The organism is Rhizobium sp. 10N427, from assembly GCF_056394605.1.
In genome coordinates, this window is the sequence record NZ_JBFTID010000004.1 from 1 (window position 1) to 57,418 (window position 57,418).

Genomic DNA, 57,418 nt, shown 5'->3' on the forward strand with positions numbered 1-57,418 from the left:
GCTCGACGAAGCTCGACGAACACGCGCAATCGTATCCACTCGCTTCAACTCCCCCTCCATCCGTCAGCAAAAGACGGATGGTCAGACGAAACAGGTGGGGGGTCAAAATTGGACGCCGGTCACCCCGCCAGGGGGGTCAACATTCCACGCCGAAACACAGGCATGTGGTAGATGCGCTCGCCGGAGCCGATGCTGATGTTGCCCTTAATGACGCAAGACTTGCTTGTTGCGCTTGCCAGCACAGAAGGAAATACGGTGTAGCCACCGGCACCGGCAGCGAATGCGCCGACAGAGCTTAATGCAACTAAAGTTCCGAATTTCACGATAGCCCCGAGATGCTCAGGGTTGTGCCAAGGCTTCGTTCGAGAACGATTGATCCAATCGCTAATATTTTAGCGGTCGATTGATTTCGGCTCGGACTTAGATGCAGCATGGCCAGTCGTCTTTCCCGCGCCAGCTAACTAAAGTTCCCGCGGGCATTCTACTGATCCGGGAGCTTCGCGTTTGGGTAGATTGCGCAATCGCTGCAGCAGCTCCAAGCTCGGCAGCATTAGATCGATGGTGACGAAGCGGATATCGTGCCCCTGCATGCACAGCGTCTCGTCGATGCTAATGCCGGTCACAGGGTGTAACAGCCAGCCCTCAGCGTTTTTCGCAAGCTCATTATTGTCTTCCTGGGAGCGTAGATAGGCATACATCTGATAAAGATACCCGCTCTTCAGGACGCTTTCACGGTAAGCGGTGCGGGTCAGCGCGTCGGTAAACTTGGTATCGATGATGATGCGGCGTTCGGCGCTGACATTCTCCAGAATGATGTCTGTCTTCATGCCGGGCAAGATCGCGTCTATTCCCGGCGTGGCCCTTTGAACTGGCCACTCGAACCGCTGCCCCTGCGACACCCGCCAGCCGTCCTGCGTACTCAGCTCCAGCGCATAGAAATTGCCGATAGCCTTCTCGAAAAGCTTGCGGAGCATAATATCATCGCGTTCGGCCCGGGTGAGAGCGTTACTTCCCTCGCTCTCTGTCGGCAGCACAACGTCGAAGACCAGTCGGGCAAGTGTGACCATTAGAAGGTCATCAGAGTCGTGGCGTCCGATCTGATCTGAGACCAGCGCAGCGCGCGAAGGCCGGATACCACCCACGCCAAGGCGCCCAAGATCGCCAGCGAGCACACGACAGCGGTGCGCGAGGTTTCGTTCGGCAACACGTGTGGCAATAGCGTCCAGCGCGCTTCGAACAAGGCGATTGCGGGGCGTGTCAATCGTATGTTCCTCGAAACGGCATGCCACCTTCCCCTGCCGGAGAAGGTTTCGAGATTCCGTTTCCAGAAGGTCAATCCGGCCCCGGACCCGCGAAAGCACGGCTTCAGCGTGGCGATAACCCCGGCTGAGATTGCGCCTCAGGCGGCGCTCAACGGCAGAACAAAGAAGCCGCGCAATCAGATCCGACAACTCGGACGACTCCTCCACTGCCGCATCAAAGCGACCGCCGAACCGGGCAAGGTCCGAAGCGTAGAGGAGTAGAAGCCAAAGATTGCGGACCGGGATGCGACCGCTTGATCCCGACTTTGCTTGGGTGGTGTCGAGTGCAGCCTCCGTCGTCATTCAGGAAAGTCCGCGAGGAGGCGCTTTCGGGCCTGCGCTGCTTTGTCGGGTGCTTCGAACCAGTACTCCTCTAGAAGCGGGCCGATCTCGGTCTCAACCACCTGCCGGAACCACGCGCCCGCGCTGGCGGAGGGCAGTGCGTCCAGAGGCGTTACATAGCTGTGGCCGATTCGATATTGCGAGCCAAGCGAGCGGTCGCCAGTGATCTCATTGTTCAGGGCGGTCAGGCGCTCTTCGACTCTCGCGATATCTGCGGCGTCAAGGCCGCAGCGCTCGACACACCAGTGCCGCCAGGCTTCGCCAAGTTGCGGTTCCAGAGTCACAAACGCAAAGCGGCGGCGAAGCGCCAGATCGACTAGAGCCAGAGAACGGTCAGCAATGTTCATGGTCCCGATCACGTGCAGATTCGGCGGGATGAATAACCTCTCGCCGTCATAATGGCGATATGCGAGCTCCAGCGCCTCGTCAGGCTTGCGCTTGCTGTCTTCGAGCAAGGTCAGCAGCTCGCCGAAAATTTGAGCCGGATTGCCCCTGTTGATCTCTTCGATAATCAAAACGAAGTGCCGGTCGGGCTCCGCTCCGGCAGCTTGGATCGCTTCGAGGAAAATTCCGTCTACAAGCGCGAGACCGCCGCCATTCTGCGGCCGCCAGCCGCGCACAAAGTCCTCGTAGGAAAGTGAGGGATGAAACTGGACGATCCGCATTCGCGCCTTGGCAACATTGCGATGGTTTGAGCCAATGAGCGCATAGGCGAGCCGCTTCGCGAGCCACGTTTTGCCGGTGCCGGGCGGACCTTGGAGGATCAGGTTTTTCTTGGTGCGCAGCCGATGGAGCACGTTCTCTAGAAAGGTCTGCGGTAAGAAGCAGCCATCTTCGACGATGTTCTCGATCCCGTAATGGGGATGTTCGGCTTCGTTCCCTTCGAGTTCCGCCGTTTCTTCCTCTGCCGTGATATCGAGTTCCGTGTCGGCGCTCCTGCCGCCGTACTTGCGCGCCCAATAGGGTTGTCGCAGCCAGAACTCGTAATCCTGCGACGCGCCAGCGAAGGCGAACAGGATCAGCCGGCGTGCGTTGGCGTCGTCCCTGTCCGCCATCACCAAGGTCGTTCGATAGGTGTAAAAGTACCAGTTGCGCGGCGGCTCCAGAACTTCCCAATCCACCCGTACGGTCCGGCCATCGTCCAGCGTTTCCGTAACGGTGCCGACAGCCTTGATGCGCATGCAGGACACCGGCTTTTCGCCTACATCGAACGGTACGTTATAGCGCTGGACGAACGATGCCTTGATCGCGATTAGGTCCCCCGGTCTCAACTGTGCGACGAGTTCAGAGAACTTGTCGTCATAGCCGTTCTGCCAGATACCTTCCCGAACGAACCGCTCAAGCTGATCACCTTCGTCCCAGCTCGCGCCCGCAAACCAGAACCGGCGGTTGGGATCATCGAACAATGTTGCAGCGCGCTCGATCTGCTCCGGCGCGGGAGCATGGTCAGCGTCTCCGCTGTCCGGAAGCGATACGCGAAGGTCTCGGACAAGCGCCAGCGCTTCCTCGTGTGAAAGGTTCGTTTCCCGGCCGTTGGCAGTGAGGCCCCAAATGCCGCGTGCAGGCGCATTGAGAAAGCCGGCCTTCATCAGGTAGAGCCGCGCCCATGCAACCCGGTTTTCGAACGTGGACTGGCCTTGCTTGACCGTGTTCGTCAACTCGTATTCCGGAACATCCTCGTGCTCGCGTATCCAATTGCAAACGTCTTTCGGCCTGGCCTGTCCGCCGAGTGCCCGCAGCGCATCAAGCACCGGCTGCATATAGGCGATGAAACGGGAACCGCGCCCTTTCTGTCCGGCTTCCGCGTCTGTTGAGCGCCCTAGCGTTTCGGGGGCAGTTTTCGCCCACTCGAAGACTTTTTTCTGCTGCTCCTCGACAAATCCCTCGGGATCATCAACTTTCAAGCCAATGAGGCGGGCTGCAGCTAGGAGCCCTTCCCGCGCTGAGCCGTCAAGTTTGCCAGTTCCGACATCGTTCTTGTTGACGACAATAGCGCTGAGGATTGGCCAGCCGCGCTCGTTCGCAATGATGACGAGCTTTTCCAAGTGGCGCGGCATTGGCAGCCTAGCCTTATTCCATGCGACGCCGCTGGCCGCCGCCAGATCGCCGTAGCTCACGCACATTTCATGCTGCGCCGCGTGGCGAATCGCGGAGTAGCTTTTCTCCAGGTCAAGGCGCGGTTCTTCCGTCATTCTTCCCCCAATCGTGAACTCAATGCGTGATTATACTTACACCGCGGTTAGCCAGACATCCTAACCAGACGCCGATGACCTTTGTCGATGCATTTGATCGGAGTTCACGTTGTGCACGTACTTTTCCAACGGATGGACCAAGCGATCCGAGCGCGCATCGCGCGCTCCAATCTTCTTGCGGTAAGTCGCCTAATTCATAGGAATCGCATCGCAACGTCAGGGTATGGCTACGCGTGACATCGCCCTGGTTGCGGGATTGATCGTAACATCAGTCTTGACGCCGACTATTAGTGACAAGTTAGCCTCGGGCCTAAAGCTTGAGGTGACATATGACAAAAATCGGTTACGCCCGTGTCAGTACGATCGACCAGGATTTTGAAATTCAGCAACAACGTCTGAGGGCGGAAGGTTGCGTGATCGTGCGTGCAGAAAAGGTATCCGGCGCTAGCCGCGATGGCCGAAGTGAACTCGCAACCATTATCGAATTTCTTCGTGAGGACGATGAACTGATGGTCACGCGGCTCGATCGCCTGGGCAGAGACACACGTGATGTGCTCAACATTGTGCACGAATGTGAGCAGCGTGGCGCCTTCATCACCATTCTCGACCCTCATGTCTCAACGCGGGGAGAAATGGGGCATATGATTTTGACCGTGCTCGGTATGGTCGCTCAAATGGAGCGACGCTTTATAAAAGAACGTCAGCGAGAAGGTATCGAACGGGCAAAAGCATCTGGACGTTACAAGGGAGGCAAGGCTCGAATCGACCACCAGAAGATTCGAGAGCTGTCGGCGATGGGTGTAGGCGCAACGGCAATCGCGAACGAGATTGGTTGTTCACGAATGCAGGTTTATCGGGTTCTAAGCGCGTCGGACCGTGATTGCCTTACGCGCCCGTGACGACCGTAAGATTTACGATAAATGTTGAGCACGGCATACCCTGTTCTTTCTGCCAAAACTTACAAAACCGTAACAGGCAGAGCGGTTTCCAACTGCCTGCTGCGAGGGTTATCTCCGCGGCCCGAAAGACGTGAGCCGAGTCCATGCACGGCTCAAAGCAGCTAGCACACGCTGCGGGAAGGATAGACGCTTCGGATCACCCTGCGCGTGGCGGACGATCTGCTTGAGCATCACCGCTTGCGATGTGGCGGGATCGAAGGCGCGCAGCCATTGGACTTCGCCAGCCGTAATAAAATAATGCGAATTGCAGGGTCCATCGCAAACCGCAATAGATGGGCGTACAGTCGCCATGCCGCTTTGCTCGGTAATCTGGTGGCTGTCTGGGACCAGAAGCGAAACACGGTGACCACAGCCGCACGCGCAAAGCAAGGCGCCAACCTCGAACTCCTCGCTGTGATAGACGACGCCCGGAAGCAAAGGCTTGGGTATACGCTCGACGACCTGATAGCGAAATTTCATTTACCGCCCCCCGCCTGGTCGATTTCAAACGTGACGGTATCAAAGATGATAGAGGTCGCGGCAGTCTCCCGGTCTAGCAACCCGAAATGCTGCTTAAACCGGATCACGGCCATGTTGGCATTCAAAGCGTTTAGCTCAGGAATCTGCGCCTGCTTGCGATATTCGTCAGCTTTTGCGTTCTCGACCGGTAGGCGCACTGTTCCTTGATTTTCGTCAAAGGCCTGACGGTCGGTGCCTGTGATGCGGACAAAGCCGCTGAGCCCGATGGTTGAGCGGTTAAGGCCCATTCCGCAATCGACAAACGGAAGGTTATTTGCACTTAGCCAATCCACGATAAGAAGGCGCGCAGGTCCTTCATCGACCGAGACGAAAACAAAATCGAACGCGTGGAGTCGCATGACATTGTCGGCCGTGATGCGTTCGGCGACCGGCACAATGCCTGAATGCCATTGATCATATTGTGTCGCCAGCGCCTCTACCTTCAGCTTGCCGATGGCCCCTGGTATAAAGCCGGGCCATCTGAAGATCGTGTGGAGATGGGCCTTGTCATCATCGAAGAGCGCTATCTGCTCGATGTGCGTACGGGCTAATGAATCAAGAATGAAGGCCCCTGTCCCGCCAAGGCCGACGATCGCAACCTTCTTGCCTCGCAGGAGCGCTGAAAGATCATTGAGATGATATCGAGCCGACATGGTATCGGGAAAGCGCAGTGGCGAACCCTGCGCGGCAGCCTTGACGGCGATCGCACCTAGGGGTGTCGCATTTGGATAAGCATTAAGCGCCGGCGTCGTGATCGTGTCGATATACGTTTCAACCTTTTCCTGGAACGACGTATACGCACGCATCTCGCCCTGCTCATCAATCAGCTTGAACGAGAATGAGCAGGTCATAACGAGATCGGGCGCCACCTCGACAGGATTGGGACCGCCGCCAAGCCTCAGCTCGCGTCCCTGCTGGTCATGGGGTCTGCTGCCGCGCCACCAGGCTTGGTGATCGGATGGCGGACCAATGACCGGGTTTGTCAGACCAAGGGGGTAGGCCCAATCGCCATGCTGCAGGCTGCCCTGACTGTCGAGGTAGGGCAGGCCATAGATCACAAGATACCCGCCGACAAAGTCGACCAGGTAGCCCGTCTCATCCAGATCCCTAAGATAGGGGTTATGATTCACCAGTTCCGGCAACTCGAAAGCGCATTCCATCTGTCACCTTCACTTTCTGACCGGGTGCGAGCGTGCCGCTCGGGTTTTCTGCCGGGCCATGGGAGTACTTGACGAGATATTCATTTGAGGGCTTGCCGCCCTGCCCGAGATAGAGATCGACCACCCGGGCGTAGGTGATCTCTTTGGTATCGATCTCGTGATCATCGCCATTGACGAGAATGTCGAAGACCTTCTGGCTGTAGAAATGCTGATCCTGCGTCAGATGGATCGGCGTATCATCTCGCCGGATAGATTCGTCTTCTCCGACGCCGGCAATCTCGCGGTAGAGCTTCTCGTGTTTCTTGATATCAGCCAAAGCGTAGAGCGCTTCGCCGGTCGTCGGGTTGGGAGACTTGAGCGCCTCGCGGTTAATATGGATGCGCACGAGGTGCGCTTCAGCGCTTTCGATCATGCGGGTCTTCCTTTTCTGCTTCAGATTTGTAGGCGAGCCCTTGACACTGATTCGCGAACATGATTCCAACTTGTTTCAGAAGTGAGCCGTTTTCATATGTGAAACATCTTGTCTCACGAAAGAGACAGTAGGCGTGATTCTTGACGGAGTCAACGACGCCTTTGGAGAAACTATGACACTTCCTATTGCAGAGCTTGCGCGACTGATCACCAGGAAGCGTGCTGGGCTTGGCATCCGGTCAGCTGCTGCTCAAGCTGACGTAAGCGCGGCAACGCTCTCTCGTGTTGAAAATGGTCACCTTCCCGATCTGGCGACATTCGCGAAAATCTGTCGTTGGCTCAACGTGGACCCCGCACAGTTCTTGGGTTTAGAAAAAGCTCAAGCTGATGAACCTTCAAATCGGGCAGTTGTGCACTTTCGAAAGAAACCAACTGTTCTGCCTGAGACCGCGACATCCCTTGGCGCCCTAATACTTGCGGCGCAGCGCGCCCGGAGAGCGCGTTCTGATCTCGCTGGCGGTTCCTGATGCGTCGTGGCTTCAAGGCAGAATCGGAGCGACGCACCATCGCAGCACGTCTATCATTGGGTCTTAGTGACCTCGATTTGCTCGATCCGTGGCTTTACGCTGACTACCTTGGCGTTACAGTGCTGGATCCACGCGACCTGCCTTTGGAACCAGAACATCTCGAACAACTGTTGGAACGAGATCCCGACAGCTGGTCTGGAATGACTTTGTTCGAAGATGAGGAGCATGTAGTGGTGCTCAACACATCTCATGGCAAGCCCCGACAGCGCGCTACCCTCATGCACGAGCTGGCCCATATCATACTAGATCATGCGCCAGCTGATGTGGACGTTTCTCCAAGCGGACTTGTCTTGCTATCTGACTATTCCGTCGAGCAGGAAGAAGAGGCGGACTGGCTCGGTGGAGCGCTCCTGTTGCCGGAACCTGCGATCCTGCATCACAGAACAGCCGGCCACTCAATCTCTAGCCTATCGCAGATTTACGGGATTAGCGTCGAACTCTGCACATGGCGCTGCCGAATGACTGGGGTAGAAAAGAGATTGGCTTTCCGGAAGCGCGCGTAGACGTTCGATCTGCTGAAGGGCGTCGCCCAGATAACTGCCGAGAATGGATGGCTTGAGAGCCGCATCAGTTAAGCCCCATGCGACAACAGGCTGCGACAATACCTGAAGCGCTGCCATCGGCAGGTGTCACTTCAACGTTTAGGCTGGAGTCTATCGTGTCACAAATGACCCGTGTGAACACAGATGTTACGGTCAGGCGCGTAACGCGACGGTGTCAAATTAGGCTATACCTCAATGTTGCAGCACGCTGGCTGGCGCCGAAGCAAACGGTTGCACCTCGCGCGAACGATCGATTTCAGGCCGGCGCAATGGCAGGTCGTGGAAATTAGCTCGCCAATCCGGACATCGATTAGAACAGTTCTGCCGTAGCGTTCAGCTCATAGCAGACCTCCGCGACCGGTGCTGCGAACGGCTGAATTTTATAAACCCTCAACCTGAATTCCATTCTCCGCCAGCCAATCTTTTCTCCAACGCCAGTCTGGTAAATGCTGCTCCAGCTTGATCCAGAAATTTGAGGAATGATCTGGGTAATAAGCATGCGCCAATTCATGCACCACAACATATTGAGCAATGCGTGGAGGTAAGAGTATAGCTTTCCAGTGAAACGATACGCGACCGTCGGCACCGAAAGATCCCCATCTAAAGCCAAGGTCTTGCACTTTGACCTCTTGCACGGTCACCCCCATGCGGTTGGAAAGCTCGGTGACCTGCTTTTCGAACCATTGCTGGGCTCTTCGCGTGTACCAAGAGACAAAGACGTCCCGCCCCCGGTTGATAGAACTGCGTCGCAGGCAGAACCGGCCATTCGTTAGACTGAGATCTACAAGCTGGTTATTGACAAGACGCAGCCGGTAGCTCCGGCCAAGGTACAAGAAACCTTCACCGTCAACGAATTCCTTCCTTGGCGCCCGTCGTTGCAACCTTGCTTTCTCTTCGACCTTGGTATGGACCCAGACCAACTTCTCCTCAACGAAGCTGACCAATCGATCCACGGGCACGGTTGACGGTGCCACGATCGACAGATCTCCGGAACGCTCCACCGTGATCTCAATGGATTTACGACGATCACTGCGATGAACGTCGAAGACAAGACCATCAATCTCCAGTCGATGCACGCTCGCTCGGGCGGGCTTTCCTCCGGTTCGGATTGGCGTCATGGGCAGCTTCGACATCAGGCCGCTCGCAGTTTGTCGTCATTGGCTTTTGCCTGCTGCATCAGCAGATCAGCAAGGGATTCCGCATCGTTGACACCGAATCCCCGGATTCGTGCATCGAAAATGATTTCGAAGATCTCCGATCTGAGGCTTTCCTGATCTGCCATCTTGAAGCCACTCCACAATGATCGGTTCACACTGATTTCCTCAATGATTCGATCCACCACACGGCGCGTCACTTCATGCAAGGCTCGAAACTGGTCAGCCGAGGTGGCTTGATCTGCAGAACTCGCCGCCAGGACAGTGCGGAGGAAGGGCAGATAGACCTCGGGAATGTCCGGTGTGGTTTCATCACCATCGCTGGCTTCACCACGAAGTTCATCGATGATGGCTTGCAGTTGCTCGATGATCTTGTCCCACTGCTCACCAAAGCCTTTCAGGATGGCGTTGAGCCGTTCGGACATTTTCTTGAAACGGACCGGGTCGGTTTCGAGGTTCTTGCGTATGTGAGACCGGATCGCGTGTTCCATTTCGGAGGCCTTGGCTCGGTCACCCGCGGCTTGCCCGACTTGATTTTCGAATTCCGCATCCGTCAACTGCACGGGCGGGATTTTCGGGTTGATACCAAGCGAAATGACGTGATCGTCAATCAGCTTGCGCACTTTGGCACCGATATCCGGCCCCATGACTGGCAAATCGCGATAGCGGTTGCGGGCGCGTGCTTGCAAGTATGCAAGCCTCTTTGCGTCCTGAACAAAGGGCAAGGCCTCAGGGCGCGGCAGGACAAGGTCAAGTGATGTCAGGAAATCCTTGAGCTTGACGGTAAACTCCGCTCTGACCTTCTCCGTCGAGAGTACCTGAAGGCAGTCCTCGTCATTAGAAAGGTCATCGATGCCAGCGCGTCGGAAGATGTCTGCAACACGAATATGGCGATCCTGAAGAACCGGGATTTGATCATTCAGGCTGACCAAGGCTCCATCAATATCTTCATCGGAGTAGGCGGCCAAGGCAGCCTTCAGATGATGGGCCACGCCGAAATAGTCGACAACGATGCCACAGGTCTTGCCGAAGCCTGTCCGGTTGACGCGGGCGATCGCCTGCAGCAACTCGGCTTCCCGGATGGAACGGTCGAGATACATGACGCCTTCAATCGGGGCGTCGAACCCTGTCAGGAGCATTGACTTAACAATCAGGAAGGCCAGCGGATCTGATTTTGTTGCATCCTTGTGGATCAAGGGTTTTTTGAAGCGTTTGATCCGCGTTTCCTGCGCCGACCCTTCGGTCCACTGCTTCCAGGAGGCATCGTCATTGTTGCCCCCCGACATGATCGCCGCAAACTCAATCGTCTCAAGCGCGTCGCGATACCGCCACGCCTGCACTTGGGCCTGCAATGCCGCCGGCTTGCTGCAAAGCTCTTCGTCACCCATCTCCTTGTCGTGGTCGGACAAGGCCGCTGCCTCTGCCATCAACTCATCACGGGCGACAAGAAAAGCGGCCTGATACCGGACCACGGCTGTGCGGCTGTAGGCCACCACCTGTGCCTTGTATCCGTTCGGCAAGAGGTTGGTCACGTAATGGCGCAGCATGTCATGCGCCTTTTCGGCGATCAGAGCGGGGGCTTCGAGGATATTGCCCTTGGTCGCGTATTTCTTCCGGATCGCTTCCAGCTCTTCATCCTTGCGGTCGCAAAACATGTCCTCGAAGAGACCGTCCAGTGTGGCTCCATCCTTCACCGCCCCTTCGGCGGTCCGGCCTTCATAGAGGACAGGGACAGTAGCGCCATCAGCCTCGGCTTCCCTGATTGTGTACTTGTCGATGAACTCACCGAAGATCTGGGTAGTGCGCTTCTTCCCCCCCATGATGATCGGCGTGCCGGTAAAGCCGATCCGGGCACAGTTCGGCAGCGCGGCCATCAGGTTGGCGTGCAGATCGCCCGCCTGCGTGCGGTGCGCCTCGTCCACCACGACAACGATCGTCTCGTCCTCGTTTAGCACCTCAAAGGCGGTTCCCTTCGTGACCTCGGCGACGTCCTCATCCGTCCGGTATTTCTGGATGGTAGCAAAGACGAGGCCCGGTCCCTTGCGCTGGGCCAGCTTCCTCAACGATCCGTTGCTCGTCGCCATCTCGACCACGTCACCCGACAGTGTCGCGGTTTCCGACAACTGACGCTGCAGATCCTTGCGATCGGTGACCATGATCACCTTGAACTTCCGCAGCGCCAGATCCGTCCGCATCTTGCGGATCATGAATACCATGGTCAGGCTCTTGCCCGAGCCCTGCGTATGCCAGACGATGCCGCCGCGGCGGTCATACTCGCCATCCTGCGCCCGAGTCTTGCCGCTGCGCAGCCGCTCCAGCGTGCGGTTCACGGCGCGGTATTGCTGATATCGGCAAACGGTCTTGATCGTCTGGCCGCCCGCGTTCATGAACAACAGGTAGTGCCGCAGGATATCCAGCAGATGTGCCGGTGGCAGCATCCCTGCAACAAGGCGTTCCTGCTCCGACAGGCCCTTCTTGCCCAGAGCGGTGATCACATCGTCTTCGGACCCTGTGCCATCCGGCCCGACCACCGTCTTCCATTGGCTGTAATGCTCCAGACCCGCGCCGATGCAGCCCACCCGCGCCTGATCAAAGCTGGTGGCGATCAGCAGCTGGACGCTGGCAAACAGCGCAGGCGTGCCCTCGTTCTCCTCAACCTCCAGCGCGGCCTTGCGGGCATTGTGATACCGGCGCAGCTGGTTGACCGCCTCCCCCAGTGGTTCGGGGATGCCAGGGCTTTTTGCCTCGACCACCACCAGAGGGATGCCGTTCACCAGCATCATTACATCCGGGATGATGAAGCCCTTGCCCACGTCATGGCCGCGCGGGCAGTCGACCCGGAACTGGTTCGCGACGGTAAAGCTGTTGGCCGCCACATCGTCCCAAGCGATATAGCGGATTGTCTGGCCGCGCCCACCGTCCCAACCGGGCAGACCTTCGACCGTCAGACCCTTGAGCAGCAGGTTGGTGACCGCCTGGTTCGCCTCCATCAGCCCGCGATGGCTGTGGCGCGTGAGCGCGCTGACAGCCTCGGACAGGCGCGCCTCGTCAAGCCAGGGCTTGCCGCCCGGGCCGGGGTTGATGGCGCGCAGGCGTTCGCGCAGCGTGGCCTCGGCGATGACCTCCTTGAAGCTGACACGGCCCGTCAGGCCGGGGTCATCCGTGCTGCCGGTCTGCGCGTTCCAGCCCATGGCGACGCATTGGTCGATGAAGGGCTTTTCGACGTCATCATATTCATGTCCCATGGGCAGACCCTTCGGTTACAGCAGAGCGGTGACGGCTTTTCTGCCGGTGAGCAGGTCTTCCATCAGGCCGGATTTCTGGAGGCGGAGCTTGTCGAGCAACTGTTCTTCTCGGACCTCGCGCTCAACTATTTCGTGATATGCTTTCGTGATTGCGTCTTGCTCGGGCAGCGCAGGGAAGCCGATAAAAAACTGAGCAATGCGGAACAATGCCAGTTTGGGAACGCCTCCGCCGGTGCCTTTTTCCCATTCTACTTGCTGCTGAACAGCGACCGAGTTCATCATCATAGCCAGGAATTCTGGATTTCCATCTTTCTGCAGGACAATTCGAGCAGCGTTCTCAGTTAAGATCGTCCGGGTGAATTCATCTGCACTTTGCGGGAAGACGCCCACATGTCCGAGCGATCCTGCGATTGAAATGTAAAGCTGACCTGCTCTAATTTCATAACGCGTCAACGCTCTAAAGGTGCGCTCTTCGAGATCTTCCAAATCGTCGATTTTGATCGATTTCCCGAAGAAATCCTTGACCCTCAGATACTTGAAACCAGTTTTGCCACTCGCGTAAGCATGGCCGGCGGGGAGCCTCTTTCCGCCATGAACTGATGCAAATGTGGATAGGTGGTCGACATCCCACTCCTTCGGCAGCCAGCCGAGTGGGGTTTGTTTGTAGAGATGCGGGGCTGTGGCTTTGGTGGGGCGGAGGTCTCCATTTGCGTCAATGCCGCGGGTCAGGAGGTCGTGCAGCAGCCCCTGCTTCATCGCTTTCAACTTGGACACCACCGCTTCGGTCCCTCGTATCGCCGCGTCGAAGTTGTCGAGGATCTCGGCGATTTTGGATTGAATGCCCCGATCTGGAAACGGCACAATAATCTGTCGAATGTCTCGTAAGACCAAACGCCGTAACGCGCTCCCCGACATGAAATTCTCGTATTGGCGCTTAGCTGCGTGTGAATTCAGAGTATGCGCTAGATAGTTGGCATCTATGGATTCCAGTGGACTTAACAGAGCAATCGACGACAAAGCCGCAATTGTTTCAGGCTGTCGATAGGCGACGACTTTACCGACGCTTCCATCCTTTGATAAAAGTACCATTCCAGAAGAAATAACGCAGTTGTTTGCCGCAATCAGGTCAAATTGAGCCTGTGAGATTTTCGTGCATGTGTCGAGGTCGATATATCCGTCGCGCATATCCTTGACGTTAGCGATAGGCAGGCCCGCCTCTCTTGGAGTAGGGCTGAAATGAGATCCATCAGTTATCCGGCTACAGCATGCCGCAAGAAGTGACGTCTCATACATGACAGGCGCTTTAGACATACCCCAGCCCCTTTAGGAAACCGGTCAGCTTGTCTGCCGCTTGCGCCCGTTCGCCTTCGATTTCGTTCAGCGTGACGCGATACTTGTCCCACCAGTTCTCGAACGCTGCCACAATGTGCCCGCGCTGCGCGGTGATGTAGCGGGTCAGGATCTTTGCCATGTCATCATGCAGGATCTGAAGCAGCAGCTCCGTAGCCCCTTCGTCCGTCAGATCGTCGACGCCCTTGTTCAACTCGGCGGTGAACTGGTCCTTCTTGGCCTTCAGCGTCTTCTTGACCTCGGACAGTTGCTTCTTCCAGGCCTTGATCTGTGCCTCATCCACTGGATCAGCATCATCCTCTTCCTCCTCGCCTTCCTCCGGCGCGGCGGTCGCGACCTTTATCCTGGCGTCCAGCTCGGCCTTCTCGGCCTCCAGCTCGGCGATCCCGGTCACGAAGCCGCCCATCAGGAAGACGACCAGTTTATGATCCAGCGGGTTCTCCTTGTCGCCCTTGTCCTCCAGCGCGGTGACGATGGAGGTGCGCCAGGCATCGACCACGCCCTGGGTCCCGCGCGCCATGAGGGTGAGGAAGTCGAAGCGCGAATGGTTCCAGAACTGGGCGATGATCCCACGCACGGTGAAGGGGTCCAGCATGGCCAAGCTTTCGAGCGTGGTCGAGAAGCTGGACAGAAGCTCGTCGCGCAGGGCGATCAGTGCGGCCGCATTGTCATTGCGCGCTAGGGCAGTGATGGCGTCGGTGTGCTTGGTCCACCAGGCGTTGAAGTTCTCCCAGATCTCGGCGTCGCGCGCCATGAGGCCCCGGTTGGTTTCGATGGCCAGTTTGATCTCGGCTTTGGCGGTAATCTGTACTGCGAAATCGAGGTACCGCTCATCGCGCGGAGTCAGCAGGTCCATCGGGTTCAGGCCGTGTGGCTTGAACAGCGCTGCCTTGGCCTCAACCTCCGACTTCGGGATGCCGCCGACAAGGTGGGCGCGCACGTCATGCGGTTCGGGTGGCGGTGCGTTGTCGGCGTAGCGGCGGATGTTGAGGTTCCAGTCGTTCGCCTCGAGCGTGTCGATGTCGACGATGGTCGAGAAGCCTGGGATCTCGCGGTATTCCTCGAAGGTGCTGACGATCTTTTCGATGTGCTCGGGCATCAGGTGGTTCTGTGCGCGGCCTTCGAAGTATTCGCGGTCGGCATTGATGAAAAGCACCTTGCCCTGGCGGTCGGCGGGCTTGCCGGAGACGAGCTTCGCACCATCGTGCTTCTGCTGACGCAGAACGATGACACAGGCCGGGATGCCGGTCCCGTAGAATAGCTGCGGGCCGAGGCCGATAACCGCTTCGATCTGGTCGCGCTGGATGATCCTCTGGCGGATCTTTGCCTCATCGCCGCCTCTGAAGAGCACACCATGCGGCATGACGGTCGCGATCATGCCCCCGTCTCTGGTGACGTGCAGCATGTGCTGAAGGAACATGAGGTCGGCCTTTTTCGAGCCGCGTGGCACCTCGTGAAAGAAGCGTTCTGGGAATTTCGGCTCCCAGACGTAGTTGCCCGACTTGTCCCTGTCCTTGGAACCCCAATTGATCGAGAATGGGGGGTTGGTCAGAATCCGGTCGAAGCGGCGCAGTTCACCGTGCTCGACGTGTTGCGGCTCGCCCAACGTGTCTTCATTACGCAAATCTGGGCTGTTCATGCCATGGAGCAGCATGTTCATCTTGGCAATCGACCAAACAGTACCCGCGAATTCCTGACCGAAGAGGTTGGCCTTGCTCCCGTCCTGACCATTCTCATCGATGTATTCCTTGGCCGCGATGAGCATACCACCCGAGCCGCAGCACGGGTCATAGACGTCATGTTCGAGGGTAGGCTTCAAAAGCCGAACCATCATACGGACGACGGAACGGGGGGTATAAAACTCCCCCCCCTTTTTGCCGGCAGAATCCGCGAATTCCCCAATGAGATATTCATAAGCGGCGCCCAGAAGATCGGGAAACTCGAAGTCGTCATTGAGAAGGCGGATTTCGCCGAAGTGGTTGATCAGTTGGCGGAGCTTCTGATCACTGATCTTACTTTGCCCGACCTTTCGGGTGAAATCGATATGGTCGAGAACCCCTTCGAGCGCAATGTTCTCGGATTCAATGCCGCCAAGCGCCTTGTTGAGCTTGTCGCCAATGTTTTCATGAGCTTCATCGACGAGAAATCTGAAACGAGATTGAGGGGGCACCCAGAATGCCCCTGTCTTTCCGTACCAGACCTTGTTCTCGGCATCCTGCGTCGCTTGCTCTTCAGATACGCCATTCTCCATGCGCTTTTTGATGACGTCGTCTCGCGCATGATCGAACAGATCAGAGCATCTTTTAAGGAACAGCATTCCGAAGATGTATTCCTTGAATTCGGACGCATCCATCTTTCCGCGAAGAATGTCGGCTGCGCCGAATAGGTGGCGCTCTAGCTGTGCAAGTGTCAAAGGCATTTGAATTTTTCTCGTCATGTTTGCTCGCTACTTGCGATATTTCAGCCGCGAGGGCAACGAGCAACCAGAGTTCGTCCGTCGATTACGCCGATCTGATCTCCTGTAAGCGACGCTGAGCCATCAGCTCGCGCAACCTTATTTACCGTCGTCCCGGCTGAAGAGATTCAGATCACAATTTCCGCGGTTCATGGGTTCAATCTTGAGGCCGCCGTCAATTTCTTGCTGCTGCTGATCGGATCCGGTTGCGCAGATGCAACGAGGGGCCTTTCGATCTATCAAGACTGTTTTCGCGTTCGTTCGTCGTCAAGCATATCTGCCCACCATTGCATCATCCGCACACGCTCATCCCAATAGGTGGCGCGGTTGTATATCCTGCGCACTCGCGAGCCATCGACATGTGCGAGCTGCGCCTCGATAGCATCGACGTTGAACATCCCAGACTCGTTTAGCACGCTGCTAGCTGATGAACGGAAGCCGTGCGCCGTATGCTCACTGTCTCCTACCCCCATACGACGCAACGCCGAATTCATCGAGTTTTCTGACAAGAGCTTTTTTCCCGAAATCATCGATGGAAACACATGCTGACCGTCACCGAATACGGCCTTCATGTGCTTGATTATCTCGATCGCTTGCCGTGAAAGCGGCACATGATGCTCTCTGCGCATTTTTGCTTTTGCTGCCGGTATGGTCCAAAGCGAGTTATCTAGATCGAGCTCTGACCAATCCATCGACCGAGTCTCGCCCGGGCGTGCGAAACAGAGGGCCTGAATTTTGAGGGCAGCTACAAGAGAGGGCCAACCTTGATAGCCGTGGATCGCCCTCATAAGTCCACCGAGTTCCTTACGAGTCGTTAGCGCTGGGTGGCTGACTGGTACGTGTCGTTGCAAAGCGCCCCGCAGCGCCGAGGTGGGATCATTTTCAGCTCTCGCGGTCGCTATTGCGAACCGGAAGACGCGCCCTATCGCTGATCGCGTAGCAAGCGCACTTTCGACCCGGCCGCTTTTTTCAATGACGCTCAGGACATCTAGCACATCCTTCGCCGAAATCTGAGTTATCGGGTAAGGCGACAGCTTTTTTGCGAGCTCCTTCAGCATCCATGTGTTTTTGTCGATGGTTGGTTCAGCCCGCTTATCCCGTCGCAGCTTCTCGATGAATTCGTCTGCAATCAAGCCAAATGTATTACCTGCCGCCGCCTTGACAGCCAGCTGCTCTCGCTTCTTTGCCAACGAAGGATCTAAGCCCTCCGACAGTTTTCTCTTTGCTTCATCTCGCCGAACACGAGCGTCAGCCAATCCGACAGCCGGATAGGTGCCGAGTGTCAGCGTTCGGCGCTTTCCAAAATAAGCATAGTCCAGTCTCCACGACTTGCCGCCGGCCGCCGAAACATAAAGATAAAGGCCCTTCCCGTCAGGCAGCTTGTAGGGCTTGTCGGACTTTTTGGCATTTCGAATCTGAACGTCAGTCAGCGCCATTTACGGTATCGACCTCGAAGCTAACAGCTCTATACCGTGTTTTTGTACCGAAAAATTTAGTGGATGTCACTGCACCCCGTTGCACGTCGCTACACGCGCGCGAGGCGCAGAACTCAATTATCTCACTGATTTTTATAAGCTTATTGAATGAGGATGGACGTTGCTGGATAAATTGCTCTCAGGTGAATGGAGCGGGTGAAGGGAATCGAACCCTCGTATTCAGCTTGGGAAGCTGCTGCTCTACCATTGAGCTACACCCGCGTGGCCGAAGCCTTCCAACAGATGGGAGGCGGTGTCAAGGCTGTCAGATGCGGAAGTGTTTCGAGAGCTTCAGGCCCTGGGCCTGGTAGTTGGAGCCGAGGCCGGAGCCGTAGAGGCTTTCGGGTTTTTCCAGCATGTGCTCGTAGATGAGGCGGCCAACGATCTGGCCGTCTTCGAGGATGAAGGGGACCTCGTGGCTGCGCACTTCGAGAACGGCGCGGCTGCCGCGACCGCCGGCGGGAGCGTGGCCGAAACCCGGATCGAAGAAGCCGGCGTAGTGGACGCGGAATTCGCCAACCAAGGGGTCGAAGGGCGTCATCTCGGCGGCGTAATGCGGGGGCACGTGCACGGCTTCGCGGGAGACGAGGATGTAGAACTCGTCCGGGTCGAGGATCAGCTCGTTGCGGCCGCGGCTATAGAGCGGCTCCCAGAAATCGAAAATGTCGTGCTGGGCCTTCTTGTCGACATCGACGACGGCGGTGTGGTGCTTGCCGCGATAGCCGATCAGGCCTTCCTTGTCGCCTGCGAGATCGATCGATAGCGCGATACCGCCGCCTGACACGTTCGGCTTGGCGCTGGCAACCAGCGTCTCGCTGTCATGCAGCGCCTGAAGGTCCGGTTCGCCGAGAATGGAATGGCCGACGCGGAAACGGATCTGCGACAGGCGCGAGCCGCGGCGCACGACGATCGGAAAGGTGCGCGGCGAGATTTCGAGATAGAGCGGGCCGGAATAGCCGGCCGGGATCTTGTCGAATTCCTGCGCGTAGTCAGTGATGACGCGGGTGAAGATATCGAGGCGGCCGGTGGAGCTCTTCGGATTGGCGGAGGCCGACATGCCGGCCGGCAGATCCACACGCTCCATCAAGGGAACGATATAGACGCAGCCGGTTTCGAGAACAGCCCCTTCGGAGAGGTCGATGACATGCAGGCTCAGGCGATCGAGCTTGTCCGCGACCAGATGCGAAGGGCCAGGCATGAAGCTGGCGCGCACCCGGAACGCCTTGGCGCCGAGCCGCAGGTCGAGGCTTGCCGGCTGGATCTGGTCACGGTCGAGTTCCCGTTCGGAGATCAGTCGGCCGGTCTCAAACAACGCGGCAATGGCACGGTCGGCCAAAATTCCAGTTTCGCGAGCCATCATGCTCCATCCATAGTTCGTGGCCGACAAAACCAAATACGGGGAATTGACGCAAGCAGCTAACGGCAGTATTGCAGCTTTATCCCGTGGTGATTTGGCCGGTCGGCTTGCAGCCACGTTAAATAAGTGGCTAAAAAGACCGGGTATGAAACCGGTCTGCTTTTGCGGCCGGTTTTTTTGTTTTTGAGGTGATGGCATGAGCAAGTCCTGGCGCCCTGCAACCCAACTCGTTCACGGAGGCACTCTGCGCTCGCAATATGGCGAGATGTCGGAAGCAATCTACTTGACGCAAGGCTTCGTCTACGACACGTCGGAGGCGGCCGAGGCCCGCTTCAAGGGCGAGACCGAAGGCTTCATCTACGCCCGCTACGGCAGCCCCACCAACGACATGTTCGAGAAGCGCATGTGCGCGCTCGAAGGCGCGGAAGATGCGCGCGCCACGGCCTCCGGCATGGCCGCCGTCACAGCTGCAATCCTCTGCCAGCTGAAGGCTGGCGATCATATCGTTGCCGCCCGCGCCCTCTTCGGCTCTTGCCGCTGGGTGGTCGAGACGCTGGCGCCGAAATACGGCATCGACTGCACGCTCGTTGATGGCCGCCATCTGGAAAACTGGGAAAAGGCGATCACGCCGAAGACCAAGGTTTTCTTCCTGGAAAGCCCGACCAACCCGACGCTCGAAATCGTCGATATCGCCGGCGTTGCGAAGCTTGCGAACCAGGTCGGCGCCAAGGTCGTGGTCGACAACGTTTTTGCGACGCCGCTCTTCCAGAAGCCGCTCGAACTCGGCGCTCATATCGTCATCTATTCGGCGACCAAGCATATCGATGGCCAGGGCCGCTGCCTCGGCGGCGTCGTGCTGTCCGACAAGGCGTGGATCGACGAGCACCTGCACGACTACTTCCGCCATACCGGCCCGGCCATGTCGCCGTTCAACGCATGGACGCTCCTGAAGGGCATCGAGACGCTGCCGCTGCGTGTGGCCCAGCAGACCAGGAATGCCGCAAAGATTGCCGATTTCCTGGCTGAGCAGAAGCAGGTTGCACGCCTCATTTATCCCGGCCGCAAGGACCATCCGCAGGCCGATATCATCGCCAAGCAGATGACCGGCGGCTCGACGCTGGTGTGCTTCGAGCTGAAGGGCGGCAAGGACGCGGCCTTCAAGCTGCAGAACGCGCTCGACGTGGTGACGATCTCGAACAATCTCGGCGATACGCGCAGCCTGATCACCCATCCGGCAACGACGACGCACAAGAATCTCTCGGATGAGGCCCGTGCCGAACTCGGCATTTCGGCCGGCACCGTGCGTCTTTCGGCGGGCATCGAAGATACCGACGATCTGCTTGAAGATTTCGCCCAGGCTCTGTCGAAGATCCCGGCTTAAGCAACAGGCCGCCGGACTTGCCGGTCCGGCGGCCCGCCTCACCTAAAGCTTCAGTCAGCTCTGCTTTATTAGAGTCATTAACTTTGAATGTTAGGATTAACAATCAAAACGGCGTGCAATCGCCTGTATTTGGCTGATGATACGGTGGCATTTCTTGACGGAGCCAATGCCGTATAAGATACGAGTAAGATATCCCGACTAAGGTGTAAGGCATGTACCGGGCCCTCACACGCGATATAGAAGTTGTTGTCGAGCCGTTTTATCTGGAGGAGCAATCCGATCCGGACGACGATCGCTATGTCTGGGGATACCGCATCGTCATCAGCAACAATTCCGGCCTGTCAGTCAAACTCGTCAACCGTTACTGGAACATAACGGACCAGAACGGCGTGGTCGACGAGGTGACGGGACCCGGAGTCGTCGGCGAGCAGCCACGGCTGGAGCCCGGCGATACCTATGAATATTCGTCCGGTTGCCCGCTCGATACGCCATCGGGGCTGATGTTCGGCCATTACCAGATGGAAACGGACGAAGGCGAGCTCTTCGATGTCGAGATACCCGCCTTCTCCCTGGATTCACCCGGCCTTCTCAGAGTGCTGAACTGACCGTCATTCGGCCGGCTGCAGCTCTGCCGGCTCGAAACGATAGGTGGTCGAGCAGAATTCACAGGTGACGGCGATCTCGCCGTTCTCCTGGCTGGCCTCGATCTCCTCCGCCGAAAAGCCCTTTAGAACGCCGCCGATTTTTTCACGTGAACAGCTGCAGCGGTCGTAGACCTGTTTGGCCTCGAAAACGCGAACACCGCGCTCATGGAACAGGCGATAGAGAAGCCGCTCGGTTCCGACCAGCGGATCCGTCAGCTCGTCGGCGTCGATGGTCTCGACCATGGCGCGGGCTTCTGCCCAGGCGTCATCTTCCTTCAGACCTTTCGAAATTTCATCGCCGTCTCCGCCATGCAGATCCGGCTGGCGCATGCGCTCGGGCGCTTCCGGCAGGAACTGGGCGACAAGCCCCCCTGCCCGCCAGCGATGCCGCGGCTTGCCGCTGCTGTCGCGGTCGAGAAGTTCGGCAGCCGCCAGACGGACGCGCGTCGGGATCTGTTCGGATTGGCGGAAATAGACGCCGGCAATATCCTCGAGCGAGGTACCGTCGAGTTCGACGATGCCCTGATAGGGCTGGCTGAACTTGCCCTGATCGATGGTGAACGCCAGCACGCCCTTGCCGAGCAGCTGCTCGGGTTCGGTCTGGCCGTCGGCGATCGCCTGATCGAGCAGCGCATGATCGAAACGCGCATAGGCGCGCACGTTCTCCGGTGTCGCAAAATCGGCAACAAGCAGGTCGACAGGGCCATCGCCCTTGGTCTGTACCGTGAACTTGCCTTCGAATTTCAGCGACGTGCCGAGCAGAACCGTCAGGACCACGACTTCGGCCAGAAGCCGGGCGACGGGTGCGGGATAGTGGTGGCGCTCAAGGATGGCGTCGAGCATCGGGCCGAGCTGGACGGCGCGGCCACGCACATCCAGGCCTTCAACCTGAAATGGGACGACGTGATCATCGCCGGCGAAATGAAGCTCGTTGAGAGCGGCGGCTGTGTCTGCCATGGTCTTACTCCTAGTCGTCAGAGCGGCAGACCAAGCTGTCTTCCCGCTCGCGCGGCCACCAAGCCATCAGGCCGGATGTGGCGTCCAATATGGTTCAGATCGCGCCCAGGCACCATGCAAGAATCGATTTCTGCGCATGAAGACGGTTTTCCGCTTCATCGAAGACCACGGATTGCGGGCCATCGATCACATCGTCCGTCACTTCCTCACCACGATGAGCCGGCAGGCAATGCATGAACAATGCATCCTTGCCTGCTTTCGCCATCAAAGCCTGATTGACCTGATAGGGCTGGAAGACGTTGTGACCGCGAGCCCGATGTTCCTGATTCATGGAGACCCAGGTATCGGTTACCACGCAATCGGCGCCTTCGACCGCACGGTCGGCATCATGGCTGAGCATGATTTCGGCGCCCTCATTGCGGGCCCAGTTCAGATAGTGATCCTTCGGCTCGGAACCAAGGGGGACAGCCATGTTCATGCGGTAGCCGAAACGGGCAGCTCCTTCGACCAGCGAATGCAGCACGTTGTTGCCGTCGCCGGTCCAGGCGATCGTCTTGCCCTTGACCGGGCCGCGATGCTCTTCGAAGGTCATGATGTCGGCCATGATCTGGCAGGGATGCGTATCATCCGTCAGCGCATTGATCACCGGTACCGTTGCGTGTTCGGCAAGCTCCAGCATGCGGTGATGCTCGGTGGTGCGGATCATGATCGCGTCGACATAGCGCGACAGAACCTTGGCCGTGTCGCCGATCGTCTCGGCGCGGCCGAGCTGCATCTCGGTGCCCGAGAGGAACAGCGTCTCGCCACCCAGCTGGCGCATGCCGACATCGAAGGAGACGCGCGTCCGTGTGGAAGGCTTTTCGAAGATCATCGCCAGCATCTTGCCGGCCAGCGGCTTGTCGCCCTTGCCTGCTTTGAACGCCTGCTTGCGCAGCATCGCGTCGTCCATGATGACGCGCAGATCGGCAGAGCTCATCGCCGAAAGATCGAGGAAGTGTTTGGGGGAAGCCATGTCGTCCTTACCTGTTTGCCCCGGAAGGCATCTATCCGTTCAAGCCGTCTTCTTGGCCTTCGATGCGCGAATGCTTTCGGCAGCCTGCTCAATGCGGGCAAGACCCTCGCGGGCCTCCTCGGCAGTGACGACCAAAGGCGGCAGCAGGCGCACGACATTGTCACCGGCGGGCACGCCAAGCAGGTGGGCGCCGCGGATGGCAGCCAGGAGTTCAGTCGAGGGAACGGCGGCCTTGATACCGAGCAGCAAGCCCTCGCCGCGGATATCCTCGATCACATCGGGATAGCGGTCCTTGAGCGATGCGAGGCCCTGGCGGAAGACCAGAGCCACATCACGGACATGTTGCAAGAAGCCTTCGGCAAGGACGATGTCGAGCACGGCGCCGCCGACGGCCATGGCCAGCGGATTGCCGCCATAGGTCGAGCCGTGGGTGCCGGCCTTCATGCCGGACGCAGCTTCCGCCGTTGCCAGGCAGGCGCCGAGCGGGAAGCCGCCACCGATGCCCTTGGCGACAGCCATGATGTCAGGGGTCACGCCGGACCACTCATAGGCAAAGAACTTGCCGGTACGGCCGACGCCCGTCTGGACCTCGTCGAGAATGAGCAGCAGGCCCTTCTCGTCGCAGAGCGCGCGCAGCGCCTTCATGAACTCTGTGGTCACCGGGCGAATGCCACCCTCGCCCTGAACCGGCTCGATCAGAATACCTGCGGTCGCATCGGTGATTGCGGCGCGCACAGCGTCGATATCGCCAAAGGGCACCTGGTCGAAGCCAGGGGCCTTGGGGCCGAAACCTTCGAGATACTTCTCTTGCCCGCCGGCAGCGATCGTCGCCAGCGTACGGCCGTGGAAGGCGCCTTCGAAGGTGATGATATGGAAACGCTCGGGATGGCCCTTCGAATACTGATAGCGGCGTGCGGTCTTGATCGCGCATTCCAGGGCTTCCGCGCCGGAATTGGTGAAGAACACCTTGTCGGCGAAAGTCGCCTCCGTCAGCCGCCTGGCGAGCTTTTCCTGCCCGGGGATTTCATAGATGTTGGACAGGTGCCAGACCTTGTCGGCCTGCGCCTTCAGGGTATCCACGACATGCGGATTGCTGTGGCCGACCGAGGTCACGGCAACGCCGGCACCGAAATCCAGATATCGTTCGCCGCTTTCGGTAATCAGCCACACGCCCTCACCTCGCTCGAACCGCAATGGGGCACGAGAATAGGTATCATATAGCGGCGCGGCTTCAGCCATGGCGCGGTCTCCTGTCAGCGTTACGGGCAACCGGACTCCGGCTAAAAACCAGGTCCGAAAAATTAAAAATGCCGCCTTTCGGCGGCGACTGGCACTATTTACTTTTCGCACTGCAATGTCAACAAAACTGCGGCTTTCGTGGCTTCTGAGAGACGCTCAAGCAATGTCGCGTTTTATCAACAGCTAATGTTGCAGAAATGACTCTCAGGGGAAGCAAGTTGGGGAAAACCCCGAATTCGATTCATCCGGATTCCTGCGACTCTTGTCACGGAGTCAGCCTCACACTAGGTTAAAACTCAATTACTAGACTGCATGCGGCGGAACTAGTCACCAAAATTAGTCAAGCGTTTCTTGTGCCGGATTCGTCCGGGGCAAACAGTGAGGGATTCTGCCTTCGCAACGCTTAAACGGCGGAGACACAGGGCATGAACTGGACAGACGAGCGGGTCGAGAAACTCAAGAAACTGTGGTCCGAAGGGCTGAGCGCGAGCCAGATCGCTGCCCAGCTTGGCGGCGTCAGCCGTAACGCCGTTATCGGCAAGGTTCACCGTCTGGCGCTGCCGGGCCGTGCGAAGGCCGGCGGCAACGCCACGGCTGCGCGCGCTCCCAAGCGTACGGCGGCAGCACCCCGCGCCCCAACCTACGCATCGCGTCTGGCGACGACCCGTACGGTCACCCGCCAGCAGGGCGCGACGATGCTGAAGGAAGAGATCGAGATCGACGTCATGGAGGAGATGGAATACCGTCCCGCCAAGAACGTGATCGTCCCGATTTCCCGCCGTCTCGGCCTGACGGAGCTCACCGAGCGCACCTGCAAGTGGCCGGTCGGCGATCCCTTGAAGGACGATTTCCACTTCTGCGGCTGCGAAAGCCCGGATTCTTCGCCTTACTGCACCTACCACCAGCGCCTGGCCTACCAGCCGGTCAACGAGCGCCGCAGGGCAGCAGCCCGGGCAAACTGAGCCGGGTAAGCACAAACGAAAAACGGGCCTCGCGGCCCGTTTTTTTGTGGTCTCAATTCCGAAAGCTTCAAGCTTCCATCGAATATCCAGCGCCGCGAACGGTGCGGATGACATCCTGCATGTTGGAGAAGTTCAGCGCCTTGCGCAGACGGCCGACATGGACATCGACGGTGCGCTCGTCGACATAGATGTCGTGACCCCAGACGCCGTCCAGAAGCTGCGAGCGCGAGAAGACGCGGCCGGGAGAGGCCATCAGGAATTCCAGCAGGCGAAATTCGGTCGGTCCGAGACGGACTTCGCGGGTCTTGCGATGAACGCGGTGCGTCTCGCGGTCGAGTTCGATATCGCCGCATTTCAGCACGGTCGACAAAACCTCGGGCTTGGCGCGGCGCAGCATCGCCTTGACGCGTGCGACGAGCTCGGGCGTCGAGAACGGCTTGACGACATAGTCGTCGGCACCGGTCGAGAGGCCACGAACGCGTTCGCTTTCCTCGCCGCGCGCCGTCAGCATGATGATCGGCAGGCGCTCGGTCTCCGGGCGCATGCGCAGCCGGCGGCAAAGCTCGATGCCTGATACGCCAGGCAGCATCCAATCAAGGATAAGAAGGTCCGGCGTCCGCTCCTGAAGGCGGATTTCCGCCTCATCGCCGCGCAGGATGGTGTCGACCTCGAAACCTTCGGCTTCGAGATTGTAACGAAGAAGCACGCTCAGTGCTTCTTCGTCTTCAACGACTGCAACTCTCGGGATCATTCTGTTCTGTCTCCTGAGGCCCGGTCCGGATATTATTCCGTGACCGCGCCGACGGTGTTGGCGGTGTCGTCCTTCGGACGCTCGCCCTCCGGCTGGGCGCCGGTCGCCATGTAGTAGATGGTTTCTGCGATGTTGGTGGCGTGGTCGCCGATGCGCTCGATGTTCTTGGCACAGAACAGAAGGTGTGTGCAGCTGGTGATGTTGCGCGGATCTTCCATCATGTAGGTCAGAAGCTCGCGGAACAGCGAGGTGTACATCGCGTCGATTTCCTCGTCGCGCTCGCGGATCGACTTCGCCTTATCGGCAGCGCGCGTCGTGTAGACGTCGAGCACTTCCTTGAGCTGGACGAGCGCCAGTTCGGAGAGATGCTCCAGGCCGCGGCCAAGCTTGCGCGGAACGCCGGTGCTCTGCACGGCGATGACGCGCTTGGCGGTGTTCTTGCCGAGATCGCCGACGCGCTCGAGGTCGGCAGCGATGCGGATCGAACCCATGATCTCGCGCAGGTCCGACGCCATTGGCTGGCGGCGGGCGATGGTGACGATCGCCTTGTCGTTGATCTCGCGCTCGGCGTGATCGAGGATCACGTCGTCGGAGATGACCTTCTGCGCCAGTGCGCCATCGCCGTTGACCAGCGCGCGCACAGCGTCGGAGACCATCTGTTCCGCCAGACCGCCCATTTCGGAGATGCGGCGGGTCAGGAACTTCAGATCTTCGTCATATGCAGAAAAGATATGTGTCGATGCCATGGGAAATGTCCTTGAGTGTCTCTATCGGAAGTCGTGACGCCAAAGATCAGCCGAAGCGGCCCATGATGTAGTCCTGGGTGCGCGGATCGTCCGGATTGGTGAACATCTTGTCGGTGTCGTTCTCCTCGACGAGGTTGCCGAGGTGGAACATGGCGGTGCGCTGCGAGACGCGGGCCGCCTGCTGCATGGAGTGCGTCACGATGACGATCGTGTAGCTTTCGCGCAGCTCGTGGATCAGCTCCTCGACCTTTGCGGTGGCGATCGGGTCGAGCGCCGAGCAGGGTTCGTCCATGAGGATGACTTCAGGGCTGACGGCGACGGCGCGGGCGATGCAGAGGCGCTGCTGCTGGCCGCCGGACAGGCCGGTGCCGGATTCATGCACGCGGTCCTTGACCTCGTTCCAGAGGCCGGCGCGCTGCAGGCTGGTCTCGACGATCTGGTCCATGTCGGCCTTCGACTTGGCGAGACCGTGAATGCGCGGGCCGTAGGCGACGTTTTCATAGATCGTCTTCGGGAACGGGTTCGGCTTCTGGAACACCATGCCGACGCGGGCGCGAAGTTCGACGACGTCGATATCCGGATCGTAGATATCATCGCCATCGAGCGTGATCTTGCCGGTGACGCGGCAATTGTCGATCGTATCGTTCATGCGGTTCAGGCTGCGCAGGAAAGTGGACTTGCCGCAGCCGGACGGGCCGATGAGCGCAGTCACGGTGTTTTCGCGGATGTTCAGCTTGACGTCGAAGAGAGCGCGCTTTTCGCCGTAATAGACGGAAACGTCCTGGCCGATCATCTTGTAAGGGATGCTGTTCATCTTCTGGTCCAGAGCCTTCTCAACTGCTGCTTCTGTCAACATGTTCATGGGTTTCTACTCCGTTTACCAGCGGCGCTCAAAGCGACGGCGCAAGAGGATGGCTCCGATGTTCATGACAATCAGGAACAGGAGCAGGACGATGATGGCACCCGAGGTACGCTCCACGAAGGCGCGTTCGGCTTCGTTGGCCCACATATAGACCTGGACCGGAAGTGCCGTGGACGGATCGAGCGGCGTGGTCGGCGCATTGGCAACGAAGGCGACCATGCCGATCAGCAGAAGCGGCGCGGTTTCGCCGAGCGCATGCGCAAGGCCGATGATGGTACCGGTCAGGATGCCCGGCATGGCAAGCGGCAGAACGTGGTGGAACACCATCTGCATCTTCGATGCGCCGAGACCGAGAGCGGCCGAGCGGATCGACGGCGGTACGGCACGCAACGCAGCACGCGTGGCGATAATGATGGTCGGCAGGGTCATCAGCGTCAGCACCAGGCCACCGACCAGCGACGCGGAACGCGGCAGACCCATGAAGTTGATGAAGACGGAGAGGCCGAGCAGACCGTAAACGATCGACGGAACGGCAGCGAGGTTGTTGATGTTGACCTCGATCAGATCGGTCAGCTTGTTCTTCGGCGCAAACTCCTCGAGATAGATCGAGGCGGCGACACCGATCGGCAGAGCAAGAACCAGAACGATCAGCATCAGGTAGAGCGAGCCGATGAGCGCAACGCCCAGACCTGCTGCTTCCGGACGGCTGGAATTGCCATTGACGAAGAGGCCTGTGTTGAACTGCTTGAAGAGAGCACCGCTTGCCTTCAGCTCGTTCATCCAGCCGACCTGCTTGTCGTTCACCTTGCGGTTCTTCTCATCGACAGAGAGATCGATCTGGCCCTTGCTGGCGCTATCGATATTGGCGTCGGCAAGCACCGTGACATTGACCGTCTTGCCGATGATCGACGGGTCGGAGACGACCATATCGCGCAGCTGGATAGGAGCGCCCTTGGAGAGCATGGCCGAAGCATCGCGGACGTCAGGACGGCTCGAGGCGTTGACATTCAGCTGCTTGACGATGGCGTCACGCAGCAGAGCGCCGTAGTTGGCGGAGACGAGGACCGACGGATCGGTCGCACGCTTGTTGCTCGGGTCGATCGTCTTTTCGGTGAATTCCACCGGAAGCGTGATCGCCGTCTGCTGGAAGGCGGTATAGCCCTGGCGGATGACCGTCGAGAGCAGGATCGCCAGGAAGATCAGGCCAAAAGATATGGCAGCGATGCCATAGGCCTGGAAGCGGCGTTCTGCGGCATAGCGGCGCTTGATGCCGATGTCGCGGCGTGCCGGAGCCTTGGAGACAGTGATGCCTGCAACGGGAGAAACAATATTCGTCATTCGTACTGCTCCCGGTATTTGCGCACGATGTAGAGCGCGTAGATATTGAGGCAAAGCGTGATGAAGAAGAGCGTAATGCCGAGCGCGAAGGCGACTAGCGTCTGCGGCGAGGTGAACTCGAGGTCACCCGTCAGCTGATTGACGATCTTGACCGTCACCGTCGTCATCGGCTCGAAGGGATTGATCTGGATACGGGCGGCAACACCGGCCGCAAGCACGACGATCATCGTTTCGCCGATGGCGCGCGATGCGGTCATCAGCAGCGCACCGACGATACCCGGAAGAGCGGCGGGAAGCACGACCTTCTTGATGGTTTCGGAGCGCGTTGCGCCGAGGCCAAGCGAACCGTCACGCAGCGCACGCGGCACGGCGGTGATGATATCGTCGGACAGCGAGGACACGTAGGGGATCAGCATGATGCCCATGACGATACCGGCGGTCAGAACGCTCTGCGCCTGGATGAAGTTCGTGTAGTCGCCGGTCAGGAGACCGCTGACCTGCGACGACAGATCGCGCAGGAACGGGCCGACGGTGACGAGCGCGAAGAAGCCGTAGACGATGGTCGGGATACCGGCCAGAACTTCGAGCAGCGGCTTGGCAAGCGAACGAATTTTCGGCGAAGCGTATTCGGCCATGTAGATGGCAGCGAAGAGGCCGACCGGTACGGCGACCAGCATGGCGACGGCGCCGATATAGAGCGTGCCGAGCAACAGCGGGATCAGGCCGAACTGACCGAAGGACGAGCTGCCGGCACCCGCGAAGCGCGGATCCCAGACGGTGCCGAAGAAGAAGTCTGCGGCGGGAACGCTGGCGAAGAAGCGAATGGCTTCCGACAGCATCGACAGAACGATGCCGATGGTCGTCAGAATGGCGATCGACGAAGACAGCAACAGACCCCAGAGCATGACGCGCTCGACGCGGTTGCGGGCCCTGAAGCGTGGCTTGACGCCGCGCAGGGCGTAAAGCGCGCCGCCGACAGCAAGTACGAGGACGATCGCGCTCATGATCAGACGGCTGGAAGCGCTTTCGGCATTCAGCAGCTTGGCGGCATCGAGCATGTAGGGCTGCGGCTCACCGGCGAGCGGGACGCCCTTCTCGTTGAGCTTTGCCTGAACTGCCTTGGTGTCGGAACCGACTGCCGTGACTTCTTCGGATGTGAGCAGGTTCAGGCCGCGGCCGACGGTCGCGACCATGCTGTAGCTCAGATCCTGCTCGGCAGTGGTCTTCGCCTTCACATCGTCGGGAAAGGATTTGCGGACGGTGGATTCGATGATGCCTGGGCTGGCGGCGAGCCAGACACAGAGAACGATCAGGGCCGGAAGGATGGCCCAAATGGCGGCATAAGCGCCGTAATAACCCGGCCGCGAATGCAGCACGGAAGACTTGCCCCCGGCAAGTGCCGTGGCCCGGCTGCGGGCGGCCACATAGGCCAGCGCGCCAAGCACCACGAGACACAAGAGTATAATGGATGTGCTCATTCTTTACGTCCCCAGGCGCTCGGCCCCAAAAGCACAGGCTGCGATATCGCCGCCGACTTCCCAATCATGGAGAAACTCGAAACCTTGCGCCTGACCGGGCAAGGGTACCTCAGTCGAAAACCGGCGCGGCACCCCCCAAGGCACCGCGCCAGCTTATTGATTACATCGTCTTTTCGGCTTCTACGGCCTTGCGGATCTCTTCGCGCTCGGCGTCCGGAGCAGCCACGAGGCCGTATTCGACGAGCGGGCTGTCAGGGCCGATCATCTGGTCGGATACGAAGAAGTTGACGTATTCCTTCAGGCCGGGAACGGCGCCGAGATGTGCCTTCTTGACGTAGAAGAACAGCGGGCGGGAAACCGGGTAGGTGCCGTCAGCGATGGTCTCGGTCGACGGAACGATACCGCTCATCGAAGCAACCTTGAGCTTGTCAGCGTTGTTTTCGTAGAAGGAGAGGCCGAATACACCAACGCCGGTCTTGTTGGCAGCGATGCGTGCCAGCGTTTCCGGATAGTCGCCGTCGATATCGACTGCAGCGCCGTCCTTACGGACCGCGACGCAAGCCTTCTGCTGAGCGGCCTTATCGGTGATTTCCTTGGCGATGACGTCGAGTGCGCCCGAAGCCTTGCAGCCGGCGGCCAAAACGTTCAGTTCGAAGACTTCGCGGGTGCCGTGCTTTTCGCCCGGGATGTAGGCAGCGATATCAACAGCCGGGAGCTTCGGATTGACTTCCGACCACTTCTTGTAAGGGTTGGCAACGAGCTTGCCGTCAACGACGACCTGCGCAGCGAGAGCCTTGTAGAGGTCCTCAGGAACGTAGGCGACGTCAGGGTTGGACGAGTCGGTTGCGAAGACGATACCGTCATAACCGATCTTCACTTCCTGGATGTCGGTGACGCCAGCGGTCTTGCAGGCTTCCAGTTCGTTCTTGTTGATCGGACGCGAAGCGTTTGCAACGTCGATGGTGTCTTCGCCAACGCCCTTGCAGAATTCCTTGAGGCCAGCGCCCGTGCCGCCGGATTCAACGACCGGCGTCTTGAAGTTGGTGAAGGTTTCGCCGAAGGATTCAGCGACGATCTTAGCGTAAGGCAGAACGGTGGACGAGCCGGCAACCTGGATCTGGTCGCGAGCGGCTGCAGCGCCTGCAAAAGCAACGGTTGCGGCAAGAGCGGCAACGGTAAGTTTAAGCGTGTTCATCAAAAAATCTCCCGGCATTGGGCTTTGTGTGGGCAGGCCCCCCAGGGCCCTCGCATTGCCTTTTTTCATCGGCAGCCACTCTTTAGCCCCTGATGCACAGAGCTTTTATGTCACTTTGGTGAAACATTTGTGACAGGTTAAATTATTGAAATGAAATAATAAAAATTTTGGATGTTATGGATGTGTTGCGGCTTTATGTCAAAACCGCACCGTAAAGGCCGTTCCCTTACCAACCTCGGACTTGACGATCAGCCGTGCACGATGGCGCGTGAGGATGTGCTTGACGATCGCAAGCCCCAGGCCGGTGCCCTTTTTCGACCGGCTGTCCTCGATGCTGACGCGGTAAAAGCGCTCGGTCAGGCGCGGAACATGCTCTGCCGGAATGCCCGGCCCCTTGTCGGCGACGGTAACTTCAACCGGCTGTCCGGACCCGTTCTTGACCGTCACATCGACAGCCTTGCCTTCCTGGCCATATTTGCAGGCGTTTTCGATCAGATTTTCGAAAACTTGTACCAGTTCGTCGCGATCTCCGAGCACCTCCGCCTGGCCTTCCGGCAGATGAAGGTTGATCTCGACGCCGACATCCTTCGCCAGAGGGGCGAGCGAATCCCTGACATGACCGAGCAACGGAACGAGATCGACCTTTTCATCCGGCGCGATATGCGACTTCAGCTCGAGGCGCGACAGAGACAGCAGATCATCGACCAGCCGGCTCATGCGCGTCGTCTGGTCGAACATGATGCCGAGGAAGCGCTCCTGCGCCTTCGCGTCGTTCTTCGCGGGGCCCTGAATGGTCTCGATGAAGCCGCGCAGGGAGGCGAGCGGCGTGCGAAGCTCATGGCTCGCATTGGCCACGAAGTCCGAGCGCATGCGGTCGATGCGCCTCACCTCGGAAATATCGCGGAAGGACAGGATGAAGAAATGCTCGGCATTTTCGCCACCGCCAAGATCGATCGGCGCGCTGCGGACGATATAGACCCGCTCGGAGGGAAGCCTCTCAGAGTGCTCGATCTGGTTCGGCGCGTTGGTGACGATGGTTTCGCGCACCATGTCGAGAATACCGGGCGACCGGAGACGGGCAGAAATATGAGCGCCGATGATCATTTCGCCGAAGGCCTTCTCAGCCGCCCGGTTCTGGAAGAGAACCGAGGCATCGCCCGAGAGCACCATGACGGGAATATCCAGTCCGGCAAGCGTTGCCGAAACCTCCGGCAGACGGCTTTTCGGCGCTTCCGGTTCAGGAACGGGCAGCTCGGCGAGCTTTGCCTGCACGGCAGGCTCGGCATTCATGATGACGACAAGCAGCATGAGGGCAACAAGGGCCACGACGCCCCATTTGTTCATGTCTGCCGCCAGCGCCACCATTCCGATGACAAGTACGGCCAGAAGCACTGGCCGCTCCTGCCTGATGCGGGCCATCAGCCCCGATGTCCATGGCGTTTCCTCTTCCACGTGCCCCTCGCCCGCATCGGGTCCTGTTTATCGCTTCAAACTTTGCCTAATAGCGCTGATTCATGACAGAAGTTTTCGGCTGCGGCCACCAGCCACGAAACAAGCCGTGGAAACACACAGCTTTTTCTGAATTCCCCGAGAGATTTGATTTTTCACACGAAATATGATCGCCTGCTCGAAAGCCGACGTTGCTGGAGGAAATCATGGGCGAGGATGTCGAAAGCCGCGCAGTCGAACTGGAGATCAGGGGCAAGAAGCGTGTCTTCGATGTTGATGATCCGGTCCTGCCCGATTGGATCAGCGACAACGCGCTCGAATCCGGCGACTTTCCCTACAAGAAGAAGCTGAATGAAGAAGACTATCTCGAAGACCTCGAGAAGCTGCAAATCGAACTGGTCAAGGTGCAGTTCTGGCTGCAGGCGACCGGCAAGCGGGTGATGGCGCTGTTCGAGGGCCGGGATGCCGCCGGCAAGGGGGGCGCGATTTCCGCATCGTCTGCCCGCATGAACCCACGCCTCGCCCGCGTCGTCGCGCTGGCGAAGCCGACCGAACGCGAAGCCGGACAATGGTATTTCCAGCGCTATATCAGCCAGTTCCCCACCGCGGGCGAATTCGTGCTCTTCGACCGCTCCTGGTATAACCGCGCCGGGGTCGAACCGGTCATGGGGTTCTGCACACCAAAGCAGTACGAGGATTTCCTGGAACAGGCGCCGCAGCTTGAGAAGGTGATTGCCCACGAAGGCATTCATTTCTTCAAATTCTATCTGGATATCGGCCGCGAAATGCAGCTCAAGCGCTTTCATGACCGCAGACACGACCCACTCAAGGTTTGGAAGCTATCGTCCATGGATATCGCGGCACTGACGAAATGGGGCGACTACAGCGACAAGCGCGACCGGATGCTGAAAGCGACGCATACCGAATTCGCGCCTTGGACCGTCATCCGCGCCAACGACAAGCGGAGAGCACGGATCAACCTGCTTCGCCACATGCTGAAGACGATGGACTACGACGGCAAGGACAAGAGCGCGCTCGGCGAACTCGACGAGAAGATCATCGGCTCGGGTCCCGGCTTTCTGAAATAGGATGGATTAATGCAGACTGCAGCGGCAATCGGCGGATTCTTGACGGTACTTGGACTCGCCGCACAGGCACATGCCTGCGTGCTGCTGCAGGATGTCGATTACAGCGTGCTCTATCGCTCAGATACGATCGTCAGGGCGAAAGTCGTCGGCTACCAGAGCCGCCCAGAGCAGAAGGACGCGCTCTTCCGTCTTGAGATTGAGCAGGTGCTCACCGGCAAGAGCGTCGAGCGCCAAATCATCGAGGCGCGCTGGGAACGGAAATACAAGCCGGCGCCGCAGATCTGGGACGGCTATACCAACGTGATCGTCGGCCTGCGGCTTTCCAACGATGCACCGGCGCAGATCGTTCGTGAAAGCTGCGGCTTCGACGGCATCGTCGAGGATACGCCGCAGGACCTCTCGATCCTGCTCAGCCAGGCACCCGCCGGCAGCTGATCGAGCCGCTTATTGCCCGGGCAGGATACGCACCGCGTAGAGATTGATCCCGCGAGCCCTGCCATCGACATCGCTGTTGATCAGCAGCTTGCCATCAGAGCTCGGCGCCAGAGAACGGTCGAACCTGACCTGCAGCAGCGCATCCGACTTTTCCCGCGTGACACTGAAACGGTGACGGGCGCAGTTCCCAAGCGTCTGGAAATCGCATTCGACGGTGATCTGCGTCGGCTCGTCGGTGGTCGATTGCAGGGTGATGGCGATGGTGGACGACTTTCCGGCGAGCTGCTGCAACACGGCGGCGGGTACGGTGATGCCGATATTGCCGTCGGCGCCGTTGCTCTGCGAAATCAGCCGGACTGCGGCCGCGTCGTTCTCCGTCACGTTTTCCGTATGCGCCTGTGCACCATTGGCGATCTTGTTGGCATCGGATGGCTTGAAGACCTCGATCCATTCGGGCGAGAAGCTGTTCTGCGGGTCGATGGTTACAGGCTCGTCGGTGTGGCTGCCGGAATTATCTGCCGTCTCGTTCTGGCTGCCGTCGAAATCCTCAGGCTGGGTGCTGGCAGGCGGATTGGCAACGCTGGTATCGCGCTCCGCGGCCGTCAGCAGCAGGCCTGACTTATGCGCCCACCAGGCCCCCATGCCGATAAATGCGATCAGCACGCACCAGACCAGAAGCCTGGAGAAAAACTTGCGCGGCTTTCGGCGCTTGGCCGCCCCTTCCGGGCGGAAATCCATATTGCCGGGAGCCGCAGCCTTGGCCGCCGGACGTGGTTCGGCGGCAAAGGCTTCCTCCGCAGCGGGTGCAGCACCCAGGTGATCGGCAGCACCGGCATGCACGCCGTCCAGGCTCGCATCGTCATATGCGCTGCGCGGCTCTTCGGCATGGCGGGTCTCGCCTGCCAGTTCCGGCGCGGCCGCCTCGGGCGACGGGGCTTCATGATGATAGGGTTCGGGCACTTCGACGACCGGCGGCACCGGCACTTCCGGCGGCCCCTGGCGCGGATGCATGCGCTCACGCTCCTCGGCCTCGATCATGTGGATCGTGGCTTCCAGCCGGTGACGGTGATGGGCGATGGCCTCGCGATCCGTGACGTCCTGCTTGCGCAGCCCTGCCTCCAGCGCCTGGCGCGCGGACTGATAGATTCTGGCGCGGATCTCTGGATTGTCGCGATCGGAATTGCCAAGCGCCGTTCTGATGGCCGTTTCTAATCCGCTCACGTGCGATCCTTCACTCTTGAAACCGGCATTCCGCTCAAATCTTTACAAATACCTAACAAAATCCGGTAGCGGCAACAGCGCCAAACCGCAAGCCTCCGGCACGCCGCCCGGCCGATCGGCAGGGGAAAACGCCGCCTTTCAGAATATCCGAAAATCGCAAAATCGGTAGCCTGCCCAGTTGGGTGGCCTTTTCGGCGCAATGGAACTCTGTTATCAAATTGACGCTTCCGTAAACGTCAATTCATGGTGACCTCATGGCCCTGCCCGAAATCCTGACGAAGAACCTGCGACTGCCGGTGGTGGCCTCGCCGCTCTTCATCATCTCGCATCCGGCCCTGACACTGGCGCAATGCAGGGCAGGCGTCATCGGCGCGTTTCCGGCGCTCAACGCCCGCCCGGCAAGCCAGCTCGACGAATGGCTGGCGATGATCACCGAGGATCTTGCCGCCCACAATGCCGCAAATCCGGACCGGCCGGCGGCGCCGTTTGCGGTCAACCAGATCGTCCATATGTCGAACAAGCGGCTGGAGCACGACCTGATGCTCTGCGTGAAATACAAGGTGCCCGTCGTCATCTCCTCGCTCGGCGCCGTGCCGGAGGTAAATGCCGCCGTGCATTCTTATGGCGGCATCGTGCTGCATGACGTCATCAACAACCGCCACGCCAACTCGGCGATCCGCAAGGGTGCCGACGGGCTGATTGCGGTCGCCGCCGGCGCCGGCGGCCATGCCGGCACGCTGTCGCCCTTCGCCCTCATCCAGGAAATCCGTGAATGGTTCGATGGCCCGTTGCTGCTTGCCGGCGCCATCGCCAATGGCGGGGCGATCCTGGCGGCCGAGGCGATGGGCGCCGACATGGCCTATATCGGCACCCCCTTCATCGCCACCGAGGAGGCCCGAGCGAGCGACGCCTACAAGCAGGCAATCGTCGACGGGGCGGCCAACGATATCGTCTATTCGAACTATTTTACCGGCGTGCATGGCAATTATCTGAAGCCATCGGTGAAATCCGCAGGCCTCGACCCCGACAACCTGCCTATCGCCGATCCCTCGAAGATGGATTTCGAACAGGCAGTCGGCGGCGCCAAGGCCTGGAAGGATATATGGGGCAGCGGCCAGGGCATCGGCGCCATCAAGGCTGTCGAGCCGGTTGCCAAGCTCGTCGATCGCCTCGACAGCGAATACCGTGCCGCCCGCGCCCGCCTCAGCCTCTAGCACGATTTCCACAGCGCCGGTCTTTTTTGCCAAAGCCGCCAGACGGCGCTTGAAATCTTCAAACAATGGCTGTATCAGCGCCATGCAAATCGCGGGCCGCCTGGTTCGGCCGCACGGATTGCCGCTTTAGCTCAGGTGGTAGAGCACATCATTCGTAATGATGGGGTCGCAGGTTCGAGTCCTGCAAGCGGCACCATTTGCTTTTCCCAGTCGTTTCGATACCGCTAAAAACACAGCCTATGGCTTTGTTAAGCTTTTTCATAGTTACGCAATGATTGAAATACATGGTTAACCCTTGATTGATATCCTTTCCTCCAGTTGTGATTTGGGGGATAGTTTCCATGAAAGGTTTGGCTGCCGCGGTTTTGGCGTCGGCGTTTTCGGTCGTTGGCGTTCACGGGGCGATGGCTGCCGATCTGGCGCCTAACGATCTGATGATCCCGAAGTTTCTGCTCGATGAACCGGAAAAAGTGCCGGCAACGGCGAGCCGGTTTACCGGATATATCGAAGGGGGCTTCGAGACCGGCACATCGCGCGACACCGAGCTCGACAGCCGCTCGTGGCGGTTGCGCGGATCGATGAATGCGAGTTCCGACACCGGGCTCAACCTGCAGGCCGATGCCGACTATGCGCATTCCTATCTCCAGGAATACGGCTGGAACGACAATATCGGCGGTACGCTGCATGTGTATTACCGGCCTGACGGCAACTATGCGTTCGGCGTCTTCGGCCAGACCGGACGGTTTGAATCGCGCTTCCTGCCGGATACGACCGCGCGCGATTATCTCGGCGGCCTGGAAGCCGCATGGCTCGGCACCGACATGACCATCTATGGTCAGGCCGGCCTCGGCACGACCGATATCGGCGGTTTCGACTATGATCACTATGCCGGCCGTGCCGGGATGCGCTATTTCTTCACAGACAATATCCGCGCCGATTTCGAAGCTGCTTTCGACCGCTATCAGGATGACGTCGAGACGGCCGATATCTGGAAGATCTCCGCGATCGGCAACTACCGGCCGGATGGCACGCCGGTCTCCTTCTATGCGGGCTACCGCTTCGAGCATGCCAAGCTCACTGTCGACGACTTCGGCAGCGACAGCGACATCTCCAACAACTTCCTCGTCGGCATGCGCTATCACTTCGGCTCGAGCAGCTTGAAGGACGAAGAGAGCAACGGCCCGATCTGGCGCGGAGCGTCGTTCTAGGCAGTAACGGGATTGACGATGGCCGCCGCAGCGAAACCATCGCTGCGGCGGTTTTGCGTTGTGTAACCGGAAGGATAATTGGCTTTACAGAGCCCGCAGCAAGGGCCTAAAAACCAAAGCAGCACTTCGCGCCGGCGCTTGCCCCTTTCTGCCGAGCCGCCTTCGATGACGGCATAGCGAAGCATCCTGAAAGGTAAGTCATGTCTGATACGGCCCAGCGCTCGAACCGCGTTCTCGTTGTCGCGACCATCATGTTTGCCACCTTCATGGTGGCGATCGAAGCCACGATCGTGGCGACCGCCATGCCGCGCATCGTCGGCCAGCTCGGCGGTTTCAGCTACTACAGCTGGGTATTTTCGGCCTTCCTGCTGGCGCAATCGACGACCACCGTCATCTACGGCAAGCTCTCCGACATCTTCGGCCGCAAGCCGGTGCTGATCGGCGGCATCGTGGTGTTCCTGATCGGCTCGCTGCTTTGCGGCTTTGCCTGGTCGATGACCTCGCTGATCGTCTTCCGCCTGCTGCAAGGCCTCGGCGCAGGCGCCATCCAGCCGGTGACGATGACGATCATCGGCGACCTCTTCAAGCTCGAGGAACGCGGCCGTGTCCAGGGCATCATGGCAACGGTGTGGGCAACCTCGGCGGTGGTCGGGCCTCTCGCCGGCGGCGTCATCGTCGACAATATTTCCTGGGCGTGGATCTTCTGGATCAATCTGCCAATCGGCGTCTTCTCGATCATCGCCTTCTCGCTGTTCCTGAAGGAGACCGTGGCGCACAAGGAGGCCAGCATCGACTATCTCGGCGCGATCCTGTTTTCGATTGCCATCATCGCCGTGCTGGTGATCCTGACCGAGACGGATGCCAGCGCCTGGATCCTGCTCTCGCTCGCCGCCGTCTTCGTCATTTCAGGCGCCCTGTTCTTCTGGCAGGAGAAGCGGACGCCCGAGCCGATCATCTCGATCGCGCTGTGGAGCCGGCGTCTCGTCGCGACGAGCAATATCTGCATGCTGCTTGCCGGGATGGCGCTGATCGGCCTTTCCACCATTCTCCCTGTCTATATTCAGGGCGTGCTTGGCCGCTCGCCGATCGTGGCCGGTTTCACGCTGACCATGCTGGTTGTCGGGTGGCCGCTGTCGGTGATGATGTCGAGCAAGCTGTTCAAGGCCTTCGGCATTCGCAACACCCTGCGCTTCGGCAGCCTGCTGTTTCCGTTCGGTGCGCTTTTCCTGCTGTTCCTGACGCCTGACAGCTCGCCGATCGTTGCCGGTGCAGGCTCGTTCTTCATGGGCTTCGGCATGGGCCTCATCAACCTCACCAGCATTGCGCTGGTGCAAGACAGTGTCGAATGGTCGATGCGCGGCAGCGCCACGGCCTCGATCATTTTCGCGCGAAGCCTCGGCAATACGCTGGGCGCCACCGTGCTCGGGGCGATCCTGAATGCCGGGATCAATCACTATGCCAGCGGCGACACCGCCGAAAACCTGCACAACGTCCTGAACCAGCCGACCGGATTGACCGAGCTCGCAGGCGATCGCGTTGTGCGCGGCATCTTCGATGCTTCATTGCACTGGAGCTTCTGGGGTATTGTCGTGGTGGCGGTGATGACGCTGATTTCGACCTGGCTCATCCCTGTCGGCGATCATCGCCGCAAGACGACGAGTGTTTCCGCCAGCGAAGCGGCATCGCACTAAGGATCAGACATCGGCCGGATTCTGCGGCAGCGATTGCAGCAGGGTCTGGCGGGCCGAGCGCAGGTGCAGGCGGGCCGAGAAATCGATCTGCGCCTGATCGCCGGATTCCAGCGCGGCGATGTAATCGAGATGTTCGTGAATGGCGCGCTCGTTGCGCTGGCGGGCCGCCGCCTTGTTCCACTGGTAGTGATAGTGGAAGACGATGGCGATGGCATCGTAGAAATCGGCGATAAAGCGGTTCTTCGAAGCGCGGTGGATCAGCAGATGGAAGCGCTCGTCGAGTGCCGAGAACTCCTTATAGCGGCGATCCATGTCGGCAAGCACATCGAGATGGTCCTGCTTGATGACGGCCAGATGCTGCCAAGCGGCATGGTCCTTCGGAAGACGGCCGAAATCGGCAGCCGAGTGCAGCTCGAACATCTCGCGCACATCGGCGAGTTCCAGCGCGAATTCGCGGGTGAAGCCCTTCAATATCCAATGACTGTTCGGGCGCTTCTCGATCAGCCCAAAACGGGAGAAGCGGATCAGGAATTCGCGAACGCTTGTCGTTCCGGTGCCAATCTCGCGAGCCAGCTCCAGTTCGTTGATCTGCATGCCGGGCGCGGCGTCATCCGAGAGGATGCGCTGCATGAAGCTGCGCTCGATGATGTCGTGCAGCGAGTCCGTTTCCTCGGAGGGGAAGAGATCCTTGGCGGTCGGCGCCCTGAGCACGATCTTCTGACGCTTGTTCCAGCGAATGATCCCCTCGTCGCTCAGGCGTGTCAGGATCGCCCGCGCGGTGCTGCGGCTGATGCCCAGCTGGGCGGCAATTTCGGGTTCCGACGGCAGCGCGGCATCCGGACGCAGTGCGGCCGCATACCTGTTGTACGCTTCCTTGAAGACGGTATTCTGTCTTGCCATGCCACCCCGCTCCTTCCCGCGCGCCGAGACCCTGCACGCGATCGTGCGGCCAGTGCGCCGGGGGCTTATCCATTGCAATCCTTATATTATTCTGGATTGCTTGCGGCTGTTTGCCTCCCTCGTCCACAGGAACAATATTCCCGTTGACTTCAAAATGTTTATTGTAGATAAAAAACAAAATCAATGCGCATTTCGCCAATGCAGCGAGCGTTTTCCTCAGGGAGAAGACAATTGGACAAACTTCCTTGGCTCATCCTTTCGGCCGGAGATAATGTCGCCGTCGCCACGTCGGTCATCGAGCCCGGAGCCATTGTTGCCGGCGTTGCCGCACGGCAGAAAATCGACCCGGGCCACAAGGTTGCGATCGCCGACATCCCGCTCGGCACGCCCGTTGTCAAGTATGGCCAGGCGATCGGGCGCACCACCTCAGAGGTGAAGGCGGGCGACCACGTCCACAGCCACAATCTGCATTTCGAAAACGACCGCCTGGCAGCGACCGCCAATTCCGCGCCGGAAGCGGCGACTGCCGAAGACAAGGCCCGCACCTTCATGGGCTACAAGCGCGCCGACGGCCGCTCCGCGACCCGCAATTACATCGGCATCATCGCCAGCGTGAACTGTTCCACCACCGTCTGCCGCGCCATTGCAGACGAAGCAAACCGGACGATCCTGCCGCATTACGAAGGTATCGACGGCTTCGTGCCGATCGTTCACGACCAGGGCTGCGGCATGAGCTCGACCGGCGACGGCATGGCCGTTCTGCATCGGACGCTTGCCGGCTATACGCGCCACGTCAATTTCGGCGGCGTGCTGATGATCGGCCTCGGCTGCGAGGTCAATCAGCTGACGCTTTACGGCCAGAGCGGCGCCGGCGACACCAAGCGCCATTTCAACATTCAGGATGCCGGCGGCTCGCGCCGCGCGGTCGAGCGGGCCATGGGCATGCTGCGCGAGATCGCCGCCGATGTCGGCAAGGAACGCCGCGTGGCGCTGCCGATCAGTGACATCATCATCGGTCTGCAGTGTGGCGGCTCGGACGGCTTTTCCGGGATCACCGCCAATCCGGCGCTCGGAGTCGCAGCCGATCTGCTTGCGGCAGCCGGCGGCACCTCCATTCTCTCGGAAACCTCGGAAATCTATGGCGCCGAACATCTACTGCGCAGCCGTGCCGTCAGCGACGACGTGGCCAGGAAGCTCGATGAGAAGATCGTCTGGTGGGAGAAGTATGTAGGCCTGCATGGCGCGTCGCTCGACAACAATCCCTCGCCCGGCAACAAGCGCGGCGGCCTGACAACCATTCTTGAGAAGTCGCTTGGCGCCGTCGCCAAGGGTGGGCGCTCGCCGCTGACAGCCGTCTATGGCTATGCCGAGCGCGTCACGGCGCCGGGTCTCGTCTTCATGGATACGCCCGGCTACGACCCGGTCTCGGCAACCGGACAGGTCGCGGGCGGCGCCAACATGATCGCGTTCACGACGGGACGCGGCAGCTGCTTCGGCTGTCGTCCCGCTCCATCGCTGAAGCTGTCGAGCAACTCGGCGCTCTATGCGGCGATGGAAGAGGACATGGATATCGACTGCGGCACGATCGCATCAGGTGACGCGACGATCTCGGGCAAGGGCCGCGAGATCTTCGAGCTCATCATCAACACCGCATCGGGCAAGAAGACCAAGAGCGAAGAGTTCGGCTACGGCGATAACGAATTCGTGCCGTGGCATCTTGGAGCAACGCTCTAATATACAGACAGACAAGTCTTCAGAGGAGGAATGATGAAGACGAGGAGGATCGGCAAGACGGATCTGCAGGTGACCGAAATCAGCTTCGGTGCTGCAGCTCTCGGCGGCCTCTACCGCGCCTGCCCGCGCGAGCAGGCAATGGGCACGCTGGATGCGGCCTGGGATGCCGGTATCCGCTATTTTGACGTGGCGCCCTGGTATGGCCTCGGCCTCGCCGAGCGCACTGTCGGCGACTTCCTGCGGGCCAAGCCGGAAGCCGAGTACGTGCTGTCGACAAAGGTCGGCCGTCTGCTGCGGCCGGTGCCGACGGGCACCGTGCCCGATTACAGTTATGTCGATCCGCTCTCCTTCGATGCGGACTATGACTATTCCTATGACGGCATCATGCGCTCGGTCGATTTCAGCTATGCGCGGCTTGGCCTCAATCGCATCGACATCCTCTATGTGCACGATATCGGCGGCTATACGCATGGCGCCGCGAAGAATGCCGTCTACCTGAAGCAGTTTCTCGACAGCGGCATCAAGGCACTGGAGCAGCTGAAATCGAGCGGCGCGATCAAGGCGTTCGGCCTTGGTGTCAACGAAGTGCCGGTTTGCCTCGACGTGATGCGCAATGCCGATATCAACGTGATCCTGATGGCCGGGCGCTATACGCTGCTCGACCGTTCCGCGGTGGCCGAACTCATTCCGCTCTGCCAGCAGAAGGGCACGAGCCTTGTGGTCGGCGGCGTCTTCAATTCGGGGATCCTGGCGACCGGGCCGGTCCCTGGCGCGCATTTCGACTATATGGCGCCGACGCCTGATGTCGTTGCCAAGGTGACCGCGATGGAAGAGATCGCCAAGCGCCACGGCGTTCCCTTGGCCGCGCCTGCGCTGCAATTCCCGCTTCGCGATTCATTCGTCTCATCGGTGCTGATCGGCACAGCCAGGGCATCCGGCCTCGAGCGCAACATGCAGCTTTTCGAGCCGCGCCTGCCCGACAGCATCTTTCCGGAATTCGAAAGCCAAACGCTCGTTGCCAAGCCATTGGGCAGCGATGCCGTTCGTATGTAGGAGCCACGCATGCTTAAGGGTGTCCACCCCGTCCTCAGCCCCGACCTGCTTCTGGCGATCGCCAGAATGGGACATGGCGACGAGATCGTCATCGCCGACGCCAACTTCCCGTCCGCCAGCATGGGCCCGGAGATGATCCGCGCCGACGGCGTGAGCGCCACCGATATGGCCGAAGCAATCCTGACCCACTTCCCGCTCGACACTTTCGTGCCGGAAAGTGCATGGCGTATGGAAGTCGTCGGTGACCCGGCAGCGGTGCCCGAGGTCTGCGCCGAGTTCCAGGCGATCGTCGACCGCAAGGCGGGTGACAGCTTCCGTATCGCGACGCTGGAGCGCTTCGCCTTCTACGAACGGTCGCGCAAGGCCGCCTATATTGTCGCGACCACCGAATTCCGGCTCTACGGCAATCTGATCCTGAAGAAGGGCGTCGTTCTTCCCGAAGAGGTCTATCGCGGCTGACGACAATTTTAGAGTATCTTTGAATTGATGGAAAAACATCAGCTTAAGGAGGATTGAAGGAAGCGAAAAAGGCGAAATTGCCCCACTTGCAATTTCAAAAAGCCTCAGCTAGCTTCATCCGGCAAATGTTTTTTATCGATAAAAATCGTCCGCCTGCGTTCAGCGGTCTGGTTTTCTGGAGGAGAACGCAACTTGGGAGGAGAACCCACAATGAGCATGAAGTCCATCCTTTCCCGCCGGGCGTTTAGCGCTCTCGCAGGTGCAGCCTTTATCGCAACGGCAATGCCGATGCCGTCCTTCGCTGCCGAAGTGACGATCCCGATCATCGTCAAGGACACCACGTCCTTCTACTGGCAGATCGTTCTGGCCGGCGCCCGCAAGGCCGGTACCGATCTCGGCGTCAAGGTGCCGGAACTCGGCGCGCAGTCTGAATCCGACGTCAACGGCCAGATCAGCATTCTCGAAAACGCTGTTGCCGGCAAGCCGGCCGCTGTCGTCATCTCGCCGACCGAATTCAAGGCGCTCGGCAAGCCGATCGACGAAGCTGCCAAGTCCGTTCCGATCATCGGTATCGACTCCGGCGCTGACTCCAAGGCCTTCAAGTCGTTTCTGACCACCGACAATACCCAGGGCGGCCGCATCGCTGCCGACGGTCTTGCCGCTGCCATCAAGGGCGCCACCGGCAAGGAAGAAGGCGAAATCGCCATCATCACCAGCATTGCCGGTGCAGGTTCGCTCGAACAGCGCCGCGAAGGCTTCCTCGATCAGGTCAAGACCAAGTATCCGGGCCTGAAGGTGATCGCCGACAAGTATGCTGACGGCCAGGCAACCACCGGCCTCAACATGATGACCGACCTCATCACTGCCAACCCGAACATCGTTGGCGTTTTCGCGTCCAACCTGATCATGGCACAGGGCGTTGGCCAGGCGATTGCTGAAAACAAGCTCGGCGACAAGGTCAAGGTCATCGGCTTCGACAGCGACGACAAGACCGTCGGCTTCCTGAAGGATGGCGCACTGGCCGGTCTCGTGGTGCAGGACCCCTATCGCATGGGTTACGACGGCATCAAGACCGCGCTCGCCGTCTCCAAGGGTGAGAAGGTCGAACAGAACGTGGATACCGGCGCCAACCTGGTCACCAAGGCCAACATGGCAGAGCCGAAGATCGACGCTCTTCTGAACCCGAAGATCAAGTAATCTTCAGTCGGGGCCGCGCGTAAGAAATTCCGCGCGGCCTTTTCTTCACCTGTGTTATCGTCCGCGTGGGAGCGCGGAACCTGGGTGGAGAAACAGGAATTCGCATATGGGAGGAGAGGTCCATGGACGGACTGGAAGAGGTCAGTCATCGCCACGATGACAGTGCCACGCTGAAAGAGGCAAGCCGTATTCCGGCAGGTTCGCCCATCCTGGAACTCAAGGGATTGCAGAAGAATTACGGCTACGTCCAGGCGCTGAAACCAGCGACAGTGACATTCCTGGCCGGTGAAATTCACGCGATCGTCGGCGAAAACGGTGCCGGAAAATCCACCCTCATCAAGCTTCTGACTGGGGTCATCACCCGCACGGCGGGTGAAATTCTCTGGTGCGGCCACCCCGTCGGTCTGTCTTCGCCGAACGAGGCGATCGCCCGCGGTATCAATGCCGTTCACCAGGAAGTGGTTCTTTGCCCCCACCTGACTGTTGCTGCCAACCTCTTCCTCGGCGACGAGGTCAATCAGTTCGGCCTGATGCGCAAGAAGCAGATGGTCAACATGGCCCAGACCGTGCTCGACGACCTCGGCTTCGGACTGCCAGCCAATGCCCTGCTCAGTGATCTGACCATTGGCCAGCAGCAGCTTGTCGCCACCGCGCGGGCCGCAATGCGCGGCACGCAGTTCCTGATCTTCGACGAACCGACGGCCTATCTGACGCGCCAGGAATCGGCCCAGCTCTTCAAGCTGATCCGCAGGCTGCAGGCCGAAGGCGTGACGATCGTCTATATCAGCCACCGCATGGAAGAAGTGTTCGAGCTCGCAGACCGGGTTTCGGTGCTGCGCGACGGAACCCATGTCGGCACCCGGCTGATCGGCGAGACCAACGAGAACGAGTTGATCGCGCTGATGATCAACCGCTCGATCGAGCAGATCTATCACAAGGAAGAGATTGCGATCGGCGAGACGATCGTCGAAGTCCGCGGCCTCTCCGGCCCGGGTTTCGAAGACATATCGCTGAGCGTCAAGGCGGGACAGATCGTCGGCCTCTACGGCCTCATCGGCGCCGGCCGCAGCGAATTCGCACTCGGGCTCTACGGCCGGGAAAAGACCACATCAGGTGAAATTCACTGGATGGGCAAGAAGGTCGACATCAAGAACGAGCGCGCGGCCATGGATCTCGGCATCGCGCTGGCGCCGGAAAGCCGCCGCGACCAGGGGCTCTGCCTCAACCTGCCGATCGGCCTCAATATCAACCTGCCTGTCTTCAAGCGGCTGAGCAGCGGACCCGTCATCAATCATACCGTCGAGACAGCGAACGCCGACAAGCAGATCCGCGATCTCAGCATCAAGACGCCGAGCCGCCGCGTGAATGCATCCAGCATGTCCGGCGGCAACCAGCAGAAGATCGTCATCGGCAAATGGCTGAGCCATGGCGCGCGGCTGTTCATCTTCGACGAGCCGACTGTCGGCGTCGATGTCGGCACCAAAGCGGAAATCTACCGGCTCTTTGCCAAGCTATTGAAGGAAGGCGCGGGTATCATCCTGATCTCCTCCTACCTGCCTGAAGTCTACGAGCTTGCGGACCGGCTGCATGTGTTCCGCGGCGGCAAGCTTGTTGCCAGCCATGATTTCCACGCAGCGTCGCATGAAGAAGTGCTTGGCGAAGCGATTGGCGTCTGAGCAAGAAGAATAAGAGGGAGAGAGAACAGTGACTGCAACCCCCACCGAAATTGCGCCTCCGCCGCCACGCCGCAAGGTCAACATTCTGTTCGGCCTGACGCTGATCGGTCTGCTGCTCTTCCTCTGGCTGATGCTCGGAATTTTCACCGCCAGCTTCTGGACGCCCCTGAACATCAGCAACCTGCTGCGGCAGGGATCGATGACGGCCATCCTGGCGCTCGGGCAGACCTTCGTGATCATCACGGCGGGTATCGACCTGTCGGTGGGCGCCATCGTCGGCTTTGCCGGGGTCATCATCGCCTGGCTTCTGCAGGCGGGCGTCCCGGTCTGGGCGGCTATCCTGCTCACCCTGCTGTTTGGCGTGCTGATTGGCACCTTTCACGGCTTCGGTATCGTCAAGATGGGCCTGCCGCCTTTCATCATCACGCTGGCAACGCTGACATCGTTGCGCGGTATCGGCCTTTTGATCACCAACGGCTCGTCGATCAATATCGTCAACGAGGACTTCTCGAACTTTGCCCGCGCCGACTTCCTCGGCATTCCAAGCCTGTTCTGGATGGTTATCCTCGTCGCCGTGCCGAGCTTCGTGTTCCTGCATCTCAGCCGCTGGGGCCGCTATCTCTTCGCGGTCGGCTCGAATGCCGAAGCCGCGCGCCTTTCCGGCGTCAATGTCAACCGGATGATCTTCCTCGCCTATATTCTCTCGGCCACCTTCGCCGCCTTCGTCGGCGTGCTGCTGGCCTCGCGTATCGCCATCGGCAACGCGACACAGGCGGACGGCTGGGAGCTGCAGGCGATTGCTTCCTCGGTCATCGGCGGCACGTCGCTCTTCGGTGCGGTCGGCTCCGTCCACGGCCCGCTGATCGGCGCCTTCATTCTGGCGACCATCAACAACGGCGCGAACCTGCTCAACGTCAACTCCTTCTGGCAGCGCATCATCACCGGTCTTCTGATCATCGTGATCGTCTACTTCGACCAGTTGCGCCGCCGCCGGAGCGTCTGAGACGAAAAGCGAAGCCGGTCATCGACCGGCTTCTTCACTTCTGAATGCGAGAAACAAGATGAAAGCAGTGCTTTGCCAGAAGCCCGGTGTGCTCGAAATCGTCGAGCGCCCTTCCCCCGGCACGCCCGCTCCCGGCTGGGTGCGGCTGGCGGTCAGCCATGTCGGCATCTGCGGTACGGACTATCATATCTTCGAAGGCAAGCATCCGTTTCTCGAATATCCGCGCGTCATGGGGCATGAGATATCGGCCACCGTCGCCGAGACCGGCGACGGCTTGGCGATGGCGGTTGGAACGCCTGTGATCGTCAATCCTTACCTTTCCTGCGGCACCTGCGTTGCCTGCCGGAAGGACAAGCCGAACTGCTGCACCAACATCAAGGTTCTCGGCGTCCATACCGATGGTGCCTTCTGCGAAGAGATCACGGTGCCCGCCGGCAATCTCTACGCTGCCAAGGGCCTCAGCCTCGAAGCGGCAGCGACCGTCGAGTTTCTGGCGATCGGCGCGCATGCCGTTCGCCGATCGATGGCAGCCGCCGGTTCGCGCTCGCTCGTCATCGGTGCCGGCCCGATCGGGCTCGGGGCGGCCATCTTCTCCCGTATCGCCGGTCATGAGGTGACGCTGCTCGATACCAGCGCCGAGCGTCTGCGGATGGCCGCCGATCGTTTCGGCTTCCAGTCGGGCATCGTCGCGAACGAGGCAACCGCCGATGCAGTGAAGGCTGCAACAGATGGCGATGGTTTCGACGTCGTCTTCGACGCCACCGGCTACGGTCCGTCGATGGAAAAGGCCTTCTCCTTCGTCGCCCATGGCGGCGCGCTGGTGCTGGTCAGCGTCGTCAAGGACGATATCCGCTTCTCCGATCCTGAGTTCCACAAGCGCGAAATGATGGTGATCGGCAGCCGTAACGCGACGCAGATCGATTTCGAACATGTGGCGGATTCGATCGCCAAGGGCCTCGTGCCGGTCGATAAGCTGATCACCCACCGCACGACGCTCGCGGACGCGCCACGCGATCTCGCCCGCTGGGCGCATGAGAAGAGTGGCCTGATCAAGGCCGTCATCAATGTCGCCGGTTGATCAGACCGCGTCGATGACCTGACGCATCTGGCGGACGATAGACACATCAGTCTGGTTCGAGCTTGGCGCTTCGAAGCCGAAGGCGACCGCGCGCGGGTCCATGCTGGCCACCGCCGAGTTGCAGGAGCCGTGAATTTCCCGGGCGCCGGTAGCACGCAGGATTTCGGCTGCATTGGACGGGCGCACGCCGCTGCCCGGCATGATCGAGATGCGGCCAGCGGCCTTGGCCGAAAGCCGCTTCAGGGTTTCAAGACCGTCCATGGCCTTCGGCACGCAGCCTGATGTCAGGATGCGCTCGCAACCGAGTTCGACGGCCTGTTCAAGCGCCTCATCGGCATCCGGAACCAGATCGAAGGCGCGGTGCAGCGTGGAGCCCAGACCTGCCGCATGAGTCTTGAGGCGATGGATGAGCGGCATGTCGAGCGTGCCGTCCGGCCGGTTGGCGCCGATGACGACACCTGCGAGGCCGAAAGCTCTGACGGCATCGATATCCGCCATCATCGACGCCTCGTCGGCCGCATCGAAGATGAATGGCCCGGCATGCGGGCGGATCATCGCGTAAACAGGGATCGGCGCTGCGGCTGCAGCATTCATCATGCCTGCAACGGGCGTCAACCCGCCGAGCTCGAGAGCAGAGCAGAGCTCGATGCGGTTGGCGCCGCCTTCGATCGCCGCGGCAAGCCCCTTGGCGCTATCCACGCATACTTCTAGCAAAACCGGCATTTCTCATCTCCCGAATTGGCGCGCCGAACGCTCTACGCCATGACCGGCGATTTTGCGATGGGTTGGCCGACGATTTTGCGTACCGCGTCGATAATCATCGTGCAGGCATCGGCGGAAGCTTTCCGGTGATTGAAGGCCACATGATAGGAAATCGGGATCTGCTCGGCCAGATCGACGATCCGCACGCGATCGGCAATCGGCAGCGCGCTGACGCGGCCGAGGAAAGAGACATAGCCGTGATTGGCGACGAGATCGACGATCACGGGCAGCGAATCCGCCGCACGGATATCCTGATTGCGGAAGCGGCGGCTCACCATGCCGGCGCGGCTGAGTGCCGTCGCAGCATCGCCGAGACCCGTGCGCTCGCTTGGGGTGCAGATCGGGTGAGCGGCGACCAACGCGGCGACATCCGCCTCCGTGCTCTCCGGCGGGGCGATGGCGACAAGATCGGTGCGCAGCAGTTCGCGGTTCTGGAAGCTCTCGAGACCGAAAACGGAATCGAGAATGGCGACATCGATACGGCCGGATTTCAGCGCCTCGCGCAGGTCATCGGCGGTCATCGAGATCAGCGAGATGGCATTCTTGTTACGGCCGGTATTCCAGTCTGCCACCAATGCGCCGAGGCAGCGAGCCACCCAGCTTTCGGCGCCGGTCGGGATGATCGAGCCGATCCTCAGCGACCGGGCTGTGCGCTGATAGCGCTCGTCGGCGGCCGATTTCAGGTCGTTCCATGCCTGGCTGATCGCCGAGAAGATGGCGTAGGCGCGCCTGCCCTCCTCGGTCAGCGCCGAGCCCTGCGCCTGCCGTTCGAACAGCTTGTGGCTGGTGAATTTCTCCAGATTGGCGATCTGCAGCGAAAGCTGCGGCTGACCGAGGCCGAGACGGCGGGCAGCACGATTGATGCTTCCCTGATCGGCGACCTCGAGAAAACGCTCCATGGTCGCAACCTTTACCGGGATGCGGGCAGCCCAGCCTTCGAAGTCTTCCGGCGCCTCACCCGAGAGATCGGCAAGTTGACCGATCGCCTCCAGAACGGGCACCAATCCCTCGCCCACCTTGCTGCTGGCGATCAGCGTCACCAGTTCGCCGGAACTGCGTTCCGTCAGTTTCAGCGCCAGTTCGCTTTCGAGATTGGAGACAGCCGCCGACACCGTCGATGCGGCCAGCGTGAAGCGCCGCGCGGTCTCTCTGACGGACCCCGATGACAGGACATGGCTGGCGATGAAAAGGGCGCCCAGATGCAATGCGTGGGTCTCCGGAAGTCACTGAAAATCGGACACTATTGTGTGTTCACGAAAAAAGATATCCCATTTCGGAATTCGCAGGTTATCGTCACCGGACAAGAAAAGCGGGGCGATGGCTGATGAAGCCGTTGAGCACTCGATGATCGTGGAAACACGCAAGGGAACAAAAACAAATCCCGCCAGCATTGCATAAAGGAATGCAATTGCGCGCGCGGGACTGCTTTCACGGCGATAATCGCGCCGCGATCGCAAATACTGGAGAGGGGTTGCATCGATTTTTCGAGAACGCACACTATTTCCATGATGCTCGCAGGTCCGGCATGACGGCGGCTTTCGCCCGAGCCGGGGGACTTAACACGTGAAGGGCTCCGCCAGAGCCCTAGCGCTTGTAAACGGTGCAAACCAAGGGGACACTCCATGCTGAAGAAACTCGCACTTGCCGTTTCTATTTCCGCCTTTGCGGCGGGTGCGGCCCATGCTGCAGACGTCGTCGTTTCGTCGAAGATCGATACCGAAGGCACGCTGCTCGGCAACGTCATCGCGCTCGCTCTGGAAGCCAACGGCATCAAGACCAAGGACCGTATCGCGCTCGGCGCAACGCCTGTCGTGCGCAAGGCGATCACCGCCGGCGAGATCGACATCTATCCCGAATACACAGGCAATGCCGGCTTCTTCTTCAACAAGGCCGATGACGCCGCCTGGAAGAATATCGACCAGGGTTATGCGCTGGCCAAGAAGCTCGACTATGACGCCAACAAGATCGTTTGGCTGACACCCTCGCCTGCCAACAACACCTGGGCGCTCGCCGTTCGCAGCGATGTCGCCGGTCCGAACAACCTCAAGACCATGTCCGACTTCGGCAAATGGGTTGCCGGCGGCGGCGCAGCGAAACTCGCGGCTTCTGCTGAATTCGTCAACTCGGCTGGCGCCCTGCCCGCCTTCCAGACGACCTACGGCTTCAAGCTGACGGCCGATCAGGAAGTCGTGCTCTCGGGCGGCGACACGGCTGCAACCATCAAGGCCGCTGCCGACCAGACCAACGGCGTCAACACCGCCATGGTTTATGGCACCGACGGCGCGATCCAGGCGGCCGAGCTCGTCGTTCTCGAAGACGACAAGAGCGTGCAGCAGGTCTATGCACCGACCCCGATCATCCGCGAAGACGTGCTGAAGGCCAACCCGAAGATCGAGGAAGTGCTTGCCCCGATCTTCAAGAGCCTGACCGCCGACGAACTGCGCAAGCTGAACGCCAAGATCCAGGTCGACGGCGAGCCGGCGAAGTCGGTTGCCGAAGGCTATCTGAAGGAAAAAGGCTTCCTGAAGTAATTCACATTGCTCCGCCCTTCGGGGCGGAGCTACCTTCTTGGCGGACAGGGATGGATCGATGGAAGAAACCTTAGCGGTCCGCAAACTGGACCGGCTCGGCGTGGTGTTGGTGATTGCTGGCGTTGTTGCCGCTGCTCTTCTGCCCTTCATCTATGTGAAGGCGAACCGCATTGCCTCAGGCAAGCCGATGCTTCTCACGCAGCTTCTCGACCAGCCCGCCACCATCGTTCTCACCCTCCTGCTCATCGCCACCGCCTTTGCCGCGCTCTTCCTGCAAAATGCCGTGCTGCGGCTTGCCATCAGCACGCTGGCGCTGGCGGCACTGATCGCCGCGATCGGCTTGGCCGCCACGGCCTTCACGCCGCCGAACAGCAATGCCGCGCGCATGACGCCCGGCGGCAGTTTCTGGATCCTGCTCGGTGTCGTCGGCCTGATCGTCTCTGATGCGCTGGTGAAAATCCGGCTGACACCCTGGATGCGGGTGGCAGCACTTGCCGCCTACAGCGCGTTGCTAGCGGTCTGCCTCACCTCCGGGCTGCTCGACAGCCTGTCGATCATGAAGGAATTCTCGACGCGTTCGGCCCAGTTCTGGTCCGAGGCCTGGTCGCATCTGCTGCTCGCCTTCGGGTCGCTGGCGATTGCCATCATCATCGGGTTGCCGCTCGGCATCTTCTGCTTCTGGGTGCCGAAGCTGCGCGCTGCGGTTCTACAGGGACTGAGCCTCATCCAGACCATTCCGAGCCTGGCACTGTTCGGCATCCTGATGCTGCCGCTCGGTTACATCGCCACACATGTGCCGCTGGCTGCCGAGCTCGGCATCCGCGGTATCGGCACTGCACCGGCACTGATCGCACTGGTGCTCTATTCGCTGCTGCCAATCGTCGCCAATACCGTGGTTGGCCTCGAAGGCGTCGATCCCTCGGTGCGTGATGCGGCGGCGGGCATGGGCCTGACGCGCCGCCAGATCCTGACCGGGATCGATCTGCCTTTGGCACTGCCTGTCATCGTCACAGGCATCCGCATCGTGCTCGTGCAGGCAATCGGCCTCGTCACCATCGCGGCACTCATCGGCGGCGGCGGCTTCGGCATCTTCATCTTCCAGGGCATCGGCCAGACGGCGATGGACCTGGTCATGCTCGGCGCCGTGCCGACCGTCTTCTTCGCCTTCTCATCGGCCGTCATCCTGGATGCGGTCATCGACAGCATACGGGGATCCGTCGCATGACCATGATCGAGATCAGGAACGTCACCAAGCGCTATGGCGCCGCCACCGTCGTCGACAATGTCTCGATGCGCGTCGAGAAGGGATCGGTCACCGTGATCGTCGGCACCTCGGGCTCCGGCAAATCGACGCTGATGCGGATGATCAACCGGCTGGTGCCGATCACCGAGGGAGAGATTTTCGTCGCCGGGCAGAATGTCATGGACGTGCCGGTGACCGAACTTCGCCGCAAGATCGGCTATGCGATCCAGGGCCACGGCCTTTTCCCCCACCGCACCGTGGCGCAGAACATCGCAACCGTGCCGCAGCTTCTCGGCTGGGATGGCGCCCGCATCGCCAAGCGCGTCGAAGAACTGCTCGGCCTCTTCAATCTCGATCCGGCGACCTTTGCCGAGAAATATCCGCACCAGCTTTCCGGCGGCCAGCAGCAGCGCGTCGGCGTTGCACGCGCCTTGGCGGCAGAACCCGAAGTGCTGCTGATGGACGAGCCGTTCGGCGCGCTCGACCCCGTCATCCGAGGCAAGGCGCAGGACGACCTGCTGGCGATCCAGAAGCAATTCGGCACCACCGTCATCCTTGTCACCCACGACATGGACGAGGCTTTTCATCTCGGAAACCAGATCGCCGTGATGAGCGGCGGCAAGCTGCTGCAGTGCTCGACGCCGGAAAAGATCCTGACCGAGCCCGCCGATCCCTTCGTGCAGCAACTGACGGGAACCTCGGACCGGGCGCTTAAGCTGATGTCACTCTCACCGCTGAAGGAGAGCATGGCGCCAGCCAAGAGCGGCCTCGGCTTCTCGCTGCCGCAATCGCTCAGCCTGCGCGATGCGCTGGCGGAGATGATCTGGCAGGGCTCCGAGGAAGCTGCGGTCACGGACGGCGCAAAGACACCGGTCGGATCGATATCTATGACCAAGCTGCTCGAGTTGGGCCGCAAGGCATGAAGTTCATCGTCGCCAATATCTTCCGTGTGGCGGCATTCACGCTGCTCCTGATCCTGCTGTTCAGGACGGAGTGGCTTTCCTTCATGCTCGTGCCGCTGACCAACAACAACGCGCCGCCCGTTTACACGCAGAACAGCCTGCCCTCCCTGGCGTTGGCGCATCTGGAACTTGTGATCGGCTCGATCGTCTTCACCGCCATTCTGGCGATCCTTGCCGGCGTGTTCGTGACCCGCAAGAGTGGGGAGGACTTCCTGCCGCTGTCGCGCGCCATTGCCAATGCCGGGCAGACCTTTCCGCCTGTCGCGGTTCTGGCGCTTGCGGTTCCCGCCACCGGCTTCGGGGCCGCGCCGACGCTGATTGCGCTCTTCCTCTATGGCCTGCTGCCGATCTTCGAAAACACCGTCTCTGGCATCCGGCAGGTCAATCCCGCCATTCTCGATGCCGCAGACGGCATGGGGATGAACCCGACGCAGCGGCTGTTCAAGGTGGAACTGCCGCTCGCCTTGCCCTTGATCCTCGAGGGTTTGAAGGTCGCGACCGTCATCAATATCGGCACGGCAACGATCGGTTCCACGGTGGCGGCCAAGGGGCTCGGCGAGGTCATTATCGCCGGTCTGATCTCCGACAATACCGCGTTCATCCTGCAGGGTGGCCTGATCGTCGGCCTGATGGCGGTGCTGATCTATGATGCCATGGGTCTCGTCGAAAGCGCGATCACCCGCAGAATTGGCTTGCGCCCCGCCTGATCCGGCGGCTACCAAGGCTGCCGTGATACGGCATGAGGAGGCTGCCTTGGCAAAGATGATTCACTCCATGATCCGCGTTGTCGAAGAGGCGCGATCCGTCGAGTTCTACGGCAAGGTCTTCGGCCTCACGGTTGCCGATCGCGTCGATTTCGAGACCTTCACGCTTGTTTACATGAGCAATCCGGAGACCGGCTTCGAACTGGAGCTGACTGTCAACAAGGGCCGCACCGCGCCCTACGATCTTGGCGACGGCTACGGGCATCTCGCCATCTCAGTAGATGAAGTCGCCGTCGAGCACGCGCGGCTGGAGAAGGCCGGGCTCAATCCCGGCAAGCTGGTCGAGCTCAACCGCGACGGCAAGCTCTTTGCCCTGTTCTTCTTCATCACCGATCCTGATGGCTACAAGATCGAAGTCCTGCAGCGCCACGGCCGTTTTCAGTAAGAGCATTCGATGATCGAGAAGACAGAACTGCATACCGGCTGGACCCTTTCCTGCAACGATACAGGTCGGCCAGGACTGCCCAAGAACATTCCGGCCACCGTGCCCGGCTGCGTCCATACCGACCTGCTTGCAGCCCGCCTCATCCCCGATCCCTATCTCGACGTCAACGAGATCACCAATGACTGGATCGGCCGTTGCGAGTGGGTTTACCGGTTGAGTTTCGACGCTGTGCCCGACGAGGCCATGGTCCAGGAACTGGTCTTCGATGGACTGGATACGATCGCGACGATCCGGTTGAACGGCGAAGAGATCGGCCGGACGTTCAACCAGCACCGGACTTACCGTTTCGATGTGTCTGGCCGCCTGAAGGCAGTCTCAAACGAGCTTTCTGTCACCTTCCGCTCCGCTTATGCCTATGGCGCAGAGATGGAGAAGCAATACGGCTACCGGCCGAGCAACTATCCAGGCCCCGGCAACCTGATGCGCAAGATGGCCTGCAACTTCGGCTGGGACTGGGGTCCGACGCTGGTGACGGCGGGCATCTGGAGACCGGTGCGGCTGGAAAGCTGGGACCGGGCGCGGCTGGCCGAGACGCGTGTTTCAGCGACGCTTGCCGGTGGTGATGGCGTGGTAACGATCAACGCCAGGATCGCGGCTCAACAGGACTGCCAGGGCTGCTCGATCGTGACACTGATCGGCGGCGTTTCGCATGCTGTCGAGGTCAGTGCTTCCGGCGAGGCAAGCTTTCAGGTGACGGTTCCCTCGCCGCAGATCTGGTGGCCGCATCATCTGGGCGGCCAACCGCTTTATCCGCTCTCCATCGAATTGCGCGATGCTGGCGGCCATGTGCTGGACCGCTATGCGAAGGAGATCGGCTTCCGATCCATCCGTCTCGACACCGCGCCGGACGAGCACGGCTCGGCTTTCACCTTTATCGTCAATGACGTGCCGCTGTTTGTGTGCGGCGCCAACTGGATCCCCGACGATTGTTTTCCGTCGCGCGTGACTGCCGAACGCTACGCCGCACAGATCGATGAGGCGAAGGCGGCGAATATCAACATGCTGCGCGTCTGGGGCGGCGGCATCTTCGAGCGGGACGAATTCTACGAGGCCTGCGACCGCGCCGGCATGATGGTCTGGCAAGATTTCCTCTTTGCCTGTGCGTCCTATCCGGAAGAGGAGCCGCTGCGTGGCGAGGTGGAAGCCGAGGTTCGCGACAACGTCGTCAGGCTGATGCCACATGCCTCGCTGATGGTCTGGAACGGCAATAACGAGAATATCTGGGGCTTCGACGAATGGGGCTGGCGGCCGATCATCAAGGACGGCGTCAGCTGGGGGCTCGGCTACTATCTCGATGTGCTGCCGAAGCTCTGCGCCGAGCTCGATCCTAATAGACCGTACTATCCCGGCAGTCCCTATTCCGGCAGCATGGATATCGAGCCGAACGACGACAGGCACGGCTGCAAGCACATATGGGACGTCTGGAACGATGTCGGCTGGGAAGTCTACCGGGACTACATTCCGCGCTTCTGCTCCGAATTCGGATGGCAGGCGCCGCCGAACTGGGCGACGCTGGAAGAGAGCGTGCATGATGCGCCGCTGACGCCGCAGTCACACGGCGTCTTCCACCACCAGAAGGCAACGCAGGGCAATGAGAAATTGATCCGCGGCCTCTCGGGCCACCTGCCGGTGCCTGAGACGATGGATGACTGGCATTTCGCTACGCAACTCAACCAGGCAAGGGCGATCCGCTTTGCGATCGAGCACATGCG

Annotated in this window: 49 protein-coding genes, 2 tRNA genes and 1 riboswitch (1 of these 52 cut by a window edge); of the genes, 25 read left to right on the top strand and 26 right to left on the bottom strand. The window is 59.8% G+C overall.

Annotation, left to right across the window (positions count from 1 at the left end; translation table 11 throughout):
• Positions 1-461: 461 nt before the first annotated feature.
• A complete protein-coding gene (gene mcrC, locus AC1DIJ_RS09760; protein ID WP_112385371.1) occupies positions 462-1,604 on the bottom strand; it encodes a 5-methylcytosine-specific restriction endonuclease system specificity protein McrC in 1,143 nt (380 codons plus the stop codon).
• A complete protein-coding gene (locus AC1DIJ_RS09765) occupies positions 1,601-3,835 on the bottom strand; it encodes an AAA family ATPase (protein ID WP_477831388.1) in 2,235 nt (744 codons plus the stop codon). The genes mcrC and AC1DIJ_RS09765 overlap by 4 nt, the downstream gene beginning before the upstream one ends.
• Before the next feature lie 329 nt (positions 3,836-4,164).
• Between AC1DIJ_RS09765 and AC1DIJ_RS09770 the strand changes: the two genes are divergently transcribed.
• Positions 4,165-4,734, top strand: a complete 570-nt coding sequence (locus AC1DIJ_RS09770) for a recombinase family protein (RefSeq protein ID WP_112385370.1) — start codon at positions 4,165-4,167, stop codon at positions 4,732-4,734.
• 108 nt (positions 4,735-4,842) lie between these two features.
• Here AC1DIJ_RS09770 and AC1DIJ_RS09775 read toward each other — a convergent pair whose 3' ends face one another.
• From AC1DIJ_RS09775 to AC1DIJ_RS09785, 3 genes are read right to left on the bottom strand one after another with little or no spacing between them, the layout of a single operon-like run.
• Positions 4,843-5,253, bottom strand: coding sequence for a ubiquitination-like system serine protease family protein (locus tag AC1DIJ_RS09775; RefSeq protein ID WP_112385369.1), 411 nt, complete (start codon positions 5,251-5,253; stop codon positions 4,843-4,845).
• Complete coding sequence (locus tag AC1DIJ_RS09780) at positions 5,250-6,452, bottom strand: ThiF family adenylyltransferase (protein ID WP_112385368.1); 1,203 nt, start codon at positions 6,450-6,452, stop codon at positions 5,250-5,252. Before AC1DIJ_RS09780 ends, AC1DIJ_RS09775 begins: the two co-directional genes overlap by 4 nt.
• Positions 6,412-6,864, bottom strand: a complete 453-nt coding sequence (locus tag AC1DIJ_RS09785) for a multiubiquitin domain-containing protein (protein WP_112385367.1) — start codon at positions 6,862-6,864, stop codon at positions 6,412-6,414. Before AC1DIJ_RS09785 ends, AC1DIJ_RS09780 begins: the two co-directional genes overlap by 41 nt.
• A 172-nt stretch (positions 6,865-7,036) precedes the next feature.
• Between AC1DIJ_RS09785 and AC1DIJ_RS09790 the strand changes: the two genes are divergently transcribed.
• The gene (locus tag AC1DIJ_RS09790) at positions 7,037-7,390 is read left to right on the top strand and encodes a helix-turn-helix domain-containing protein (RefSeq protein WP_010000772.1); all 354 of its coding nucleotides are present in this window, start codon (positions 7,037-7,039) and stop codon (positions 7,388-7,390) included.
• Entirely contained in the window at positions 7,390-7,953 is a 564-nt protein-coding gene (locus tag AC1DIJ_RS09795; RefSeq protein ID WP_112385366.1) for an ImmA/IrrE family metallo-endopeptidase, read from the top strand. The genes AC1DIJ_RS09790 and AC1DIJ_RS09795 overlap by 1 nt, the downstream gene beginning before the upstream one ends.
• Before the next feature lie 419 nt (positions 7,954-8,372).
• On the opposite strand, the gene AC1DIJ_RS09800 is transcribed toward AC1DIJ_RS09795, so the two are convergent.
• The 7 genes from AC1DIJ_RS09800 to AC1DIJ_RS09830 form a co-directional block, all read right to left on the bottom strand.
• Positions 8,373-9,125 carry a YgjP family zinc-dependent metalloprotease gene (locus tag AC1DIJ_RS09800; RefSeq protein ID WP_112385365.1) on the bottom strand — a complete coding sequence of 251 codons (753 nt, stop codon included), beginning with the start codon at positions 9,123-9,125 and terminating at the stop codon, positions 8,373-8,375.
• Positions 9,125-12,391 (bottom strand): type I restriction endonuclease subunit R, encoded by a 3,267-nt coding sequence (locus AC1DIJ_RS09805; RefSeq protein WP_112385364.1) that lies wholly within the window; start codon positions 12,389-12,391, stop codon positions 9,125-9,127. Before AC1DIJ_RS09805 ends, AC1DIJ_RS09800 begins: the two co-directional genes overlap by 1 nt.
• A gap of 15 nt (positions 12,392-12,406) precedes the next feature.
• Positions 12,407-13,702 (bottom strand): restriction endonuclease subunit S, encoded by a 1,296-nt coding sequence (locus AC1DIJ_RS09810; RefSeq protein ID WP_112385363.1) that lies wholly within the window; start codon positions 13,700-13,702, stop codon positions 12,407-12,409.
• Positions 13,695-16,178, bottom strand: coding sequence for a type I restriction-modification system subunit M (locus tag AC1DIJ_RS09815; protein WP_477831389.1), 2,484 nt, complete (start codon positions 16,176-16,178; stop codon positions 13,695-13,697). Before AC1DIJ_RS09815 ends, AC1DIJ_RS09810 begins: the two co-directional genes overlap by 8 nt.
• 257 nt (positions 16,179-16,435) lie before the next feature.
• On the bottom strand, positions 16,436-17,632 hold the full coding sequence (locus tag AC1DIJ_RS09820; protein WP_112385361.1) for an integrase arm-type DNA-binding domain-containing protein: 1,197 nt from the start codon (positions 17,630-17,632) through the stop codon (positions 16,436-16,438).
• 187 nt (positions 17,633-17,819) lie between these two features.
• Positions 17,820-17,893: transfer RNA gene (locus tag AC1DIJ_RS09825), tRNA-Gly, on the bottom strand.
• A gap of 43 nt (positions 17,894-17,936) precedes the next feature.
• Positions 17,937-19,031: a 2'-deoxycytidine 5'-triphosphate deaminase gene (locus tag AC1DIJ_RS09830; protein ID WP_162705919.1), complete on the bottom strand. Its 1,095-nt coding sequence runs from the start codon at positions 19,029-19,031 to the stop codon at positions 17,937-17,939.
• Between the two features lie 73 nt (positions 19,032-19,104).
• Positions 19,105-19,183, top strand: a riboswitch (SAM riboswitch).
• A 41-nt stretch (positions 19,184-19,224) separates the two neighbouring features.
• On the opposite strand from AC1DIJ_RS09830, the gene AC1DIJ_RS09835 reads away from it, so the two are divergent.
• Both AC1DIJ_RS09835 and apaG read left to right on the top strand, forming a co-directional pair.
• Positions 19,225-20,409 (top strand): O-succinylhomoserine sulfhydrylase, encoded by a 1,185-nt coding sequence (locus AC1DIJ_RS09835; RefSeq protein WP_477831390.1) that lies wholly within the window; start codon positions 19,225-19,227, stop codon positions 20,407-20,409.
• A 212-nt stretch (positions 20,410-20,621) separates the two neighbouring features.
• Positions 20,622-21,014 carry a Co2+/Mg2+ efflux protein ApaG gene (gene apaG, locus AC1DIJ_RS09840; protein ID WP_112385358.1) on the top strand — a complete coding sequence of 131 codons (393 nt, stop codon included), beginning with the start codon at positions 20,622-20,624 and terminating at the stop codon, positions 21,012-21,014.
• 3 nt (positions 21,015-21,017) lie between these two features.
• Here apaG and AC1DIJ_RS09845 read toward each other — a convergent pair whose 3' ends face one another.
• The 3 genes from AC1DIJ_RS09845 to AC1DIJ_RS09855 form a co-directional block, all read right to left on the bottom strand.
• Positions 21,018-22,010: an Hsp33 family molecular chaperone gene (locus tag AC1DIJ_RS09845; protein ID WP_112385357.1), complete on the bottom strand. Its 993-nt coding sequence runs from the start codon at positions 22,008-22,010 to the stop codon at positions 21,018-21,020.
• Between the two features lie 94 nt (positions 22,011-22,104).
• The gene (argF, locus tag AC1DIJ_RS09850; RefSeq protein WP_112385356.1) at positions 22,105-23,022 is read right to left on the bottom strand and encodes an ornithine carbamoyltransferase; all 918 of its coding nucleotides are present in this window, start codon (positions 23,020-23,022) and stop codon (positions 22,105-22,107) included.
• Between the two features lie 39 nt (positions 23,023-23,061).
• Positions 23,062-24,261 carry an aspartate aminotransferase family protein gene (locus AC1DIJ_RS09855; protein WP_112385355.1) on the bottom strand — a complete coding sequence of 400 codons (1,200 nt, stop codon included), beginning with the start codon at positions 24,259-24,261 and terminating at the stop codon, positions 23,062-23,064.
• A 425-nt stretch (positions 24,262-24,686) separates the two neighbouring features.
• Between AC1DIJ_RS09855 and AC1DIJ_RS09860 the strand changes: the two genes are divergently transcribed.
• The gene (locus AC1DIJ_RS09860; RefSeq protein WP_112385354.1) at positions 24,687-25,223 is read left to right on the top strand and encodes a GcrA family cell cycle regulator; all 537 of its coding nucleotides are present in this window, start codon (positions 24,687-24,689) and stop codon (positions 25,221-25,223) included.
• Positions 25,224-25,290: 67 nt separating this feature from the next.
• Here AC1DIJ_RS09860 and phoB read toward each other — a convergent pair whose 3' ends face one another.
• The 7 genes from phoB to phoR form a co-directional block, all read right to left on the bottom strand.
• Positions 25,291-25,974, bottom strand: coding sequence for a phosphate regulon transcriptional regulator PhoB (phoB, locus tag AC1DIJ_RS09865; RefSeq protein ID WP_112385353.1), 684 nt, complete (start codon positions 25,972-25,974; stop codon positions 25,291-25,293).
• A 32-nt stretch (positions 25,975-26,006) separates the two neighbouring features.
• Positions 26,007-26,720, bottom strand: coding sequence for a phosphate signaling complex protein PhoU (gene phoU, locus AC1DIJ_RS09870; RefSeq protein WP_112385352.1), 714 nt, complete (start codon positions 26,718-26,720; stop codon positions 26,007-26,009).
• Positions 26,721-26,766: 46 nt separating this feature from the next.
• A complete protein-coding gene (gene pstB / locus AC1DIJ_RS09875; RefSeq protein ID WP_112385351.1) occupies positions 26,767-27,582 on the bottom strand; it encodes a phosphate ABC transporter ATP-binding protein PstB in 816 nt (271 codons plus the stop codon).
• A 15-nt stretch (positions 27,583-27,597) separates the two neighbouring features.
• Positions 27,598-28,920, bottom strand: a complete 1,323-nt coding sequence (pstA, locus tag AC1DIJ_RS09880) for a phosphate ABC transporter permease PstA (RefSeq protein ID WP_112385350.1) — start codon at positions 28,918-28,920, stop codon at positions 27,598-27,600.
• Positions 28,917-30,398, bottom strand: coding sequence for a phosphate ABC transporter permease subunit PstC (gene pstC / locus AC1DIJ_RS09885; RefSeq protein ID WP_112385349.1), 1,482 nt, complete (start codon positions 30,396-30,398; stop codon positions 28,917-28,919). The genes pstA and pstC overlap by 4 nt, the downstream gene beginning before the upstream one ends.
• A gap of 160 nt (positions 30,399-30,558) precedes the next feature.
• The gene (locus tag AC1DIJ_RS09890) at positions 30,559-31,593 is read right to left on the bottom strand and encodes a substrate-binding domain-containing protein (protein WP_112385348.1); all 1,035 of its coding nucleotides are present in this window, start codon (positions 31,591-31,593) and stop codon (positions 30,559-30,561) included.
• A 198-nt stretch (positions 31,594-31,791) separates the two neighbouring features.
• On the bottom strand, positions 31,792-33,012 hold the full coding sequence (gene phoR / locus AC1DIJ_RS09895) for a phosphate regulon sensor histidine kinase PhoR (RefSeq protein WP_112385347.1): 1,221 nt from the start codon (positions 33,010-33,012) through the stop codon (positions 31,792-31,794).
• Between the two features lie 236 nt (positions 33,013-33,248).
• Here phoR and ppk2 point away from each other — a divergent pair, with 236 nt between their 5' ends.
• Both ppk2 and AC1DIJ_RS09905 read left to right on the top strand, forming a co-directional pair.
• Positions 33,249-34,130, top strand: a complete 882-nt coding sequence (gene ppk2, locus AC1DIJ_RS09900; RefSeq protein WP_112385346.1) for a polyphosphate kinase 2 — start codon at positions 33,249-33,251, stop codon at positions 34,128-34,130.
• A 9-nt stretch (positions 34,131-34,139) separates the two neighbouring features.
• Positions 34,140-34,565: a hypothetical protein gene (locus tag AC1DIJ_RS09905; RefSeq protein WP_112385345.1), complete on the top strand. Its 426-nt coding sequence runs from the start codon at positions 34,140-34,142 to the stop codon at positions 34,563-34,565.
• Between the two features lie 9 nt (positions 34,566-34,574).
• Here the strand turns inward: AC1DIJ_RS09905 and AC1DIJ_RS09910 are convergent, their stop codons facing one another.
• Positions 34,575-35,786: a regulator gene (locus tag AC1DIJ_RS09910; protein WP_112385344.1), complete on the bottom strand. Its 1,212-nt coding sequence runs from the start codon at positions 35,784-35,786 to the stop codon at positions 34,575-34,577.
• A 254-nt stretch (positions 35,787-36,040) separates the two neighbouring features.
• On the opposite strand from AC1DIJ_RS09910, the gene AC1DIJ_RS09915 reads away from it, so the two are divergent.
• The 4 genes from AC1DIJ_RS09915 to AC1DIJ_RS09930 all read left to right on the top strand — a co-directional run bounded on the left by AC1DIJ_RS09915 (position 36,041) and on the right by AC1DIJ_RS09930 (position 39,899).
• Positions 36,041-37,000, top strand: a complete 960-nt coding sequence (locus AC1DIJ_RS09915) for an NAD(P)H-dependent flavin oxidoreductase (protein WP_112385343.1) — start codon at positions 36,041-36,043, stop codon at positions 36,998-37,000.
• Between the two features lie 120 nt (positions 37,001-37,120).
• A tRNA-Thr gene (locus AC1DIJ_RS09920) sits at positions 37,121-37,196 on the top strand.
• Positions 37,197-37,341: 145 nt separating this feature from the next.
• Positions 37,342-38,208, top strand: coding sequence for a hypothetical protein (locus tag AC1DIJ_RS09925; RefSeq protein ID WP_112385342.1), 867 nt, complete (start codon positions 37,342-37,344; stop codon positions 38,206-38,208).
• Between the two features lie 200 nt (positions 38,209-38,408).
• A complete protein-coding gene (locus AC1DIJ_RS09930) occupies positions 38,409-39,899 on the top strand; it encodes an MDR family MFS transporter (protein WP_112385340.1) in 1,491 nt (496 codons plus the stop codon).
• Between the two features lie 3 nt (positions 39,900-39,902).
• On the opposite strand, the gene AC1DIJ_RS09935 is transcribed toward AC1DIJ_RS09930, so the two are convergent.
• On the bottom strand, positions 39,903-40,799 hold the full coding sequence (locus AC1DIJ_RS09935) for a GntR family transcriptional regulator (protein ID WP_112385339.1): 897 nt from the start codon (positions 40,797-40,799) through the stop codon (positions 39,903-39,905).
• 231 nt (positions 40,800-41,030) lie between these two features.
• Between AC1DIJ_RS09935 and AC1DIJ_RS09940 the strand changes: the two genes are divergently transcribed.
• From AC1DIJ_RS09940 to AC1DIJ_RS09970, 7 genes are all read left to right on the top strand, one after another.
• A complete protein-coding gene (locus tag AC1DIJ_RS09940; RefSeq protein ID WP_112385338.1) occupies positions 41,031-42,533 on the top strand; it encodes an altronate dehydratase family protein in 1,503 nt (500 codons plus the stop codon).
• 33 nt (positions 42,534-42,566) lie between these two features.
• Positions 42,567-43,586: an aldo/keto reductase gene (locus tag AC1DIJ_RS09945; protein WP_112385337.1), complete on the top strand. Its 1,020-nt coding sequence runs from the start codon at positions 42,567-42,569 to the stop codon at positions 43,584-43,586.
• A gap of 9 nt (positions 43,587-43,595) precedes the next feature.
• Positions 43,596-44,045 carry an RbsD/FucU domain-containing protein gene (locus AC1DIJ_RS09950; RefSeq protein WP_112385336.1) on the top strand — a complete coding sequence of 150 codons (450 nt, stop codon included), beginning with the start codon at positions 43,596-43,598 and terminating at the stop codon, positions 44,043-44,045.
• A gap of 210 nt (positions 44,046-44,255) precedes the next feature.
• A complete protein-coding gene (locus tag AC1DIJ_RS09955) occupies positions 44,256-45,242 on the top strand; it encodes an ABC transporter substrate-binding protein (protein WP_112385335.1) in 987 nt (328 codons plus the stop codon).
• 122 nt (positions 45,243-45,364) lie between these two features.
• Positions 45,365-46,918 carry a sugar ABC transporter ATP-binding protein gene (locus tag AC1DIJ_RS09960; RefSeq protein ID WP_112385334.1) on the top strand — a complete coding sequence of 518 codons (1,554 nt, stop codon included), beginning with the start codon at positions 45,365-45,367 and terminating at the stop codon, positions 46,916-46,918.
• 28 nt (positions 46,919-46,946) lie between these two features.
• Positions 46,947-47,921, top strand: a complete 975-nt coding sequence (locus AC1DIJ_RS09965) for an ABC transporter permease (protein WP_112385333.1) — start codon at positions 46,947-46,949, stop codon at positions 47,919-47,921.
• A 58-nt stretch (positions 47,922-47,979) separates the two neighbouring features.
• Positions 47,980-48,999, top strand: coding sequence for a zinc-binding alcohol dehydrogenase family protein (locus tag AC1DIJ_RS09970; protein ID WP_112385332.1), 1,020 nt, complete (start codon positions 47,980-47,982; stop codon positions 48,997-48,999).
• Here AC1DIJ_RS09970 and AC1DIJ_RS09975 read toward each other — a convergent pair whose 3' ends face one another.
• Both AC1DIJ_RS09975 and AC1DIJ_RS09980 read right to left on the bottom strand, forming a co-directional pair.
• Positions 49,000-49,722, bottom strand: coding sequence for a copper homeostasis protein CutC (locus AC1DIJ_RS09975; RefSeq protein WP_112385331.1), 723 nt, complete (start codon positions 49,720-49,722; stop codon positions 49,000-49,002).
• Between the two features lie 32 nt (positions 49,723-49,754).
• A complete protein-coding gene (locus AC1DIJ_RS09980; protein ID WP_112385330.1) occupies positions 49,755-50,966 on the bottom strand; it encodes a LysR family transcriptional regulator in 1,212 nt (403 codons plus the stop codon).
• 417 nt (positions 50,967-51,383) lie between these two features.
• Here AC1DIJ_RS09980 and osmF point away from each other — a divergent pair, with 417 nt between their 5' ends.
• The 6 genes in view from osmF to AC1DIJ_RS10010 are tightly spaced (at most 58 nt apart) and all read left to right on the top strand, a layout consistent with a single transcriptional unit that may run on beyond the window.
• On the top strand, positions 51,384-52,292 hold the full coding sequence (gene osmF / locus AC1DIJ_RS09985) for a glycine betaine ABC transporter substrate-binding protein OsmF (protein WP_112385329.1): 909 nt from the start codon (positions 51,384-51,386) through the stop codon (positions 52,290-52,292).
• Positions 52,293-52,350: 58 nt separating this feature from the next.
• Positions 52,351-53,517, top strand: a complete 1,167-nt coding sequence (locus tag AC1DIJ_RS09990; protein ID WP_112385328.1) for an ABC transporter permease — start codon at positions 52,351-52,353, stop codon at positions 53,515-53,517.
• Positions 53,514-54,458, top strand: a complete 945-nt coding sequence (locus AC1DIJ_RS09995) for an ABC transporter ATP-binding protein (protein ID WP_112385327.1) — start codon at positions 53,514-53,516, stop codon at positions 54,456-54,458. The genes AC1DIJ_RS09990 and AC1DIJ_RS09995 overlap by 4 nt, the downstream gene beginning before the upstream one ends.
• A complete protein-coding gene (locus AC1DIJ_RS10000; RefSeq protein ID WP_112385326.1) occupies positions 54,455-55,204 on the top strand; it encodes an ABC transporter permease in 750 nt (249 codons plus the stop codon). The genes AC1DIJ_RS09995 and AC1DIJ_RS10000 overlap by 4 nt, the downstream gene beginning before the upstream one ends.
• Before the next feature lie 46 nt (positions 55,205-55,250).
• Positions 55,251-55,646 carry a VOC family protein gene (locus tag AC1DIJ_RS10005; RefSeq protein WP_112385325.1) on the top strand — a complete coding sequence of 132 codons (396 nt, stop codon included), beginning with the start codon at positions 55,251-55,253 and terminating at the stop codon, positions 55,644-55,646.
• A gap of 9 nt (positions 55,647-55,655) precedes the next feature.
• On the top strand, positions 55,656-57,418 hold the 5' portion of the coding sequence (locus AC1DIJ_RS10010) for a glycoside hydrolase family 2 protein (protein WP_112385324.1). It continues 679 nt past the right edge of the window; 1,763 of the gene's 2,442 nt are visible here — the first part of the coding sequence; it begins with the start codon at positions 55,656-55,658; its stop codon lies beyond the right edge, outside the window.

Coding starts and splice junctions, on each gene's coding strand:
- mcrC (WP_112385371.1), bottom strand. CDS start 1,604: ATGACGACGGAGGCTGCACTCGACACCACCCAAGCAAAGTCGGGATCA.
- AC1DIJ_RS09765 (WP_477831388.1), bottom strand. CDS start 3,835: ATGACGGAAGAACCGCGCCTTGACCTGGAGAAAAGCTACTCCGCGATT.
- AC1DIJ_RS09770 (WP_112385370.1), top strand. CDS start 4,165: ATGACAAAAATCGGTTACGCCCGTGTCAGTACGATCGACCAGGATTTT.
- AC1DIJ_RS09775 (WP_112385369.1), bottom strand. CDS start 5,253: ATGAAATTTCGCTATCAGGTCGTCGAGCGTATACCCAAGCCTTTGCTT.
- AC1DIJ_RS09780 (WP_112385368.1), bottom strand. CDS start 6,452: ATGGAATGCGCTTTCGAGTTGCCGGAACTGGTGAATCATAACCCCTAT.
- AC1DIJ_RS09785 (WP_112385367.1), bottom strand. CDS start 6,864: ATGATCGAAAGCGCTGAAGCGCACCTCGTGCGCATCCATATTAACCGC.
- AC1DIJ_RS09790 (WP_010000772.1), top strand. CDS start 7,037: ATGACACTTCCTATTGCAGAGCTTGCGCGACTGATCACCAGGAAGCGT.
- AC1DIJ_RS09795 (WP_112385366.1), top strand. CDS start 7,390: ATGCGTCGTGGCTTCAAGGCAGAATCGGAGCGACGCACCATCGCAGCA.
- AC1DIJ_RS09800 (WP_112385365.1), bottom strand. CDS start 9,125: ATGTCGAAGCTGCCCATGACGCCAATCCGAACCGGAGGAAAGCCCGCC.
- AC1DIJ_RS09805 (WP_112385364.1), bottom strand. CDS start 12,391: ATGGGACATGAATATGATGACGTCGAAAAGCCCTTCATCGACCAATGC.
- AC1DIJ_RS09810 (WP_112385363.1), bottom strand. CDS start 13,702: ATGTCTAAAGCGCCTGTCATGTATGAGACGTCACTTCTTGCGGCATGC.
- AC1DIJ_RS09815 (WP_477831389.1), bottom strand. CDS start 16,178: ATGACGAGAAAAATTCAAATGCCTTTGACACTTGCACAGCTAGAGCGC.
- AC1DIJ_RS09820 (WP_112385361.1), bottom strand. CDS start 17,632: ATGGCGCTGACTGACGTTCAGATTCGAAATGCCAAAAAGTCCGACAAG.
- AC1DIJ_RS09830 (WP_162705919.1), bottom strand. CDS start 19,031: ATGATGGCTCGCGAAACTGGAATTTTGGCCGACCGTGCCATTGCCGCG.
- AC1DIJ_RS09835 (WP_477831390.1), top strand. CDS start 19,225: ATGAGCAAGTCCTGGCGCCCTGCAACCCAACTCGTTCACGGAGGCACT.
- apaG (WP_112385358.1), top strand. CDS start 20,622: ATGTACCGGGCCCTCACACGCGATATAGAAGTTGTTGTCGAGCCGTTT.
- AC1DIJ_RS09845 (WP_112385357.1), bottom strand. CDS start 22,010: ATGGCAGACACAGCCGCCGCTCTCAACGAGCTTCATTTCGCCGGCGAT.
- argF (WP_112385356.1), bottom strand. CDS start 23,022: ATGGCTTCCCCCAAACACTTCCTCGATCTTTCGGCGATGAGCTCTGCC.
- AC1DIJ_RS09855 (WP_112385355.1), bottom strand. CDS start 24,261: ATGGCTGAAGCCGCGCCGCTATATGATACCTATTCTCGTGCCCCATTG.
- AC1DIJ_RS09860 (WP_112385354.1), top strand. CDS start 24,687: ATGAACTGGACAGACGAGCGGGTCGAGAAACTCAAGAAACTGTGGTCC.
- phoB (WP_112385353.1), bottom strand. CDS start 25,974: ATGATCCCGAGAGTTGCAGTCGTTGAAGACGAAGAAGCACTGAGCGTG.
- phoU (WP_112385352.1), bottom strand. CDS start 26,720: ATGGCATCGACACATATCTTTTCTGCATATGACGAAGATCTGAAGTTC.
- pstB (WP_112385351.1), bottom strand. CDS start 27,582: ATGAACATGTTGACAGAAGCAGCAGTTGAGAAGGCTCTGGACCAGAAG.
- pstA (WP_112385350.1), bottom strand. CDS start 28,920: ATGACGAATATTGTTTCTCCCGTTGCAGGCATCACTGTCTCCAAGGCT.
- pstC (WP_112385349.1), bottom strand. CDS start 30,398: ATGAGCACATCCATTATACTCTTGTGTCTCGTGGTGCTTGGCGCGCTG.
- AC1DIJ_RS09890 (WP_112385348.1), bottom strand. CDS start 31,593: ATGAACACGCTTAAACTTACCGTTGCCGCTCTTGCCGCAACCGTTGCT.
- phoR (WP_112385347.1), bottom strand. CDS start 33,012: ATGGCCCGCATCAGGCAGGAGCGGCCAGTGCTTCTGGCCGTACTTGTC.
- ppk2 (WP_112385346.1), top strand. CDS start 33,249: ATGGGCGAGGATGTCGAAAGCCGCGCAGTCGAACTGGAGATCAGGGGC.
- AC1DIJ_RS09905 (WP_112385345.1), top strand. CDS start 34,140: ATGCAGACTGCAGCGGCAATCGGCGGATTCTTGACGGTACTTGGACTC.
- AC1DIJ_RS09915 (WP_112385343.1), top strand. CDS start 36,041: ATGGCCCTGCCCGAAATCCTGACGAAGAACCTGCGACTGCCGGTGGTG.
- AC1DIJ_RS09925 (WP_112385342.1), top strand. CDS start 37,342: ATGAAAGGTTTGGCTGCCGCGGTTTTGGCGTCGGCGTTTTCGGTCGTT.
- AC1DIJ_RS09930 (WP_112385340.1), top strand. CDS start 38,409: ATGTCTGATACGGCCCAGCGCTCGAACCGCGTTCTCGTTGTCGCGACC.
- AC1DIJ_RS09935 (WP_112385339.1), bottom strand. CDS start 40,799: ATGGCAAGACAGAATACCGTCTTCAAGGAAGCGTACAACAGGTATGCG.
- AC1DIJ_RS09945 (WP_112385337.1), top strand. CDS start 42,567: ATGAAGACGAGGAGGATCGGCAAGACGGATCTGCAGGTGACCGAAATC.
- AC1DIJ_RS09950 (WP_112385336.1), top strand. CDS start 43,596: ATGCTTAAGGGTGTCCACCCCGTCCTCAGCCCCGACCTGCTTCTGGCG.
- AC1DIJ_RS09955 (WP_112385335.1), top strand. CDS start 44,256: ATGAGCATGAAGTCCATCCTTTCCCGCCGGGCGTTTAGCGCTCTCGCA.
- AC1DIJ_RS09960 (WP_112385334.1), top strand. CDS start 45,365: ATGGACGGACTGGAAGAGGTCAGTCATCGCCACGATGACAGTGCCACG.
- AC1DIJ_RS09970 (WP_112385332.1), top strand. CDS start 47,980: ATGAAAGCAGTGCTTTGCCAGAAGCCCGGTGTGCTCGAAATCGTCGAG.
- AC1DIJ_RS09975 (WP_112385331.1), bottom strand. CDS start 49,722: ATGCCGGTTTTGCTAGAAGTATGCGTGGATAGCGCCAAGGGGCTTGCC.
- osmF (WP_112385329.1), top strand. CDS start 51,384: ATGCTGAAGAAACTCGCACTTGCCGTTTCTATTTCCGCCTTTGCGGCG.
- AC1DIJ_RS09990 (WP_112385328.1), top strand. CDS start 52,351: ATGGAAGAAACCTTAGCGGTCCGCAAACTGGACCGGCTCGGCGTGGTG.
- AC1DIJ_RS09995 (WP_112385327.1), top strand. CDS start 53,514: ATGACCATGATCGAGATCAGGAACGTCACCAAGCGCTATGGCGCCGCC.
- AC1DIJ_RS10000 (WP_112385326.1), top strand. CDS start 54,455: ATGAAGTTCATCGTCGCCAATATCTTCCGTGTGGCGGCATTCACGCTG.